Annotated in this window: 51 protein-coding genes and 1 pseudogene (1 of these 52 only partly in view); 37 read left to right on the top strand and 15 right to left on the bottom strand. The window is 69.7% G+C overall.

The window, feature by feature from the left end:
* Both J8I35_RS26040 and J8I35_RS26035 read left to right on the top strand, forming a co-directional pair.
* On the top strand, positions 1 to 287 hold the end of the coding sequence (locus J8I35_RS26040; RefSeq protein ID WP_209927680.1) for a xanthine dehydrogenase family protein molybdopterin-binding subunit. Its footprint begins 2,038 nt before the window's first position; only the last 287 of its 2,325 coding nucleotides appear in the window; its start codon lies beyond the left edge, outside the window; the stop codon is at positions 285 to 287.
* 329 nt (positions 288 to 616) lie between these two features.
* Positions 617 to 1,597: an NADPH:quinone oxidoreductase family protein gene (locus tag J8I35_RS26035; protein WP_124595119.1), complete on the top strand. Its 981-nt coding sequence runs from the start codon at positions 617 to 619 to the stop codon at positions 1,595 to 1,597.
* Between the two features lie 159 nt (positions 1,598 to 1,756).
* Here J8I35_RS26035 and J8I35_RS26030 read toward each other — a convergent pair whose 3' ends face one another.
* Positions 1,757 to 2,308: a PadR family transcriptional regulator gene (locus tag J8I35_RS26030; RefSeq protein ID WP_179233129.1), complete on the bottom strand. Its 552-nt coding sequence runs from the start codon at positions 2,306 to 2,308 to the stop codon at positions 1,757 to 1,759.
* A gap of 153 nt (positions 2,309 to 2,461) precedes the next feature.
* On the opposite strand from J8I35_RS26030, the gene J8I35_RS26025 reads away from it, so the two are divergent.
* From J8I35_RS26025 to J8I35_RS26000, 6 genes are all read left to right on the top strand, one after another.
* Positions 2,462 to 4,486 carry an NADPH-dependent 2,4-dienoyl-CoA reductase gene (locus tag J8I35_RS26025; protein WP_209927678.1) on the top strand — a complete coding sequence of 675 codons (2,025 nt, stop codon included), beginning with the start codon at positions 2,462 to 2,464 and terminating at the stop codon, positions 4,484 to 4,486.
* A gap of 46 nt (positions 4,487 to 4,532) precedes the next feature.
* A complete protein-coding gene (locus J8I35_RS26020; protein ID WP_209927676.1) occupies positions 4,533 to 4,973 on the top strand; it encodes a nuclear transport factor 2 family protein in 441 nt (146 codons plus the stop codon).
* A 335-nt stretch (positions 4,974 to 5,308) separates the two neighbouring features.
* The gene (locus J8I35_RS26015; RefSeq protein ID WP_209927727.1) at positions 5,309 to 7,399 is read left to right on the top strand and encodes a TonB-dependent siderophore receptor; all 2,091 of its coding nucleotides are present in this window, start codon (positions 5,309 to 5,311) and stop codon (positions 7,397 to 7,399) included.
* A gap of 20 nt (positions 7,400 to 7,419) precedes the next feature.
* Complete coding sequence (locus J8I35_RS26010) at positions 7,420 to 8,196, top strand: ABC transporter ATP-binding protein (protein ID WP_050013788.1); 777 nt, start codon at positions 7,420 to 7,422, stop codon at positions 8,194 to 8,196.
* Complete coding sequence (locus tag J8I35_RS26005; RefSeq protein ID WP_089488333.1) at positions 8,193 to 9,185, top strand: ABC transporter substrate-binding protein; 993 nt, start codon at positions 8,193 to 8,195, stop codon at positions 9,183 to 9,185. The genes J8I35_RS26010 and J8I35_RS26005 overlap by 4 nt, the downstream gene beginning before the upstream one ends.
* On the top strand, positions 9,182 to 10,222 hold the full coding sequence (locus J8I35_RS26000; protein WP_176016779.1) for an iron ABC transporter permease: 1,041 nt from the start codon (positions 9,182 to 9,184) through the stop codon (positions 10,220 to 10,222). The genes J8I35_RS26005 and J8I35_RS26000 overlap by 4 nt, the downstream gene beginning before the upstream one ends.
* A 45-nt stretch (positions 10,223 to 10,267) precedes the next feature.
* Here J8I35_RS26000 and J8I35_RS25995 read toward each other — a convergent pair whose 3' ends face one another.
* Positions 10,268 to 11,650, bottom strand: a complete 1,383-nt coding sequence (locus J8I35_RS25995) for an ATP-binding protein (RefSeq protein WP_209927674.1) — start codon at positions 11,648 to 11,650, stop codon at positions 10,268 to 10,270.
* On the bottom strand, positions 11,651 to 12,376 hold the full coding sequence (locus J8I35_RS25990) for a response regulator (protein WP_089488636.1): 726 nt from the start codon (positions 12,374 to 12,376) through the stop codon (positions 11,651 to 11,653).
* Between the two features lie 244 nt (positions 12,377 to 12,620).
* Between J8I35_RS25990 and J8I35_RS25985 the strand changes: the two genes are divergently transcribed.
* Positions 12,621 to 13,367, top strand: coding sequence for a MipA/OmpV family protein (locus tag J8I35_RS25985; RefSeq protein WP_209927672.1), 747 nt, complete (start codon positions 12,621 to 12,623; stop codon positions 13,365 to 13,367).
* 281 nt (positions 13,368 to 13,648) lie between these two features.
* Positions 13,649 to 13,984, top strand: coding sequence for a hypothetical protein (locus tag J8I35_RS25980; protein ID WP_050013741.1), 336 nt, complete (start codon positions 13,649 to 13,651; stop codon positions 13,982 to 13,984).
* Between the two features lie 143 nt (positions 13,985 to 14,127).
* On the opposite strand, the gene J8I35_RS25975 is transcribed toward J8I35_RS25980, so the two are convergent.
* Together J8I35_RS25975 and J8I35_RS25970 are read right to left on the bottom strand one after the other, a co-directional pair.
* Positions 14,128 to 15,339, bottom strand: coding sequence for a transglycosylase SLT domain-containing protein (locus J8I35_RS25975; protein ID WP_209927670.1), 1,212 nt, complete (start codon positions 15,337 to 15,339; stop codon positions 14,128 to 14,130).
* 405 nt (positions 15,340 to 15,744) lie between these two features.
* Positions 15,745 to 16,905 carry a porin gene (locus J8I35_RS25970; protein ID WP_209927668.1) on the bottom strand — a complete coding sequence of 387 codons (1,161 nt, stop codon included), beginning with the start codon at positions 16,903 to 16,905 and terminating at the stop codon, positions 15,745 to 15,747.
* Positions 16,906 to 16,994: 89 nt separating this feature from the next.
* On the opposite strand from J8I35_RS25970, the gene J8I35_RS25965 reads away from it, so the two are divergent.
* Together J8I35_RS25965 and J8I35_RS34695 are read left to right on the top strand one after the other, a co-directional pair.
* Positions 16,995 to 18,047, top strand: coding sequence for an RNA-guided endonuclease TnpB family protein (locus J8I35_RS25965; protein WP_209927666.1), 1,053 nt, complete (start codon positions 16,995 to 16,997; stop codon positions 18,045 to 18,047).
* Positions 18,048 to 18,493: 446 nt separating this feature from the next.
* Positions 18,494 to 18,703 (top strand): annotated as a pseudogene (locus tag J8I35_RS34695) (hypothetical protein); the annotation flags it as partial.
* Here the strand turns inward: J8I35_RS34695 and J8I35_RS25960 are convergent.
* Positions 18,676 to 19,566, bottom strand: coding sequence for a LysR family transcriptional regulator (locus tag J8I35_RS25960; protein ID WP_209927664.1), 891 nt, complete (start codon positions 19,564 to 19,566; stop codon positions 18,676 to 18,678). The pseudogene J8I35_RS34695 and the gene J8I35_RS25960 overlap by 28 nt on opposite strands.
* A 119-nt stretch (positions 19,567 to 19,685) precedes the next feature.
* On the opposite strand from J8I35_RS25960, the gene J8I35_RS25955 reads away from it, so the two are divergent.
* Together J8I35_RS25955 and J8I35_RS25950 are read left to right on the top strand one after the other, a co-directional pair.
* Complete coding sequence (locus tag J8I35_RS25955) at positions 19,686 to 20,111, top strand: VOC family protein (protein WP_006481570.1); 426 nt, start codon at positions 19,686 to 19,688, stop codon at positions 20,109 to 20,111.
* 132 nt (positions 20,112 to 20,243) lie between these two features.
* Positions 20,244 to 20,828 carry a flavin reductase family protein gene (locus J8I35_RS25950; RefSeq protein WP_050018259.1) on the top strand — a complete coding sequence of 195 codons (585 nt, stop codon included), beginning with the start codon at positions 20,244 to 20,246 and terminating at the stop codon, positions 20,826 to 20,828.
* Between the two features lie 33 nt (positions 20,829 to 20,861).
* Here the strand turns inward: J8I35_RS25950 and J8I35_RS25945 are convergent, their stop codons facing one another.
* A complete protein-coding gene (locus J8I35_RS25945; RefSeq protein ID WP_050018258.1) occupies positions 20,862 to 21,758 on the bottom strand; it encodes a LysR family transcriptional regulator in 897 nt (298 codons plus the stop codon).
* 97 nt (positions 21,759 to 21,855) lie between these two features.
* On the opposite strand from J8I35_RS25945, the gene J8I35_RS25940 reads away from it, so the two are divergent.
* The 5 genes from J8I35_RS25940 to J8I35_RS25920 all read left to right on the top strand — a co-directional run bounded on the left by J8I35_RS25940 (position 21,856) and on the right by J8I35_RS25920 (position 26,627).
* The gene (locus J8I35_RS25940) at positions 21,856 to 23,154 is read left to right on the top strand and encodes a citrate:proton symporter (RefSeq protein ID WP_209927662.1); all 1,299 of its coding nucleotides are present in this window, start codon (positions 21,856 to 21,858) and stop codon (positions 23,152 to 23,154) included.
* A 39-nt stretch (positions 23,155 to 23,193) separates the two neighbouring features.
* Positions 23,194 to 24,555, top strand: coding sequence for an acyclic terpene utilization AtuA family protein (locus J8I35_RS25935; RefSeq protein ID WP_209927659.1), 1,362 nt, complete (start codon positions 23,194 to 23,196; stop codon positions 24,553 to 24,555).
* The gene (locus J8I35_RS25930; RefSeq protein ID WP_050018256.1) at positions 24,555 to 24,866 is read left to right on the top strand and encodes a hypothetical protein; all 312 of its coding nucleotides are present in this window, start codon (positions 24,555 to 24,557) and stop codon (positions 24,864 to 24,866) included. Before J8I35_RS25935 ends, J8I35_RS25930 begins: the two co-directional genes overlap by 1 nt.
* A 138-nt stretch (positions 24,867 to 25,004) precedes the next feature.
* Positions 25,005 to 25,763 carry a hypothetical protein gene (locus tag J8I35_RS25925; RefSeq protein WP_348522282.1) on the top strand — a complete coding sequence of 253 codons (759 nt, stop codon included), beginning with the start codon at positions 25,005 to 25,007 and terminating at the stop codon, positions 25,761 to 25,763.
* A gap of 51 nt (positions 25,764 to 25,814) precedes the next feature.
* Entirely contained in the window at positions 25,815 to 26,627 is an 813-nt protein-coding gene (locus J8I35_RS25920) for a topoisomerase IV (protein WP_209927657.1), read from the top strand.
* A 40-nt stretch (positions 26,628 to 26,667) separates the two neighbouring features.
* Here J8I35_RS25920 and J8I35_RS25915 read toward each other — a convergent pair whose 3' ends face one another.
* The gene (locus J8I35_RS25915) at positions 26,668 to 27,597 is read right to left on the bottom strand and encodes a phosphatidate cytidylyltransferase (protein WP_006481850.1); all 930 of its coding nucleotides are present in this window, start codon (positions 27,595 to 27,597) and stop codon (positions 26,668 to 26,670) included.
* A gap of 38 nt (positions 27,598 to 27,635) precedes the next feature.
* Positions 27,636 to 28,268 (bottom strand): lysophospholipid acyltransferase family protein, encoded by a 633-nt coding sequence (locus J8I35_RS25910; RefSeq protein ID WP_124556692.1) that lies wholly within the window; start codon positions 28,266 to 28,268, stop codon positions 27,636 to 27,638.
* A gap of 469 nt (positions 28,269 to 28,737) precedes the next feature.
* Between J8I35_RS25910 and J8I35_RS25905 the strand changes: the two genes are divergently transcribed.
* Genes J8I35_RS25905 through J8I35_RS25890 form a run of 4 tightly spaced genes read left to right on the top strand, consistent with a single transcriptional unit; the run spans position 28,738 to position 33,040 of the window.
* Entirely contained in the window at positions 28,738 to 29,343 is a 606-nt protein-coding gene (locus tag J8I35_RS25905) for a CDP-alcohol phosphatidyltransferase family protein (RefSeq protein WP_050018037.1), read from the top strand.
* Between the two features lie 57 nt (positions 29,344 to 29,400).
* Positions 29,401 to 31,170: a bifunctional alpha/beta hydrolase/class I SAM-dependent methyltransferase gene (locus J8I35_RS25900; RefSeq protein ID WP_124556693.1), complete on the top strand. Its 1,770-nt coding sequence runs from the start codon at positions 29,401 to 29,403 to the stop codon at positions 31,168 to 31,170.
* Positions 31,167 to 32,588 carry a phosphatase PAP2/dual specificity phosphatase family protein gene (locus J8I35_RS25895; protein ID WP_209927652.1) on the top strand — a complete coding sequence of 474 codons (1,422 nt, stop codon included), beginning with the start codon at positions 31,167 to 31,169 and terminating at the stop codon, positions 32,586 to 32,588. Before J8I35_RS25900 ends, J8I35_RS25895 begins: the two co-directional genes overlap by 4 nt.
* The gene (locus J8I35_RS25890; RefSeq protein ID WP_124639239.1) at positions 32,588 to 33,040 is read left to right on the top strand and encodes a hypothetical protein; all 453 of its coding nucleotides are present in this window, start codon (positions 32,588 to 32,590) and stop codon (positions 33,038 to 33,040) included. Before J8I35_RS25895 ends, J8I35_RS25890 begins: the two co-directional genes overlap by 1 nt.
* 16 nt (positions 33,041 to 33,056) lie before the next feature.
* Here the strand turns inward: J8I35_RS25890 and J8I35_RS25885 are convergent, their stop codons facing one another.
* A complete protein-coding gene (locus tag J8I35_RS25885; protein ID WP_209927650.1) occupies positions 33,057 to 34,079 on the bottom strand; it encodes a sensor domain-containing diguanylate cyclase in 1,023 nt (340 codons plus the stop codon).
* A gap of 476 nt (positions 34,080 to 34,555) precedes the next feature.
* Here J8I35_RS25885 and bcsB point away from each other — a divergent pair, with 476 nt between their 5' ends.
* The 11 genes from bcsB to J8I35_RS25830 all read left to right on the top strand — a co-directional run bounded on the left by bcsB (position 34,556) and on the right by J8I35_RS25830 (position 50,716).
* Positions 34,556 to 36,892, top strand: a complete 2,337-nt coding sequence (bcsB, locus tag J8I35_RS25880; RefSeq protein ID WP_209927648.1) for a cellulose biosynthesis cyclic di-GMP-binding regulatory protein BcsB — start codon at positions 34,556 to 34,558, stop codon at positions 36,890 to 36,892.
* Positions 36,893 to 36,895: 3 nt separating this feature from the next.
* Positions 36,896 to 38,116, top strand: coding sequence for a cellulose synthase complex periplasmic endoglucanase BcsZ (bcsZ, locus tag J8I35_RS25875; protein WP_209927647.1), 1,221 nt, complete (start codon positions 36,896 to 36,898; stop codon positions 38,114 to 38,116).
* Positions 38,101 to 42,009: a cellulose synthase subunit BcsC-related outer membrane protein gene (locus J8I35_RS25870; RefSeq protein WP_209927645.1), complete on the top strand. Its 3,909-nt coding sequence runs from the start codon at positions 38,101 to 38,103 to the stop codon at positions 42,007 to 42,009. Before bcsZ ends, J8I35_RS25870 begins: the two co-directional genes overlap by 16 nt.
* Positions 42,010 to 42,018: 9 nt before the next feature.
* Complete coding sequence (gene bcsE, locus J8I35_RS25865) at positions 42,019 to 43,998, top strand: cellulose biosynthesis protein BcsE (protein ID WP_209927643.1); 1,980 nt, start codon at positions 42,019 to 42,021, stop codon at positions 43,996 to 43,998.
* The gene (locus J8I35_RS25860) at positions 43,995 to 44,240 is read left to right on the top strand and encodes a hypothetical protein (RefSeq protein ID WP_209927642.1); all 246 of its coding nucleotides are present in this window, start codon (positions 43,995 to 43,997) and stop codon (positions 44,238 to 44,240) included. Before bcsE ends, J8I35_RS25860 begins: the two co-directional genes overlap by 4 nt.
* Complete coding sequence (bcsQ, locus tag J8I35_RS25855; protein ID WP_209927640.1) at positions 44,237 to 45,016, top strand: cellulose biosynthesis protein BcsQ; 780 nt, start codon at positions 44,237 to 44,239, stop codon at positions 45,014 to 45,016. Before J8I35_RS25860 ends, bcsQ begins: the two co-directional genes overlap by 4 nt.
* Complete coding sequence (bcsA, locus tag J8I35_RS25850; protein WP_209927638.1) at positions 45,013 to 47,550, top strand: UDP-forming cellulose synthase catalytic subunit; 2,538 nt, start codon at positions 45,013 to 45,015, stop codon at positions 47,548 to 47,550. Before bcsQ ends, bcsA begins: the two co-directional genes overlap by 4 nt.
* Positions 47,551 to 47,577: 27 nt before the next feature.
* Entirely contained in the window at positions 47,578 to 49,134 is a 1,557-nt protein-coding gene (bcsG, locus tag J8I35_RS25845; RefSeq protein ID WP_050018049.1) for a cellulose biosynthesis protein BcsG, read from the top strand.
* Positions 49,116 to 49,313 (top strand): hypothetical protein, encoded by a 198-nt coding sequence (locus J8I35_RS25840; RefSeq protein WP_050018050.1) that lies wholly within the window; start codon positions 49,116 to 49,118, stop codon positions 49,311 to 49,313. Before bcsG ends, J8I35_RS25840 begins: the two co-directional genes overlap by 19 nt.
* Positions 49,314 to 49,509: 196 nt before the next feature.
* Positions 49,510 to 49,830, top strand: a complete 321-nt coding sequence (locus J8I35_RS25835; protein WP_050018051.1) for a hypothetical protein — start codon at positions 49,510 to 49,512, stop codon at positions 49,828 to 49,830.
* A gap of 130 nt (positions 49,831 to 49,960) precedes the next feature.
* On the top strand, positions 49,961 to 50,716 hold the full coding sequence (locus J8I35_RS25830) for a hypothetical protein (protein ID WP_050018052.1): 756 nt from the start codon (positions 49,961 to 49,963) through the stop codon (positions 50,714 to 50,716).
* A 43-nt stretch (positions 50,717 to 50,759) separates the two neighbouring features.
* Here J8I35_RS25830 and J8I35_RS25825 read toward each other — a convergent pair whose 3' ends face one another.
* From J8I35_RS25825 to J8I35_RS25810, 4 genes are read right to left on the bottom strand one after another with little or no spacing between them, the layout of a single operon-like run.
* Positions 50,760 to 51,641 (bottom strand): pirin family protein, encoded by an 882-nt coding sequence (locus tag J8I35_RS25825; RefSeq protein WP_209927636.1) that lies wholly within the window; start codon positions 51,639 to 51,641, stop codon positions 50,760 to 50,762.
* A gap of 44 nt (positions 51,642 to 51,685) precedes the next feature.
* Positions 51,686 to 52,078 (bottom strand): OsmC family protein, encoded by a 393-nt coding sequence (locus J8I35_RS25820; protein ID WP_124595145.1) that lies wholly within the window; start codon positions 52,076 to 52,078, stop codon positions 51,686 to 51,688.
* A 48-nt stretch (positions 52,079 to 52,126) separates the two neighbouring features.
* Positions 52,127 to 53,707, bottom strand: coding sequence for a sodium:proton antiporter (locus J8I35_RS25815; RefSeq protein WP_209927634.1), 1,581 nt, complete (start codon positions 53,705 to 53,707; stop codon positions 52,127 to 52,129).
* 25 nt (positions 53,708 to 53,732) lie between these two features.
* The gene (locus J8I35_RS25810) at positions 53,733 to 53,993 is read right to left on the bottom strand and encodes a XapX domain-containing protein (protein WP_050018056.1); all 261 of its coding nucleotides are present in this window, start codon (positions 53,991 to 53,993) and stop codon (positions 53,733 to 53,735) included.
* Between the two features lie 277 nt (positions 53,994 to 54,270).
* Here J8I35_RS25810 and J8I35_RS25805 point away from each other — a divergent pair, with 277 nt between their 5' ends.
* Complete coding sequence (locus J8I35_RS25805; RefSeq protein ID WP_209927632.1) at positions 54,271 to 54,957, top strand: hydrolase; 687 nt, start codon at positions 54,271 to 54,273, stop codon at positions 54,955 to 54,957.
* Between the two features lie 75 nt (positions 54,958 to 55,032).
* Here the strand turns inward: J8I35_RS25805 and J8I35_RS25800 are convergent, their stop codons facing one another.
* Complete coding sequence (locus J8I35_RS25800; protein WP_050018058.1) at positions 55,033 to 55,956, bottom strand: LysR family transcriptional regulator; 924 nt, start codon at positions 55,954 to 55,956, stop codon at positions 55,033 to 55,035.
* A gap of 99 nt (positions 55,957 to 56,055) precedes the next feature.
* On the opposite strand from J8I35_RS25800, the gene J8I35_RS25795 reads away from it, so the two are divergent.
* Both J8I35_RS25795 and J8I35_RS25790 read left to right on the top strand, forming a co-directional pair.
* Positions 56,056 to 56,223, top strand: coding sequence for a DUF1427 family protein (locus J8I35_RS25795; protein WP_050018059.1), 168 nt, complete (start codon positions 56,056 to 56,058; stop codon positions 56,221 to 56,223).
* A 19-nt stretch (positions 56,224 to 56,242) separates the two neighbouring features.
* Positions 56,243 to 56,424: hypothetical protein (locus J8I35_RS25790; RefSeq protein ID WP_209927630.1), on the top strand; the 182-nt coding region annotated here is incomplete at its 3' end.

The raw sequence follows: 56,424 nt of genomic DNA, 5'->3' as shown, positions 1-56,424 counted from the left end.
TGATGGGGCTCGGCATCGCGCTGCACGGCGAGATCACGTTCAAGGACGGCCACCCCGAGCAGAGCAACTTCAACGGCTTCCAGGTGCTGCGGATGAACGAGGCGCCGCGCGACATCCGCGTGCATCTCGTCGCGCCGGACGACTACGCGACGCCGCTCGGCGGCGTCGGCGAACCGGGCCTGCCGCCCGTCGCGCCGGCGCTGACCAACGCGATCTTCGCGGCGACCGGCACGCGCATTCGCAGCCTGCCGATTGCGGATCAGCTTTCGAAGCCGCAGGCGGGTTGACGCGATAGCTGTCCCGCGCCGGGCCGCCTCGTGCGGCCCGGCCCACTTCCCGGATACGCATACTGGCTGGCGTGTGTATCGTTGTCGTTTGTGAACGACCGTGCTAAATTCCTGCCAGCACTTGGCGCCACCCAACCCTTCATTCGGCTGACACGGCCGGCACCTCGGGAGGCAGCACGATCAGCCTGTCGATGTCGCGACGCGATCTCGCGTTCTGACGATGTTGCCGATGCCGTAGGGCATCGCATATGCGTCGTGAACCGGCCACGGGGAGATGTCCCGCACACCGTACCGATGCCCGGCCACGCCGCGCAAGGAGACAGAAGCGCATGAAAGCCCTGTTGTGTACCGCATTCGGCCCGATCGACCGTTTGCGCATCGAGGACGTCGCGATTCCAGAACCGGCTGCCGGGCAAGTCCGGATCCAGGTGAAGGCGGCGTCGCTCAACTTCCCCGACGCGCTGATCGTCCAGGGGCTGTATCAGGTGAAACCGGCGCTGCCGTTTTCGCCGGGCGCCGAGTTTGCCGGCGTGATCGACGCGGTCGGCGACGGCGTCGCCGCGTGGCGGCCCGGCGATTCGGTGATGGCGTTTACCGGCCACGGCGGGTTCGCGCAGCAGTGCGTGGCCGACGCGCACCAGCTCGCCGCGCTGCCGCCGGGCATGACGTTCGAGCAGGGCGCCGCGCTCGTGCTTGCGTACGGTACGTCGCTGCATGCGTTGCAGCAGCGGGCGCGCCTGCAGGCGGGCGAGACGCTGCTCGTGCTCGGGGCGGCCGGCGGCGTCGGCATCGCCGCGATCGAGATCGCGAAAGCGCTCGGTGCGCGCGTGATCGCGGCGGCGTCGAGCGCGGACAAGCTCGCGCTGTGCCGCGAAGCGGGCGCCGACGAGACGATCGACTATGCGACCGAAGACCTGCGCCGCCGCGTCGACGAACTGACCGGCGGGCGCGGCGCCGACGTCGTCTACGATCCGGTGGGCGGCGCATACAGCGAGGCGGCGTTGCGTGCGACCGCATGGCGCGGCCGGTTCCTCGTGGTCGGCTTCGCGGCCGGCGAGATCCCGAAGCTCGCGCTGAACCTCGCGCTGCTGAAGGAGCGCGACATTCTCGGCGTGTTCTGGGGCGATGCGGTGCGTCGCGATCCGGCGCAGCATGCGGCGAACATGCGGCTGCTCGCCGAATGGTTCGCGGCCGGCAAGGTGCGGCCCACGATCACCGAACGCGTGTCGCTGGACGGCGCGGCCGATGCGATCGCGCGGATGGCGAACCGGCAGGTGAAGGGCAAGGTGGTGATTTTGCCGGATGCGTGATCCGGGTTCGCCGCGCGGCGATTCAACGCAGGCTGCGCGGCCTGTGCTTCACGAAAGCGGGCGCGGTGCGACCTGCTGTAAAGGCGTCGCGATTACGTAGTCGGGCGCACGAGGCCGAGCGGCGGTGAAACGACCGCCGGCCGGCCTTCGCCAGCGGCTTCAATCCTTCGGCAAACGCAGCGTGTCGAGCGCGTGCTGCGAAAACTCGACCCAGAACCGTTCGTTTGCGATCCCGGCCTGCAGCACCAGATGCTGCAGGCGCTTCGTGCGTGAATCGCCGTCCGCCGAATCGCCGTCCGCCAAAAAATCACGCGCCTCGATCTGCAAATACAAGTCCAGCTTTTCCTGATGCAGCGCGATGCGCCGCCGGATCTCGTGCTCGAGGCCGGCCGGCCCGAGCACGGCTTCCGCGCGCAGGCGCACCATCAACGCCTCGCGCAGCGGCGTCGGATCTTCCGGTTCGGCGATCCAGCGGCGCAATTCCTTCTTGCCGGCCGGCAGGATCCGGTACGCGCGCTTGCGGCCGCGGCCGGACTCGGCGGGCAGCGATTCGACCCAACCCATTTCCTCGAGACGCCCGAGTTCGCGATAGATCTGCTGATGCGTCGCCTGCCAGAAATAGCCGATCGAGCGATCGAAACGGTCGGCGAGCTCGGACCCCGAACCAGGGCGTTCGGCGAGGGCGGTGAGAAGCGCGTGAGGCAGGGACATGTCGGATCGAGGAAGGCTGCGCAATGAACCGAATCTTGCCATATCGGGGCCGCAGCACAAACGGCGCAGGTATGTTTATGCAACATGTTGCACAAACGAAGTCGACGCGCTACCATCCGTGCAACTTGTTGCATAAAAGATGGAGACGCCCCGATGACCTCCCGTTATCCGCATTTGACGACCCCGCTCGAACTCGGCTTCACGTCGCTCAGGAACCGCGTGTTGATGGGCTCGATGCACGTCGGCCTCGAGGAAGCGCCGAACGGCTTCGAGCGGATGGCCGCGTTCTATGCGGAGCGCGCACGGGGCGAGGCCGGCCTGATCGTCACGGGCGGATTCGCGCCGAACGAGCGCGGCCGTCCGGCGCCGGGCGGCGCGATGCTGACGACCGAAGCGGAAGCCGAACGTCACCGCGTCGTGACGCGTGCGGTGCACGCGGAAGGCGGCAGGATCGCGTTGCAGATCCTGCATTTCGGGCGCTACGCGTATCACCCGGCGCTTGCGGCGCCCAGCGCGCTGCAGGCGCCGATCAACCGGTTCACGCCGCATGCGTTGACGAGCGACGAGGTCGACGAGACGATCGCCGATTTCGTGCGATGCGCGGCGCTCGCGCAGCATGCGGGCTACGACGGCGTCGAGATCATGGGGTCCGAGGGCTACCTGATCAACGAATTCATCGCCGCGCGCACGAACCATCGCGACGATGCGTGGGGCGGCGCGTACGACAACCGCATTCGCTTCGCGGTCGAGATCGTGCGGCGCGTGCGCGAGCGTGTCGGCGCGAACTTCATCGTCATCTACCGGTTGTCGATGCTCGATCTCGTCGAAGGCGGCTCGACGCTCGACGAGGTGATCCGGCTCGCGCAGGCGATCGAGGCGGCCGGCGCGACGATCCTCAATACCGGCATCGGCTGGCACGAGGCGCGCATTCCGACCATCGCGACCAAGGTGCCGCGCGCAGCATACGCGTGGGTGACGCGGGAACTGATGGGCAAGGTCGGCATCCCGCTCGTCGCGACGAACCGGATCAATACGCCGGAAGTCGCCGAGCAACTGCTCGCCGACGGCTATTGCGACATGGTGTCGATGGCGCGGCCGTTCCTCGCCGATGCCGAGTTCGTCCGCAAGGCGCGGGAAGGGCGCGCGGACGAAATCAACACGTGCATCGGCTGCAACCAGGCATGCCTCGACCATACGTTCAGCGGCCGGATCACGTCGTGCCTCGTGAATCCGCGTGCGTGTCATGAAACCGAACTCGTGATCCAGCCGGCGCCGCGCCGCAAGCGGATCGCGGTGGTCGGCGCCGGGCCGGCGGGCCTCGGCTTCGCGGTCACGGCGGCCGAGCGCGGTCATGCGGTCACGCTATACGAAGCCGGCGCCGAGATCGGCGGCCAGTTCAATATCGCGAAGAAGGTGCCCGGCAAGGACGAGTTCAACGAGACGCTGCGCTATTTCCGCCGGCAGATCGAATTGCGCGGCATCGCGCTGCACGTCAATACGCGTGCGACCGCCGAGATGCTGTTGCAGGAAGCATTCGATGAAGTGGTGATCGCGACGGGCATCGTGCCGCGCACGCCGCCGATCGACGGCATCGGGCATCCGAAGGCGCTCGGCTATCTCGACGTGCTGCGCGACGACAAGGCGGTCGGTCGCAACGTCGCGATCGTCGGCGCGGGCGGCATCGGCTTCGACGTCGCCGAGTATCTCGTTCATCGCGACGGCGCCGGGCGTGTCGATGCGGACCGGTTCTTCAGCGAATGGGGCGTCGACCGGTCGTATGCGAATGCCGGCGGCCTGGGCCAAGCGCGGCCCGAACCGGCGGCGCGGCACGTGCATCTGCTGCAGCGCAAGGCCTCGAAGGTGGGCGACGGGCTCGGCAAGACCACCGGATGGATACACCGTACCGCGCTGAAGGCGCGCGGCGTCGGGATGTCGTCGTCGGTCACGTACCGGCGCATCGACGACGACGGCTTCCACGTGACGATCGACGGCGTCGACCGGACGTTGCCGGTGGACAACGTGGTGATCTGCGCGGGGCAGGAGCCGTCGCGCGAGCTGGCGGAGCAACTGCAGGCCGCCGGATGCCGCGTGCACCTGATCGGCGGCGCGGACGAGGCCGCCGAACTCGATGCGAAGCGCGCGATTCACCAGGGCACGACGCTGGCCGCGACCCTTTGATACCGATTCGTTTCTGTTCCGTCCCACCACGATGCTGGAGACTTCGATGACACATTCCCCGCTGCATCTTCATCCCGCCGTCGCGAAATCGCTCGACGCATGGCATGCGATGGTCGAACGCAAGGATTTCGGCGCGCTGGAATCGATCGTCCATCCGGACGCCGTGTTCCGCTCGCCGATGGCGTTCAAGTCGTACGGGCCGGCGCCCGCGCTGCTGATGGCGCTGCGCACGGTGATCACGATCCTCGAGAATTTCACGTATCACCGCCAGTTCGCGGCCGACGACGGCACGAGCGTCGTGCTGGAATTCGGCGCGACCATCGGCGACAAGGCGCTGAAGGGGATCGACATGATCCGCTTCGACGACGACGGGCGAATCGTCGAGTTCGAGGTGATGATCCGGCCGTTCAATGCACTGCAGGCGCTCGGCGCGGAAATGGGCGCGCGGCTCGGGCAGCAGTTGCCGGCGTTCAAGACCGGCGGTTGAGCGCGGTGGCGGCTAGCGTGCAACCGGCTTGCGGCCGCGTTGCGGCGCCTCGCGCGCGAGGGGGTGCGCAGCGTTGACGAGGCGCGCGGCAACGCAAGCTGTCAAAATCCTGACGGACCAAGTTGATATATTGTATCATCTGACGTTTTCGTCGCCGGTCGGCCGGCTGCCCGGGCCGCTCGCGTGCGACGACATTCAACGAAGATCGATACGACGTGACGAGAATCGGACCCACCCCGGCGCGCGGGGAGCGGCGCCATGCCGCGCCGCGCCGGCACGCGAGCGCCTGGCGCACGCGCGCGGCACGCAGTTGCACGACCCTGGTCGGCTGCGCGATCGCGACCACCGGCGCGCTGGCCGCCGAAGCCGTTGCATCGTCACCGGACGACCGGCACGCGCTGCCGGCGATCAACGTCACGGCTTCGTCCGCACCGACCGACCCGCTGACGCAACCGCTCGAAACCGGCTCGCGGCTCGGGCTCGCGAGCCTCGACACGCCCGCGAGCGTCGAAGCCGTCACGGCCGATACGATAGACGCACGCGGCGATCGCACGGTGCTCGATGCGGTCACGCGCACCGCCGGCTTCGCGAGCGCGATCGCGCCGGGCACCGGCGGCACCGCGTTGAGCGTGCGCGGCTTCAGCGGGCAGGAATCGGTGATGACGCTGCTCGACGGCGTGCGGCTGATGCCGGCGGCCGGCACGAGCACGTTTCCGTTCGACACGTGGTCGGTCGAGCGCATCGAGGTGTTGCGCGGCCCGGCATCGGTGTTGTACGGCGAAGGGGCGATCGGCGGGGTCGTAAACGTGGTGCCGAAGCGGCCGCAGCGCACGCGCGAGACGACGCTGCAGGCCGGCATCGGCCCCGACGGCGCGAAGCGCTTCGCGTTCGATACGACGGGCGCGCTCGGCCCGCGGCTGTCGTACCGTTTTTATGCGAGCGATGCGCGCGCGAACGGTCTCGCCGAGCGGGCCGATACGCATACGACGGCCATCGGCGGCGCGCTGACATTCGACGTGAGCCCACGACTCACGCTGACGCTCGACTACGACTACGGGCGCCAGATGCCCGCGACGTACTATGGCGTGCCCGCGCCGAACGGCGTGCTCGATTCGTCGCTGCGCAAGCTGAACTACACGGTCGGCGACGCGACGATTTCGTACTACGACCAGTGGACGCGCCTGTCGGCGCGCTACCGGCCCGCGTCCGGCGTGACGATCGACAATCAGCTCTACTACCTGACGTCGAACCGCCACTGGCGCAACGCGGAATCGTATGCGCTCGACGCGGCGACGGGGCGTGTCACGCGCGGCGACTATCTCGACATCGGCCACCATCAGCGGCAGATCGGCGATCGGCTGAGCGCGCGCATCGACGGGATGCTGTTCGGTCGCGCGAACCGTTTCGTCGTCGGCACGGAATTCAGCCGGATCACGTTCAGCGGCATCAACAATTCGCCGTACGGCGGCGAAACGACGGTACCGGCGCATGGCTTCGATCCCGGTATGTTCACGAGCCCCGACCCGACCGTGCCGCAGTTCGGCACGCGCGCGCGGCAGGTGGCGGTATTCGCGGAGAACCGGCTCGACGTGCTGCCGCGGCTCGCGTGGGTGAGCGGTCTGCGCTACGACCACATCGCGTTCAGCCGCGAGCAGGCGGCGACCGGCGCGGGTTTCGACAAGCGGTTCGCGAACGTCGGCTGGCGCACCGGTTTCGTGTTCGACGTCGCGCCGACGTTCAGCGCGTATGCGCAGTACACGACGGGCGCGGAGGGCGTCGGCTCGCTCGTGACGCTGTCCGCGTCGCAGGCGGGCTACCGGCTCGCGACCGGCGAACAGTGGGAAGCCGGGCTCAAGCAGACGCTGCTCGACGGTCGCGCGTACTGGACGTTCGCGGTATACGACATCACGAAGCGCAACCTGCTCGGCGCCGACCCGTTCAATCCGGCGCTGCGCCAGCAGGTCGGCCGGCAGTCGTCGCGCGGCGTCGAGCTGACCGGCGGCGCGCGGCTGCCGCACGGCTGGACGATCGATGCGAACGTCGCGCTGCTGCGCGCACGCTACGACGCCTTCAACCAGACGGTCGGCGGCGCGACGGTGTCGCGGGCCGGCAACGTGCCGTCCGGCGTGCCGCAACAGACGGCAAACCTGTGGCTCGGCTGGGCGTTCGCCGAGCGCTGGCACGCGAATGCGGGCGTGCGCTACGTCGGCGCGACGTACGGCGACGACGCGAATCGCGTGCAGGTGCCGTCGTACACGGTGTTCGATGCGTCGCTGCGCTGGCAGCCGACGTCGCGCACCGAGCTCGCGCTGTATCTGCGCAATCTCGCGAACCGCACGTACGCGGTGACGACGTCGAACGGCGGCGAACAATGGCTGCTCGGCCCGTCGCGCTCGGCGGAGCTCGTCGCGACGATGCGCTTCTAGGGCGAGACGAAGTGCGCTCCATCACCCACATGCTCGACATCGAACGCGTGAGCTGGTCTCCCGGCGGCGCGGTGGACGTGCTCGATTCGGTGACGCTGACGGTGGCCGAAGGCGAATTCGTCGGGCTGGTCGGCCCGAACGGCAGCGGCAAGACGAGCCTGCTGCGCTGCGTGTTCCGCTACGCGCGGCCCGACGCCGGCCGCGTCGCGCTCGATGCGCAGGACGTGTGGCGGATGCGGCCGCGCGCGGTCGCGCAGCGCATCGCGGTGCTGCAGCAGGAAACGCCGGACGATTTCGGGCTGACCGTCGACGAACTGGTCGGCATGGGCCGCACGCCGCACAAGCGGCCGTTCGATGCGGAGTCGGCCGACGATCGCCGGATCGTCGAAGCCGCGCTGCACGATGTCGGCCTCGTCGAGCGTCGCGCCCAGCGCTTCGCGTCGCTGTCGGGCGGCGAGAAACAGCGCGCGTTGCTGGCGCGTGCGCTCGCGCAACAGCCCGAACTGTTGCTGCTCGACGAACCGACCAACCATCTCGACCTGCGTCACCAGCTCGAACTGCTCGCGCGCGTGCGCCGCCTCGGCATCGCGACGCTCGCGACGATTCACGATCTCAATCTCGCGGCCGCATATTGCGACCGGCTTCATGTGCTCGCGCACGGCCGCGTCGTCGCGTCCGGCGCCCCGGACGACGTGCTGACCGAAGCGCTGCTGCGCGACGTGTTCGGCGTCGCCGCGCTCGTCGATCGCCATCCCGTCACGGGCCGCCCGCGCATCACGCCGCTTCATCCGGAATGACCGCCATGCCATTTGCTGATCTGTCCTCCGTCGTCCGCCGCCTGGTCGCCGCCGCCGTGCTCGGCGGCGCGGCCGTTCACGCGCTCGCCTATCCCGTCACCGTGCGCAGTTGCGATCGCGACGTGACGTTCGAACGCGCGCCGACGCGCGCGGTCAGCAACGACGTGAACCTCACCGAGATGATGCTCGCGCTCGGCCTGAAAGACCGGCTCGTCGGCTATACGGGCATCGGCGGCTGGAAGACGGGCACCGCGCGCGTGCGCGACGCATTGCGCGGCGTGCCCGAACTGGCGAGCCAGTATCCGTCGCTGGAAGTGCTGGCCGCTGCGCGCGCCGACTTCTATCTCGCGGGCTGGAACTACGGGATGCACGTCGGCGGGCCGGTGACGCCGGCGACGCTCGCACCGTTCGGCATCCGCACGTACGAACTGACCGAATCGTGTTCGCACGTGATGAAGCAGTCGGCCGCGTCGTTCGACGACGTGTTCCGCGACCTGACCAATCTCGGCCGGATCTTCGGCGTCGATGCGCGCGCCGCGCAGGTCGTCGCCGGGATGCGCGCGCGGCTGGCGGCGGTGTCGCGCGCGATCGGGCGGCCGGCGCCGCTGCGCGTGTTCGTGTACGACAGCGGCACCGACAAGCCGATGACGGCGGGCGGCCTCGCGATGCCGACCGCGCTGCTCGCGGCGGCGGGCGCGCGCAACGTGATGGACGATCTGCCGCGCAGCTGGACGCAGGTGAGCTGGGAAAGCGTGGTCGCGCGCGATCCGCAGGTGATCGTGATCGTCGACTATTCGGCGGTCACGGCCGCGCAGAAGCGGCAGTTCCTGTCGAGCCAGCCGGCGCTCGCGCGCGTGGCCGCGATCCGCGACCGGCGCTTCGTCGTGATTCCGTACGATGCGGCGACGCCGGGCCCCGAGAACGTCGCGGCCGTCGAGACGCTCGCCCGCGCGCTGTATCCGGCCGCATTCGCGGCAGCGGCACGATGAGCGTGCGCGGGCAGGCGGCGCGGCCCGGCATGCGCGTGGTGCTGCCGGGACTGGCCGCGCTGCTGATCGTGTCGATCGTCGCATCGGCCGCGTTCGGCCCCGCGCCGATCGCGATGCCGGCCGCGGTGCGGATCGTCGCCGCGCACGTCGCGTCGGCGGTCGGCGGCGGCGATGCGTTCGCGGCGGCCGCCGGCGACGACAGCATCGTATGGCTGATCCGGATGCCGCGTGCGCTGCTGGCCGCGATCGTCGGCGCGACGCTGGCGGCGGTCGGCGTCGCATTGCAGGCGGCGACCGCGAACCGCCTGGCCGATCCGCACCTGCTCGGCGTGAGCGCGGGCGCGATGCTCGGCGCGATCGCGGTCACGGTGGTGGCCGGCGCCGCGTTCGGCCCGTTCACGCTGTCGGCCGCCGCGTTCGCGGGCGCGCTTGCGGCGACCGCATGCGTGGTCGCGCTCGCTTACCGGAGCGGCCGGCTCGAATCGGACCGGCTGCTGCTCGCGGGCGTGTCGGTGTCGTTCATGATGGCCGCGTTCGGCAACCTGCTGCTGTATCTCGGCGATCAGCGCGCCGCGTCGTCGGTGCTGTTCTGGATGCTCGGCGGCGTCGGGCTCGCGCGCTGGGATCTGCTGCCGGTGCCGGCCGTGTGCGCGGTGCTTGCCGGCTGCGCGCTCCATGCGCGCCGGCGCGAACTGAATGCGCTGATGTCGGGCGACGTCGCCGCCGCGTCGCTCGGCGTGCCGAGCGCGCGGATGCGACGCGAGGTGTTCGTCGTCGCGTCGTTCGCGACGGGCGCGATGGTCGCGGTCAGCGGCGCGATCGGCTTCGTCGGACTCGTGACGCCGCATCTGTGCCGTCGCGTGGTCGGCGCCGAGCACGGCCGGCTGCTGCCGGTCGCCGCGCTGACGGGCGCGATCCTGCTCGTGTGGGCCGATGTCGCCGCGCGCACGCTCGCGGCGCCGGAGGATCTGCCGATCGGCATCGTGACCGCGCTGTTCGGCAGCCTGTTCTTCGTCGCGCTGCTGCGCCGGCGCTGACGACGCGCGGCCGGCGACGGCGGGCGGGGCCCGCCGCCCGTTTCATCAAAGCGGGACGACGCTAGTCATGCCGCTGCGGCGGCGCGTATCGGCGTGCCGGTTCGCGACGTGCTGCGCGACGTCGAAGAGGCTGTCCGGCAGCGCGCGCACGGGCAGCGTGATCACGAAGCGCGCGCCGCCGAGCGGCGAATCCTCGAGCCGCACGTCGCCGCCGTGCACCTGCGCGACGCGCCGCACGATCGCGAGCCCGAGCCCGAAGCCGCCGGTCTGCCGGTCGCGGCTCGAGTCGAGTCGCTGGAACGGCTCGAACACGCGGGCGCGCTCGGCGGGCGGAATGCCGGGGCCATCGTCATCGACGCTCAGCACGAGCGCGCCGGAGCGGTCGCGGGCGGCGGCCAGCACGACCTTGCGCGACGCATAGCGCGCGCCATTGCGGATCAGGTTCAGCAGCGCGCGGGCGACGAGCTTCGGATCGCAGACGTGGGCCGCGGGCGCGTCGAGCGTCGACACGTCGAGCGCGATGCCGCGATCAGCGATGTCGTCCGCGACGTTGCCGGCGACGCTGTCGATCAGCGCGTCGACGACGACCTCCATCGGCGCGAGCTCGCTTGCCCCCTGTTCGAGCCGGCCGATCGTCAGCAGCTCGGTGACGAGCTCGTCGAGTTCGCGCACGTCGCGCCGCAGCGCGTCGCGGCGCTCGCGCATCCGGCCCGTTTCGTCCGCGTCGGCGAGCAGCGCGAGCCCGAACTCCAGCCGGGCGAGCGGCGTTTTCAGTTCATGCGAGATGCCGTGCATCATTTCGCGCTGCTGCTTGATCGACGCCTCGATGCGTGCGGCCATGTCGTTGAACTGCTGCGACAGCTCGTAGATGTTCGACTTGCCCGACACCTTCACGCGTGTCGACAGCATCCCGGCGCCGAACGCGCGCGCGGCGTCCTGCAGCCGGCGAATGTCGCGCCAGTGATAGTGAATCCACAGCACCACCGCGAACAGCGTCGCGAGCGCGAGCAGCATGTACGCATAGATGCGGATGTCGAGATCCGGCGCCTCGATCGGGCGCGCATGCAGCACCGAACCGTCCGCGAGCGGCATGTAGTAATCCTTGCCGTTATAGCTGATCGCGATTTTGCCGGCATCGAGGTCGCGCAGCGGCGCGCCGCTCAATTGCGCACGCGCGTCGGCCACCGACATGAAGCCGAACCCTTCGCGGCCGTGCAGCGCCAATTCGCGCAAGGCGAGCTCGCGCTGCGCGCCAGGATGGCGTTCGAGGTAGTCGTTCAGCACGAACGAATAGGTCGTCAGCGAGTCGCGTTGCGCCTGCGCGCCGCGCTCGTAGAAGATCCGGTCGAACGACAGCTGGATGAACATGATCGACGCGCCGACGAACAGGATCACGACGAGGTACAACCGAAGCAACGGGCGCAGCATTTATTCGTCCCACGCAGAAGGGCTGAAGAGGTAGCCGCGACCCCAGATCGTCTTGATTTTGTGCGGCTCCGATGACGCATCCTCGAAGCGGCGGCGCAGCTTCGAGATGCCCGAATCGACCGAGCGGTCGAGTCCGTCGAATTCGATCCCGCGCAACTGCTTCAGGATGTCGTCGCGGCTCAGCACGGTGCCGGCCGCGCGCGCGAGAATCAGCAGCAGATTGAATTCGGCGGTTTTCAGTTCGACCGGCTCGCCGCGCCACGTGACGGTGCGGTTCGGCGGCGAAATGGCGAGCTCGCCGAATACGAGCGCGTCGGGCGCGGCCGCGGGCGCTTCCGCCGCGGCCGGCTGCGCGCGGCGCAACAGCGCGCGGGCGCGCGCGACGAGCACGCGCGGCTCGATCGGCTTGGTGACGTAATCGTCGGCGCCCGTCTCGAGCCCGGCGACCTGGTCGTACACGTCCGCCCGCGCGGTCAGGATCAGCACGGGGACGTTGGTGAACGCGCGGATGCGCCGGCAAACCTCCATGCCGTCGAGATTCGGCAGCATCAGATCGAGTATCACGAGGGCCGGCTGGTGCTCGCGCACTGCCGCGACGGCAAGGTCGCCGCGCCGCACGACCGTCACCGCGAATTCATAGCCGTCGAGGTATTCGCGCACGAGCTGCGCGAGGCGGTCGTCGTCCTCGATCAGCAGCACGCGGTATTTGAGTGGAACTTCGTTCATGGTCTCCTCGGACGCACGCGCCATCTCGCACCCGGCAGACCGATGCGCGGCGCGGCACGCGAATTCTATCCGGCGGATCGACCGCCGGGGCAGCGGGGCGACAATCGCGAACAATCGAACACAATTGGGCACACATTTGCCGCACATTCAGGACAGTCTCGGTGCGGGGCGGCACCTAGACTGCGGGCTTCGTCACTCATATCTCAATATTGTGCGCCCATCCCTTCGCCGCTACCGCTATTGCATGCCGCTCGCCGGCCTGACCCTCGCCGCCGCCGCCCACGCGGAAAACCAGTATTCGTTGTCGCTCGGCGGCGGCGTCGCACCGCGCTACCCGGGCAGCAAACAGTATCGCGGCGTCGTTGCGCCGTCGTTTTCCGCCACGTTCGGCAATGGCTTCTTCGTCGACAGCACGCAGGGCGCGGGCTACCGGCTGGACCTGCCGCATGGGGCGTTCGTGTCGGCGGCGGTGAACTACGACGCGGGCCGCGCGGACGAGAACCGCTTCGACCTGCCGGGCTCCGACTACCTGAAAGGCATGGGCCGGATTCCGGGCTCGGTGCTCGTCGGCGTGCGCGCCGGCGTGACGTTCTTCGACACGGCGGAGCTGAGCGTCACGATCGATACGCCGGTGACGCATACGTCGCGCGGCGTGTCGGGGCACGTGGATCTCGCGGTGCCGGTGCTCAAGACGTCGCAGCACGAGATCATCGTGACGGGCACCGTGCACGCGGGTTCGGGCCGCTACATGCAGACCTTCTACGGCGTGACCGATGCACAGTCGATGACCAGCCGGTTCCGGCCGTATTCGGCGAGCGGCGGGATCGACAATGCGTCGATGGCGGTTGCATGGAACTGGACGCTGTCGCGGCATTGGTCGGTGCTCGCGACCGGTGGCGTGACGCGGCTGCTCGGCCGCGCGGGCGACAGCCCGATCGTGCAGTCGCGCAGCAACTACTACGGCATCGCGGGCGTGACGTACAAGTTCTGAGCGGATTGCCGACGCGGGCCGGCGCGCGCGGCGCGCACACGATGCGTCGGCGTCGCGCCGTCGCCGCGAACCGCGTGCGGTAACATGCGGGCGGGTTCGGCGTCAGGCCGGCCTCCGACGCGGCGGCGCCGACGCGGCTCGGCCGGGTCGCAAAAGGCCGCCATGCGCGGGCCGGCTCCGGCAGGAAACGGCCGGCAGCGTGCGGAACCGATCACGCATGCGATGCCCGGTCGTGCACGAATGCCGCACATCGACCGCCGGGCCACGACACGGAGAAACCGATGAAGAACACGATCGCGATGCTCGTTGCACTCGTTGCGGGCGCAACCTTTACTGGATGTGCGGACATGGACACGAAGCACCGCAACGCCACCGCCGGTGGCGCGGCCAGGGCCCCGTTGCAGCCGGGCGCCGCGCAGGCATGCAAGGCGGACGCCGCGCCGGACGAAGCGCTGGTCGGCAAGAACGAGGCCGATGCGAGCGCGCTGCTCGACGGCTGCCTGTGGCGCGTGCTCGAGCGCGACGGCAAGTCGTTGCCGGGCACGATGGATTACCGGGAGGAGCGCCGCAATCTCGGCATTCGCGACGGGAAAGTGATCTGGGTGCGGCGCGGGTGACGGCGGTGTGACGATTCCGCCACCGGCGTCGTCGACGTCGCGCTATCTGCGCGCGTATTTCACGAAGCGCGGCACGGCCGCGCGCGAACTGCCGACGACCGCACGGAAACAATCGCCGCGATGCGCATGCGTTCGGACGTGCGTCACTTCGAGATGTACCACAGTGCGTCCGCGCTGGCGCGCGACGGCTGAGCGGCCGGTGCCTGAGCCGGCGCGGGCGGCGGCGTGTTCGACGTGATGGCCGTCGGCAGCGTGGCGGGAATATTCGCGGTCGACGGCGAGGCCGTCGCCGTGCCCGACGTCGACGGCGTATTCACGTACCACAGCGCATCGGCCGACGCGGTGCGTTTCGCTGGCGTATTGGCCGCCGTGTTCGTCGCCGCGTTCATTGCGGTTCCGGCCGACTTCTTCGATGCCGAGGCCGATGCCCCGGCCGTCGCCGTCCCCGCCTGCGCGGTCATGCCTGCGGCCGCCGCACTGCGCTGCGCCCGCGCTTCGAACGGCCCGAGCTGGAAGATCAACGTTTGCGCGGGACGCGTCACGACGGCATACGGAAACTGCAGCTCCCACGACATCAGCACGCGCCCGGCCGACGTCTCGGTGAAGATCGCCGGCACGTGCTTCATGTCGCTGAACTGCACGTAGACCCGCGCGCCGTCGTCGAACACCTGGGTCGGCTTGGCCTGGTCGGCGCCGGTGACCGTCCAGCCGAAGTTGTACGTGCCGGCCGGGCCGGCGGGGCCGCCCTGCGGCGCCGCAGGCGGCGAGCCCGGCGAGATCGTGCGGGCGCGCGTGACGGGCGGCGCCGACACGCTCAGGCTCGCGAACGGGTTGTACGTCTGTGCCTGTTGCGGCGGCGTAAAGGACGGTGGAAGGATGGGCATGGGAGTATCCGGCGAATCCGGCATGGTCCGGATTGCATCATAGACCTTGCGCGCATACGCGAGGCGCTTGTCGGGCGACGCGGAGTTGTACGCGCCGATCGCGTTCCAGTTGGGGCCGAGCTGGCGGATGTTCTGCGACAGGATCCACGCGCCGACATACGCGTTCGTGCAGGCATCGAACAGGCTTTCCCGCGTGATCCCTTCGCGCGCGAGCGTCGGCAGCCACGTGCTGTTGATCTGCATCAGCCCGATGTCGACCGTGCCGTTGGTATTCGTGTTCACCGCGTTCGGATTCATCCCCGACTCGACCTGCGCGATGCCGCGCATCAGCGCGACGCTCACGTGCTGGAACGCGGCCGCGTCGTCCAGGCAATCGGCCCGTGCGACGCCGGAGAGCGCGCACGACAGCGCGATCGTCGAGGCGAGGGTCAGCGTGTGGCGGCTGAGCGGGCGAGTGGTATGACGCGACATGGCAGGATGGGGCGGAATCCGACCGCCCGGTGCAAGGAAATTACGCAGACGCGAAGTGTGCCATAGCAGGCGGGCAAATGGCTCGCGTCAAACTTTCCTTTGCATTTGCCCGTGCGTGCGCCGCGCATTTTTATCGCGCCGGATCACGGCCCCACGTGCTACGGGATCGGTAAAAATGGCCGAGATTGGTGCGAATGCAGGTGCTATGGCGACGACCCGAAAGCTGACGTATTACGTCACTCGAGCGGCGAAGCTGGCGATAAGCGGAGCGAAAGGGAAAATTCCCCGGCAGCGATTGGCGGGGCGAAAGAAAACGATAAAAAATCGGCGGCCGAAGCCGCCGTCTGCGCAATGCGAATTCGACCTGCCGCGCGGCGCGCGGCAAGCCATCCGCCGGTATCGCCGTCAGAAACGGTGGCGCAGCCCGAGGTTGACCATCGTCTGCGAACTCGTGCCCGCGTAACCGTACGAACCGATCGACGCCTGCGCGGCCATCGAGCCGCCGTTGCCGTCGCCGGTCTGGCCGCTCGCGTGCTGGTACGCGGCGGTCAGGTAGACGTCGGTGCGCTTGGACAGGTTGTAGTCGGCGCCGGCCGATACCTGGTGATAGGTCGCCGACGTGTCGCCGCCCGAGCGCGTGTAGCTGTAGCCGACGCCGACGAGCAGCGCGTTCGTCGCCTGGTAGTTCACGAAGCCTTGCCCCGTGTTGTAGTGCTCGTTCGAACCGAACACGGAGCTTGCGTCGCGGCGGTACTGCGCGTTGCTGTAGCCGACGCCGAACGTGAACGGGCCGGCGACGTACTGGCCCGCGATGCGTGCGATGCCGAACGCGTGCGCGCTCGCATAGCCGCTGTTGATCGGGCCGTCGAACGTGCCGTCCGACGAGCTGGTCCAGCCGTTGCGCACGCCGTTCGACGCGGGGCTGTTGGTCGCGTGGAAGTAGCCGCCCGCGACGCTGAACGGCCCGTTGTTGTACGACACGGCGGCCGAGTAAGACAGCGCGGCGCCGGTGCTGCCGGCGATGCCGCCGAACGAATACATCGCCGCGAACTGCAGGCCCGCATAGACGGCCGACGTGTACTTGACCGCGTTGTCGACGCGGAAGCTGTTGTCGTAGTTGTCGACGTCGCCCGGCGTCGCGAACGCGCTGCCCAGATAGTTGTCGGCGGTGATGCCCTGCACGAGATCGACGAGCGGGTCGTACTGGCGGCCGAACGTGAGCGTGCCGTAGCGGTCGCTCGTCAGGCCGACGAAGGCCTGACGACCGAACAGGCGGCCGCCCTGGCCTTGCCGGCCGTTGCTCGGGTCGAAGCCGTTCTCCAACTGGAACAGCGCCTTGAGCCCGCCGCCGAGATCCTCGGTGCCTTTCACGCCCCAGCGGCTGCCGGCGAGATTGCCCGCGCTGCTGTTGCCGAGCATCCACGCGTTGTCCTTGCCTTGGGCATGGTTCACATAGGTGATCGACGTGTCGATCACGCCATACAGCGTGACGCTCGACTGCGCATGCGCGACGGACGTCGCCGCGAACGACGCGATGGCGAACATTGAGAGGGCCGTGCGTTTCATCAGTTGCTCCGAGAAACCCCGTCCTTCAGGACGGGGAGGAAAGGATTGCTGTTGACAGGCAGCTTTTCCCAGGGGTTAGGATCACCTGCATGATCCTTGTCTACCGCTACCGGGTGAAATCGCTCAACGGACTGCTCAACAAGCAGAGCCGTGCGGTGAACTACGTCTGGAACTTCTGCAACGACACGCAGAAGCACGCGCTCAACTGGGGCAAGAAGTGGCCTACAGGATTCGACTTGAATGTGCTCACGACCGGCAGCAGCAAGGAACTCGGTATTCACTCCGGCACGGTCAACGCAACATGCGAGCAATATGCGAAGTCGCGCAACCAGCACCGTCGGCCGTACCTGCGCTATCGCGGCAGGAAGTCGCTCGGCTGGGTGCCGCTGAAGGGCCGAGACCTGAAGCGCGAGGGCGACGCGTTTCGTTTCGCCGGCAACACCTTTCGCGTGTTCAACAGCCGACCGCTTCCCGAAGGCAAGATCAAGGACGGGAGCAACTTTGCGCAGGATGCGCGCGGCAACTGGTTTCTCAACATCGTGATCGAGATGCCCGACGTGCAGGCCCGCCCGATTCGTTCCGGTGTGGGTATCGATCTCGGCCTGAAAGACTTCGCCACACTTTCGACCGGCGAGAAACTGCCCAATGGCCAGTTCGGTCGACGAGCGGCGGAAAAGCTGGCGAAAGCGCAGCGGGCGCGAAAGCACAGGCGGCATATCGCGAAGCTGCACGCGAAGGCGGCGAATGCCCGCGCCGACTTCCAGCACAAGCTCGCGCTCGATCTGGTGCAGCGCTTCGATTACATCGCGGTTGGCAACGTGTCGGCTGTCAAACTCGCCAGAACCAGGATGGCGAAAAGCGTCTACGACGCATCCTGGTCGTCCTTCCGGAACAAGCTCCGCTACAAAGCGATCGCGCACGGAGCCACGTTCGAGGAAGTCGACGAAAGCGGTTCGACCCAGTCCTGTTCGGCGTGCGGGTCGCAAGCCAGCACGACGCGGCCGAAAGGTATCGCGGGACTGAGAATAAGAGAATGGGCCTGCAGTGACTGTGGTGTCGAGCATGATCGAGATATCAACGCTGCGCTGAACATTCTCCGATGCGGACGTGCATCGCCAGGTGTGGGAATCCTCCGCCTTTAGGCTGGCGTAGGAGGACGTCAATTCATCTCCTTTGCGCATAGGTGTGGGTTCGTGATCCGGAAGAGCAGGAGACTACAGAGCCGCACTGAACGGCAAAAGTGGAATTCTTCGTTGTGGCCTGATGTAGACAGCGATGTTTCCCGGAATTCACCGTTGAGGGATCAGGATTATTGATAAGCGCGTATCAATGGGCTGCCATTCCACCGGTTTTTCAGTGGGCTTTGCGCATGTCGTGATAATTCGGCGTGTTTTGCGGGTGAACTACCGCGATCTCGATATTGTTTTCGATCCGTCAAATCGTTATTTAACGAATTGAATCGGCTGCGCTGAAATGAATGTGATAAATGCGCGTCGCGCGTGAGCGATGACGGCCTCGTCTCGCCACGTCACGAACCGTCGGTGCGTCGTAGCCGCCGCACGTTGAAACTCGGGCCGCGAACTCGCCTTGGCTCGTCAACGCGCCGCATCCGATCGCGGCCGGGCTGCCGGCCGGCACGACGAATGCGTACGGCAAGCAGGCGCCGATGAGCCGTGGCAAGCCGGGGCTCGGCGCGATCACGATCGCGACCGTGTACGGTCAACCCGACAACGCCGCGATCTTCGCGTACGAGAAAGGCGTGACGATGGACTACGAAACGCTCGCGCCCGCGCGCCGCCGCGACGCCGCCTCGATCAGTTGCGCCAGCGCTTGCGCGGGCTCCGACATCGTGCGCCGCGCACGATGCACGAGCCCGATGTCGCGATGAAACGTGTGATGCCCGAGGTCGATCGCGCGCACGCCGGCCGGCCAGCGGCGATACACGGCGGTCTGCGGCACGATCGCGACGCCGACGCCGTTCTCGACCAGCTTGACGATCGCGTCGAGCTCGTCGAGTTCGCAGGTGTCGCGCACCGCGATGTGCATCTTGCGCAGAAAGCGGTCGACCTGGCGGCCGCCGAACGACGCGCGGTCGTAGCGCACGAACGGTTCGTTCGCGAGCAGCGCGGCCCAGTCCTTGCCCTTCACGCCGCGCGGCACGATCAGCCGGAACGGTTCCTGTGCGAGCGTGGTCCAGTGCAGGTCGCTCTGCAGCGCAAAAGGCGGCCGGATGATCGCGGCCATGTCGATTTCGCCCGCGTCGACGCGGTTGACCAGCTCGATCGACAGCCCGGGTATCACGCGCGTGCGGCACCCCGGATGGCGGCGATGGAAATCGGCCAGCGCGGCCGGCAGCAGCGCGCTCTGCACCGATGCGATCGCGCCGATCGTCACGCGCACGGCGGCGGGCGAGCCGGGCGCGGCCGTGCTCAGGTTCTCGTACAGGCCGATCAGCGCCTGCGCCTGGTCGAGCACGTGATGGCCCCGCTCGTTGAGCCGCGCCGATCGCCCTTGCCGGTCGAACAGCGCGAAGCCGAGCTCGGCTTCGAGGCGCTGCATCTGTGCGCTGACGGCCGCCTGCGTGAGCCCGATACGGTTGCCGGCCGCGGCAAAGGTGCCTTCGCGGGCGACGGCGACGAGGGTTTTCAGTTCGCGGATCATTCATCAATTCCGTTTGTGAATCAGCCAATTTTATATTGATTTAATTTTTGCTCGGCGTTGTCTACCATGGTGCCGTCCTCGCGCCACGCGAGCGTTTCTTCACGAGGCCATCATCCATCATGAGTCTTTCCCCGTTTCACCTGGCGATTCCCGTCTACGACCTGCCGGCCGCGCGCGATTTCTACGGCCGCGTGTTCGGGCTGGAAGAGGGGCGTTCGAGTGCGCAGTGGGTCGACTTCAACTTTTACGGGCATCAGCTCGTGATCCACGAGCATCCGAAAACCGCGTCGCAGGAAGGCGCGCATACGAATGCGGTCGACGGTCACGACGTACCGGTGCCGCATTTCGGAATCGTGCTCGACTGGGCGAGCTGGGAAGCGCTGGCCGAGCGGCTGCGCGGGTTCGGCGTGACTTTCGTGATCGAGCCGTACGTGCGGTTCCAGGGGCAGGTCGGCGAACAGGCGACGATGTTCCTGTTCGATCCGTGCGGCAATGCGCTCGAATTCAAGGCGTTCCGCGACATCGGCCAGCTGTTCGCGAAGTGACCGGCCGGGGCGCCAGCGCCGATTGACGCTGGGTGCGAGAATGCGGCATTCAGCCCGACCGCGCGCAGGTGCGACGGCCGGCGCCGCGCCGCACGGCATCCGTCCGTGCGCGCCGTTCTCCAAGGAACCCGTATGGACAGTCACATCGCGCCGGTGGCGCTGAACAAGGCCTACCGTCTGCTCAATCACGGCCCGACCGTGCTCGTGTCGGCCCGCCACGACGGCGTCGACAACGTGATGGCCGCCGCGTGGGCGTGCGCGCTCGATTTCCTGCCGCCGAAGCTGACGGTCGTGCTCGACAAATCCGCGAAGACGCGCGAGCTCGTCGAGCGCAGCGGCACGTTCGTGATCCAGGTGCCGACGGCCGCGCAATTGCAGCTTACGCACGCGGTCGGCAGCCACAGCCTCGCGCAGCGGCCCGACAAGCTGCGCGAAGCGGGCGTCACGCTGTTCGACGTCGACGGTCACGACTTGCCGTTCGTCGCCGGCTGCTCGGGCTGGCTCGCGTGCCGGCTGATTCCGGAACCGCACAACCAGCAGACCTACGACCTGTTCATCGGCGAGGTGATCGGCGCATGGTCGGACACGCGCGTGTTTCGCGACGGCCACTGGTATTTCGAATCGGCCGATCCCGCGTTGCGCAGCCTGCACTACATCGCGGGCGGCAATTTCTATGCGATCGGCGAATCGCTGCACGTCGATCCGGACGCGCAGTAAGCGCCGCACGCCCTTTCCCGAATCGGGCGCGCTTCATGCGCGCTTTTTCAATTCCGCCAGCATGAGGTCGACGAACGCCTGCGCGACGCGCGGCAGCGTGCGCCCGCGCTTCGCGACGAGCGCGATCGGCCGCACGAACGCGGGATCGTCGATCGGCTTCGCGACCAGTTCGGGCTCGGCGCGCACCTCGCGGGCGGTCGCGGGCAGGATCGTCACGCCGAGGCCGCCGCGCACCATCGCGACGGCCGTCATCATGTAGGTCGGCTCGCACGCGATGTCGGGCGTGCAGCCGGCCGCGTCCAGCGCGGCATCGACGACGCTGCGCACGCTCGTGCCCTGCGCGGTGAGCACGAGCGGCACGCCGGCGACGTCGGCGGTGGTGACGCGGCGCTTGCGCGCGAGCGGATGATCCTGCGGGCACACGGCGACGAGCCGGTCGGCGCCCGCATACAGCACCTCCAGCGACGCATCGAACGTATCGCCGCCGGTCAGCCCGAGATCGGCATCCTCGTTGCGCACCAGCGCGGTGACGAGGCTCGCGACGCCGTCGCGGATCTCGAAGCCCGCGCGCGGCACGTCGCGCCGGAACGACTGGATCAGCTCCGGCAGCACACTCGACGCGAAGGTCGGCAGGCACGCGAGCCGCACCGTGCCGCTCGCGCCTTCGCCGAGCGCACGCGCATCGCGCAGCACGCGCTCCATGTCGTCGAGCGAGCGCTGCAACAGCGGCAGCAGTTCGCGCCCGGTCTGCGTGAGCGCGACGCTGCGGCTGTTGCGGTCGAACAGGCGCGCGCCGACGATGTCCTCGAGCCGGCGGATCTGCACGGTCAGCGCCGGCTGCGACAGGTGCAGCCGTGCGGCCGCGCGCGTGAAGTTGCCGGCGTGCGCGACGGTGACGAACGCGCGAATGTCGCGAAGATTCAGATCCATAACGGTTCGTGATTGCTGCGATCAAATCATTTCAATTGTGCTATCGCTGCGCCGACCTTACGCTCGTCTCCCACAAAAGACAAGGTAGGAGACACGGATGCTGCCGTTACTCGGGCTGGGCACGATCGTCGTGCTGCTGGCCGCCATTCTGTCGAAGCGGATGTCGCCGCTCGTCGCGCTGATCATCGTGCCGATCGCCGCGTCGCTGATCGGCGGCTTCGGGCTGCACACCAGCAAGTTCGTCATCGACGGGCTGAAGGGGCTCGCGCCCGTCGTCGGGATGTTCGTGTTCGCGATCCTGTACTTCGGGACGATCACCGACGCCGGCACGCTCGACCCGATCATCGACCGGATCCTGCGCGCGGTCGGCACGCGGCCCACGCGCATCGTGATGGGCACGACGCTGCTCGCGTTGCTGATCCACCTCGACGGCTCGGGCGCCGTGTGCTTTCTCGTGACGATTCCTGCGGTGCTGCCGCTGTACGACCGGCTGAAGATGGACCGCCGCGTGCTGGCCGCTGCGGTATCGATGGCCGCGGGCATCAACTTCCTGCCGTGGACGGGGCCGATGATCCGCGCGTCCGCGTCGCTGCACCTGCCGGTGTCGGCGCTGTTCAATCCGCTGATTCCGGTGCAGGCGATCGGGCTCGTGTTCGTGTTCGGCGTCGCGTACTGGCTCGGGCGGCGCGAGGAGAAGCGGCTCGGCCTGTCGCGCGACGATGCGTCGATCCCGCTGCCCCGGCGCGAACTGACGCCCGACGAGCAGGCGCTGCGCCGGCCGCACCTGTTCTGGTTCAACCTCGTGCTGACGCTCGTCGTGCTCGGCACGATGGTCGTGATGGGCGAGAAGATTCCGCCCGCGATCATGTTCATGGTCGGGCTGTGCATCGCGCTGATGGTGAATTACCCCGACGTCGACATGCAGAGGAAGCGCATCGACGCGCATGCGCGTGCCGCGCTGATGATGGCCGGCATCCTGCTCGCGGCTGGCGTGTTCACCGGGATCATGCAGGGCAGCGGGATGCTGAAGGCGATGGCGCAGGCGGCGGTCGGCTTCGTGCCGCCGTCGATGGCAGGCCATATCCCAGTCGCGCTCGGCCTCGCGTCGATGCCGCTCAGCATGCTGTTCGATCCCGATTCGTTCTACTTCGGCGTGCTGCCCGTGATCGCGGAAGTGGCCGGCCAGCTCGGCGTGCCGGCCCTGCAGGTCGGACAGGCGGCCCTGCTCGGCCAGATGACGACGGGCTTTCCGGTCAGCCCGCTCACGCCAGCGACGTTTCTCGTCGTCGGGCTGTGCGGAATCGAGCTGGCCGAGCATCAGAAATTCACGTTTCCGCTGCTGTTCGGCGCGTCGATCGTGATGACGATCGCGTGCGTCGTGCTCGGCGTTTTTTGATATTTGCCGGCGATGCGTTCGCCGGACGACGGTACGGACATGACAGCAAAGCCATCACACGAACGGCGCGTGCGCATCGGCGCGGGCGCCGGCTACTCGGGCGACCGGATCGAGCCCGCGGTCGAGCTGGCCGAACACGGGCGGCTCGACTATCTGGTCTTCGAATGCCTGGCCGAGCGCACGATCGCGATCGCGCAGCAGGCGCGCCGCAAGGATCCAGCGCTCGGCTACGATCCGCTGCTCGACGCGCGGATGCACGCGGTGCTGCCGATTGCGGCGGCGAAGCGCGTGCGCATCGTGTCGAACATGGGTGCGGCGAACCCGCGCGCGGCCGCGCGGCGTACCGCGCAGATCGCGCAGTCGCTCGGCATCGCGGGGCTGAAAGTCGCGGCGGTCGAAGGCGACGACGTGCTCGACGTCGTGCTGCGCGGCGCGTTCCGCTTCGAGGAATCGGGCGACGACGTCGCCGCGTATCGCGACCGCATCGTGTCCGCGAACGCGTATCTCGGCGCCGCGCCGATCGTCGACGCGCTCGCGGCCGGCGCGGACGTCGTGATGACCGGGCGCGTCGCCGATCCGTCGCTGTTCGCCGCGCCGCTGATCCATGCGTTCGGCTGGCGGATGGACGACTGGGACGCGCTGGGGGCGGCGACCGTCGTCGGCCATCTGCTCGAATGCGCGGGGCAGGTGACGGGCGGCTATTTCGCGGATCCCGGCTACAAGGACGTGCCGAATCTGGCGCGGCTCGGCTTCCCGATCGGCGAGGTCGCGGCCGACGGCACGGTCGTGATCACCAAGGTGCCGCACGCGGGCGGCCGCGTGAGCGCGGCGAGCTGCAAGGAACAGCTGCTCTACGAGATTCACGACCCGGCGCGGTATCTGCAGCCGGACGTCGTGGCGGATTTCACGCGCGTGGCGGTCGCCGAGGAAGCGGCCGATCGCGTGCGCGTGACGGGCGGGCGCGGCACCGCGCGGCCCGATACGCTGAAGGTATCGGTCGCGTATGTCGACGGCTGGATCGGCGAAGGCCAGATCTCGTACGGCGGACCGGGCGCGCTCGCGCGTGCGCGTCTCGCGCTCGACATCGTGCGCGACCGGCTCGCGCTGACCGACGTCGCGGCGAGCGAGCTGCGCTTCGACCTGATCGGCGTCGACGCGCTGTATGGCGACGCGACGCCGGCCGTGCGCGGCGAGCCGGCCGAGGTGCGCGTGCGGGTGGCCGGCCGCGCGGCGAACGCCGCCGAAGCCGCGCGGATCGGCAACGAAGTCGAGACGCTCTATACGAACGGGCCGGCCGGCGGCGGCGGCGCGTTCAAGTCGACGCGCGAGGTGATCGCGGTGCAGTCGGTGCTGCTGCCGCGCGCGGCCGTGACGCCGTCGTTTTCATTCGTGGAGGCCTGATGCAACTGCGTGAACTCGCGCATGCGCGCACCGGTGACAAGGGCAATACGCTGAACGTGTCGGTCATCTGCCGCGATCCGCGTCATTACGACCATCTGCGCACGCATCTGGATGCGCAAGCGGTGAAGAGATGGCTCGCGGGCATCGTGCACGGCGACGTCGTGCGCTACGAGTTGCCGGCGCTCGGCGCGTTCAACTTCGTGCTGCGCGATGCGCTCGGCGGCGGGGTGACGCGCTCGCTCGCGCTCGACGCGCACGGCAAGTCGGTCAGTTCGGCGCTGCTGGCGATCGAGGTGCCCGAGCCGGCGTGACGCAGGTGTCGCGGCCGGCGAACTGGACGATGTCGAGCTTCAGTTTCATGGGCGGTGTCGGTGGATGAGGTCCGTCGCGCATGCGTGTACGCTACGGCCTCGCGGGTCGATTCCCGCGCGTACCGAACGGAGCCTGAAGTGAACGACAAGATCGTAACGCCGACCGGCGTGAATGGCGAGACCGGGTGGCGCAGCCGGCGCGCGGCCGTCGCCGTGCGCGTCGCGCTCGCGTGTGTGGGTGCGCTGGTCGTGCAGGCCACCGCCGCCGCCGCGCCGACGGCGTCGTGCAACCAACGACTGACGGCACTGATCGTACCTGCGCTGCAGCAGACCGCGTTCGCCCGGCGCGACATCCATGCCGCGGTGGACGAGCGCAACGGCGACGTCTACCGGATCCGCCTGTTCACGACGCCCGACCATCCGGGCACGCCGAATCGCGAAGCGACGGTCGGCTGGGTGATGCTCGATACGCGGACGATGCAGGTGCTCGACGTCACACGCGATCCCGACCGGCCGGACGTGCTGAAGATTGACCGGGGCGCGCTGTCGCGTTTCGTGTCGACGTGCGCGGTATCGGTCGCGCCGGTACACAGTGCCATCGATTGCGATGCGCTGAACCGCCGTGCTCAGACGCAAGGAGATTACGTGATGGGCAGCGATGCAGGGCGCGTCGTCATCGGCAACGGGCGGCTGCCGTTCTTTTCCGCACCGGACGATGCATGCAGGATCGACGGGCTGTTCATCGTCGAGCACGACCACGTCGATGCGCGGACCGAGTACGGCCGCTTCACGTCGGTCGTCTACCTGAATCCGCGTACACGCGGCATCGCCGAAGGGTGGGTGCGCACCGCGCGGCTGAAGCCGGACGGCACCGGCATCGCGCCGCGGCAACCTTGATCCGTCGAGTCTGCAACAATCCGCCACACACCAGTCCGAACCGATTTCGTCATGACCATCCAGAACTGGAACCGACGTCTGAAGCCGCTCGCCGCCCTTGGCGCGTTCACGGCACTCGCGGCGCTCGCCGCGCTGTCGCCCGTTCATGCCGCCGAGCCGGCCCAACCCGACCGTCAACTGAAAACCTTCATCCACGACACGTACGGCGACTGGCGTGCGGACCGCAAGGGCTGGCAGGCGGAAGAGGGCGATTTCATCCATTCGCCGTGCGGCGTGCTGCGCGTGGCGACCGCGGACGGCCCGCGCATGCTGCTCGCGATGTGCGGCGAGACCGACGCGGCGGTGCAGAACGGGATGCCGGGCATGGATTCGGATGCGACGCCGGGCGCGATCGACCTGTACGTGCTGAAGCCTTCGCCGGACGGCAGGACGCTCGAGCCGGTCGCGAAGAAAACGGAGATCGCATCGGGCGAGCGCGGCGAACCGGGCACGGTGCGCATCGAGCGGCTCGGGCCGCACCTGTTCGGGTTCGTGATCGGCGAAAGCGATACGCGGCAGGGCTACACGCAACGCTTTCGTTCGATCTGGCTGCCGTACGGCAACGCGCTGGTGCATGCGGCGGCGCGCATCGACGAGGCGCTCGACAATGCCGAGTCGACGGAATGCGCGCATGCTCGCGCGCGTTGCGAGGAACGCCGCTTCGAGATCGCGCCGGACACGACCGGCTCGGGCGACGTCTACCCGCTGACGGTCACGGAAACGGGCACGCGCGGCGACAAGGCGATCCACGCACGCTACACGGTGAAGTTCGACGCCGCGCGCGGCCGCTACGTCGTGCCGAAGGCGCTGCGCGACGGATACTGATCCGCCGCGCGGGAACGGGCGGCATGGCGCCGCCCGCGCATCACACGTACAGGTAGCGCACCAGGTGGAAGAACACCGGCGCGGCGAAGCAGATCGAATCGACGCGATCGAGCATCCCGCCGTGGCCGGCGATCATCGAGCCCCAGTCCTTCGTGCCGAGCGAGCGCTTGACGGCCGACAGCACGAGCCCGCCGACGAAGCCCGCGATCACGATCGCGAGCGAGATCCCGAACGCGGCGCCGAAGCTGAACGGCGTCACGCGATACAGCGATGCGCCGCACAGCGTGGCGAGCAGGCCGCCGCCGACGAAGCCCTCGATCGTCTTCGACGGCGACAGCTGCGGCGCGATCTTGCGGCGTCCGAACAGCTTGCCGACCACGTATTGCAGCACGTCGCTGATCTGCACGACGAACAGGAAGAAGAACAGCAGCAGCGCGTTCTGCCCGGCGTAGCGCGGGATGTCGAGGATCAGCACGGCCGGCGCATGGCTCAGCCCGTACACGCACACCATCAGCGCCCAGTTGATCTTCGCGTTGCGGCTCAGGAATTCGCGCGTGTCCTGCGTGAGCGCCGACACGAGCGACATCGCGAAGAACAGGTGCACGGGCACGAAGATCGAGTACATCCCGTACCAGTTGATGCCGAGCAGCAGGTACTGCACGGGGATCGCGACGAAGAACGCGATGAAGAGCGTCGTATGGTCGCTCGCGGTGGTCGGCGTGAGCGTGATGAACTCGCGCAGCGTCAGGTACGACAGCAGCGCGAATACCAGGTACGTGACGTTGTTGCCGAGGCCGATCGCGACGGCCATGATCGCGATCATCGCCCACCATGCGCGGATGCGCTGGTTCAGGTTGACGATGGTCGCGCTCGTGCCGCCGCTGCGCGCGCCGAGGATCGCGCCGATCACGGTCGCGACGACGAGCACGCCCGTGACGCCCGCGACCAGTTCCCAGAAGAGGGTTCGCATGGTTGGTATCCGGAAAAGGGAGAAGGGGCGCGCCGCGTTCAGCCGGCCGGCCGCTGCGGCGGCGCGAGCGCGATGACCGCGTCGCGCATGCGGGCGAGGAATGTCGGCTTGTCTTCCTGGGCGCCGAGCGCTTCGTTCGCGCCGAAATGCACCTTGCAGATCAGCGGCACGGGCCAGATCGCGCCCTTCGGCATGATGCGCTGCAGGTTCTCGAGATAGACGGGCGCGAGCGCGACCTCCGGGAACTCGGTCGCGAGATGGAACAGCCCGCTCTTGAACGGCTGCGGCAGCACGTCGGCGCCGCGCGTGCCTTCCGGGAAGATGATGATCGAATGACCCTGCCGCAGCGCATCGCGCACCGGGTCGAGCGGATCGCCGCCCGATTCGCGATGACGGTCGATCAGCACGACGTTCAGCAGCTTCTGCGCGATGTGGCGCTTCAGGTCGCTGCTGTCCCAGTAGTCGCGCGCGGCGACCGGCCGCACGACCGCGCGCACGTCGCGCGGCAGCGCGGCGAGGATCGCGAGCGTGTCGATGTGGCTCGTGTGGTTCGAGAAATAGATCTTCTGCGTCGGGGACGGCGGCGCCTGATGCCAGACCGGATACGCGCCGGCGACGAGCCGCACGATGGACAGCAGGAAGTCGCGCTGCCAGACGTTAAGGATGTTCATCGGCGCGCGGCCTCCTGCGTGCATGCCCGGCCCGCCGCGCACGCGCGGCGGACGGAACCCCGGAATGCCGGCGCGGCAGGATGCGCGCCGGACGGCTCTTGTTTAAATTTTTTCAAAGTTCGTGGCTGCCTGTCGCAGGTCCGCGATAATCGGACGATTCGCCGTCGCACGCGGTTGCGTCGCGGCGAATGCGCCGGTCGGCGGCGTGATAATCGGCTGTTGCACGAGTGCCCGTCTGCAGTTCGAATGGATCTCGCGGCGATCGGGCCAGCGGATTATCGCGAGTTTCGCCGAAAAACGCCAGATTGGCGCCACGCGGGCCGGCCGGGCCGCCTGCTTGACGCATCGGGGCGGCTCGGCGACGATGGGGGCCGTTCAATCCAGGCCGACGACGGCCGTTTCGCCGCCCGGGGCATGGCGGCGGGAAACGCATCCAACCGTGCCGCGCGAATAATACGAATACGAAACGATGAGCCTCTACGCACTCAAACCCAAATTCCAGAACCGTCTGCGCCCGTTCGCGAATTCGCTGGCCGAACGCGGCGTCACGGCCAACCAGGTCACGCTGTTCGCGGCCGGCGGCTCGATCGTCGTCGGCGCGCTCGCCGGGCTCGGCGTATTCGCCCGCGCGCTGTTCCTGCTGATTCCGCTGTGGCTGTTCGCGCGGATGGCGCTCAACGCGATCGACGGGATGCTCGCGCGCGAGCACGGGCAGAAGAGCACGCTCGGCGCGTACCTGAACGAGCTGGGCGACATCGTGTCCGACGTCGCGCTCGTGCTGCCGTTCCTCGCGATTCCCGCGTTCGCGCCGGCGGACGTCTGGCTGTTCGCGCTGACGGCGGTGATCGTCGAATGCGCGGGGCTGATCGGCCCGCTCGTCGGCGCGACGCGCCGCTACGACGGCCCGTTCGGCAAGAGCGACCGGGCGCTGGCCCTCGGCGCGTTCGCGCTGTGGATCGGCCTCGGCTTCCCGGTCGGCGGTGTCGCCGCGTGGCTGTGGCGGCTGTTGATCGTGCTGTCGATCGTGACGGCGGTGCGGCGCGTGCAGGCCGGCGTCGCCGAAGCGGGCCGCTGACGGGCCGCGCCGGAGGGCGGCGCCACATGATTCGAATAACGAAACGAGAGAGATCGCATGAACGCACGCACGGCCCGTGAGGCCGACTTCATCACGCACGACGGCGCAACGCTGTTCTATCGCCACTGGCCCGCGACGGGCCCGCGCTGCCGAGGCGCGATCGTGCTGCTGCATCGCGGCCACGAACACTCGGCGCGCGTCGCGCACCTCGTCGACGAGCTCGACCTGCCGGATTTCGCGTTTTTTGCGTGGGACGCACGCGGCCACGGCCGCTCGCCGGGCGCGCGCGGCTACAGCCCGAGCGCGGCCGCGTCGGTGCGCGACCTGCAGACCTTCGTCGAGCATATCCGCGACACGCACGGCATCGCGATCGAGGATATCGCGGTGATCGGCCAGAGCGTCGGCGCGGTGCTCGCGGCGACCTGGGCGCACGATTACGCGCCGCCGATCCGCGCGCTCGTCGTCGCGTCGCCGGCCTTCCACATCAAGCTCTACGTACCGTTCGCGCGGCCGGGGCTGAGGCTGATGCACAAGCTGCGCGGGCTGTTCTACGTGAACAGCTACGTGAAGCCGACATTCCTCACGCACGACCCCGAGCGGATCGCGAGCTACGCGTCCGATCCGCTGATCACGCGGCCGATCGCGGTCAACATGCTGCTCGACCTGCACGATACCGCGCAGCGGATCGTCGCCGACGCGGCCGCGATCACCGTGCCGACCCAGTTGCTGATCTCGGGCGCCGACTGGGTCGTGCATCGCGGCCCGCAGGACCGTTTCTTCGAGCGGCTCGGCTCGGCGCGCAAGGAGCGCATCGTGCTGCCGGGCTTCTACCACGACACGCTCGGCGAGCGCGACCGCGCGCAGGCGCTCGCGCCGCTGCGTGCGTTCGTGCTGCGCGAGTTCGATGCGCCGAGCCCGCGCGTGTCGCTCGCCGATGCCGACCGCCGCGGCGCGTTCCACGACGAATACGCGGCGCTCGGCCGGCCGCCGGCCAACGTGTTCGCGCGGGCGTACTGGGCGCTCACGCGCGCCGGCCTGAAAGCCGGCGGCGCGCTGTCCGACGGCATCGCGCTCGGGTTGCGGCTCGGCTTCGATTCGGGCTCGACGCTCGACTACGTGTACCGCAATCGCGCGCAGGGGCGGTTCGGCATCGGTGCGCTGATCGACCGCACGTATCTCGATTCGCCGGGCTGGGTCGGCATCCGCCAGCGCAAGGTGCATCTGCAGGAACTGATCGGCACGGCGATCGGCCGCCTGCGCGGGAACGGCACGCCGGTGCGGATCGTCGACATCGCGGCCGGCCACGGGCGCTACGTGCTCGACGCGATCGCGATGGCCGCCGAGCGCGACGGCGCGGCGCCCGACGACATCACGCTGCGCGACTACAGCCCGCCGAACGTCGAGGCCGGCCGCGTGCTGATCGCGCAGCGCGGCCTCGAGCCGATCGCGCGCTTCGAGCGCGGCGATGCGTTCGACGAGGCGTCGCTCGCGACGCTCGAGCCGCGGCCGACGCTGGCGATCGTGTCGGGCCTGTACGAGCTGTTCGGCGAGAACGCGCTGATCGAGCGCTCGCTGCGCGGGCTCGCGCAGGCCGTGCCGCCGGGCGGCTATCTCGTCTATACGGGGCAGCCGTGGCATCCGCAGCTCGAATTCATCGCGCGCGCGCTGAACAATCACCGCGGCGAGTCGACCTGGGTGATGCGCCGTCGTTCGCAAGCCGAAATGGACGAGCTCGTTGCGCGGGCGGGTTTCCGCAAGCTCGACCAGCGCATCGACGAGATGGGCATCTTCACGGTCAGCCTCGCGCAGCGGGTCGACGCGTCATGAGCGCGCTCGGCGGCGGCGCGGGTGTGGATGCGGACGCGAGCGGCGGTCTGGCCGAGCCGGCGGCCGGCGCGCGCGCCGCGTCGTTCGCGCTGCGCTTGTGCTGGCTCGCGGCGATGGGCGCCGTGTTCTTCTCGACGTACGGCTTCGCGAACTGGCTCGCCGCGCGCCGCGAAGCGGTGCCGACGTTCGCGTTCGGCTGGGAGCACGCGATCCCGTTCGTGCCGTGGACGATCGTGCCGTACTGGTCGATCGACCTGCTGTATGCGCTGTCGTTCTTCTTCTGGACGCGCCGCGACGATCTGCTCGATCACGTGAAGCGGCTGCTGACCGTGCAACTGGTGTCGGTCGCGTGCTTCGTCGCGTGGCCGCTGCGCTTCGGCTTCGAGCGGCCCGACGCGGGCGGCGTGGCCGGCGCGCTGTTCACGCTGCTGATGGGCTTCGACAAGCCGTTCAACCAGGCGCCGTCGCTGCATATCGGGTTGCTCGTCGTGCTGTGGGCCGTCTATGCGAAGCACCTGCGTGGCACGTTCGCGCGCGTCGTGCTGCATCTGTGGTTCGCGGCGATCGGCGTGTCGGTGCTGACGACTTATCAGCATCATGCGATCGACGTGCCGACCGGGGCGGCCGTCGGCTGTCTCGCGCTGTTCCTGTTTCCGCTGCGCGATGCCGCAGGCCGCTTGCCGGGCGCCGATGCGTCGCCGTCCGCCGCCGGTCGCGCGCTCGCGCGCCGCTATGCGTTCGGCGCCGCGCTGGTCGCGCTCGCGGCGCTGGCGTGCGTGGCGCGCGCGCCGGGCTGGGCGCTGGCGGCAGGGTGGGCCGCGCTGGCGCTCGCCTGCGTCGCATGGGCGTACCGGCGCGGCGCGCCCGGCGCGTTCCAGAAGGATGCGGATGGGCGGTTTCCGGTCTTCGTCGGCTGGCTGCTCGCGCCGACGATCGCCGGCGCGTTCGTCAATTCGCGGCTGTGGACGTTCCGGCAGCCGGCGCCGGTGCGGATCGACGAGCGCGTGTCGATCGGCCGGACGCCGACGACGCGCGAGATCCGGCGCCACGGCTTCACCGCGCTGGTCGACCTGACCGCCGAGATGCCGCGCTGGGCGGCGGCCGATGCGTCGCTCGCATATGCGTGCGTGCCTCAGCTCGACCTCGTCGCGCCGACGGCGGCGCAGCTCGCGCAGGCCGTCGCGGCGCTCGATCGGCTGCACGGCGACGGGCGCGACGTGCTGGTCTGCTGCGCGCTCGGCTACGGACGCAGCGTGCTGTGCGCGGCCGCGTGGCTCGCGGCGCGGCGCGGGCTGACGGATGCGCGCGACGCGCTGGCCTCGGTGCGCGCGGTCCGGCCGCGCGCGGTGTGGTCGGATGACGGCGTGGCCGTGCTGCAGCAGTGGATCGATCGCCGTCGCGATGCGGGGCGCGTGTGATGCGCGATCCGTCCGGCCCGTTCAGGATCGCCGCCGCGCGCGGCGCGCTCGATGCGGGTGCGTGGGCGATCGCGGCCGCGCTGGCCGCGGCCGGCGCGGGCGGATGGCTCGCGGCGGGCTGGCCGCCGGCGACGCTCGCCCGCGTGCTGCTGGCCGTCGTCAGCACCGGATCGGGGATCGCGGCGCTGTGGTACGCGGTGCGCGTCGAGATCGATCGGCGGCTGTTTGCCGCGCTGGCGCGGGCGGTGGACGGCGACGGGTCGGTCGATGCCGGGCTGGCGGCGCTCGACCGCGCGCTCGCCGATCTGGGCTGGATCGATACGACGAAGGCCGGGCGCACGCTCGACGCGCGCGTGCGCGGCGCGGTCGGGCTGTGCCGGGCCGCCGTGCTCGTCGCGGTCGTGCAGTGGCTCGTCGTCGGTATCGCGATCGCGGTGTCGCCGATCGGCTAGCGATGCATGCGATGCGTCATGCGCGGGCCGTCCGTTGCGTCCGCGTGCGCTTGGCCTCGTACATCGCCTGGTCCGCATGCTCGATCAGCGCATTCATGTCGGTACCGTCGTCCGGCAGCATCGCGATGCCGACGCTGACGCCGAGCCGCAGCGGATGCCCGTCGAATTCGAACGGCTCGCCGACCTGCCGCGAGAGCCGCATGCTCTGCGTATGGGCATCGTCGCGGGTGCCGAGGTTCGGCAGGATCACCGCGAATTCGTCGCCGCCGACGCGCGCGACCGTATCCGAGCGACGCACCGCGGCCTGCATCCGCATGGCGACCTCGCGCAGCGCGGCGTCGCCCGCGCGGTGGCCGAATTCGTCGTTGATCGGTTTCAGCCCGTCCATGTCGATGTTGAGAATGCCGAGCCGGCCGCTCGCGCGCAGCGTCGTGTGCATCGACTGGCGCAGGCGGTCGTAGAACAGCGCGCGGTTCGGCAAGCCCGTCAGCGCGTCGTGCGTCGCCCGCAGATAGAGTTCGTTCGCTTCGTTGCGGGCCGCGTGGAACATCGCGGCGGCGATCAGGTCGGCCATCAGCCGCAGCGTGGCCGCGTCGGCCGGCGAAAAGCCGTCGACGTCCGGCGACATCACCTTCAGCACGCCGACCGTCGTGTCGGCGTGCGTGAGCGGCATCACGAGCATCGAGCGCAGGCCGACCCGGCGGCACGCATCGCGATCGACGCGCGGGTCGGCTTCCGAATCGACGCAGTGCAGCAACTTGCCCTGCTGCACGCACAGGCCCGACAGGCTGCCCGAGCGCCGCAACCGTAGCCCGAGCATCCCGGCGGCCGTGCCCGACGCGGCGCGGTACACCATGTCGTCACCTTCGGAGAATTCGACCGCGGCGGCGCTCGCGCCGGTGAGCTGCGGCACCTGCTCGGCCACGTAGGCCATCACGCTGCCGAGGTCGAGGCCGAGTTTCGCGATTTCGGCTTGAGCGGCGATGATGCGCAGCAGCGTCCCGGCGGACGGGGTGGCGGCGTCGGCGATTTGATCCAAGTCAGTTTTCCGTGAAGAAAGTACGTCGTGCGGCGCGTACTTGCGGTAGCATACGCGCCGCTTGCGGCAGCGCATTCCGGGCGGTCCGCACGGAATGCAGGCGATGCCCGGCCAGCCGTATCGCGCCGGCAGTATGCCGTTCCAGCCGTCCGGCTGGCAACGGCGCAACTCTTGCCATTCACTCTTCCTGCTCGGCATTTCCGACCGAATTGAGATTTTTTCGCCTCTCAGTCGCGAATCACGGTAAGTTTTGTTCTATTTTTGAGATAGTGTGGCGAATGATGGGCGCCGGTGCCAGGCGTCCCTCAGCGCGACGAACCGGTCATTGAAGCATCCGCCGCGTCGTACCGATAAATGCAATCAAGCCAGATATGAGGGGAAGCAGAGGGGATGTGCACTCACGGGCATAGCTGCTTTGCGCGCGTCGGTTGCGACGCGCAGGATGATCGGACGATCGTGACGACGCGGGGCCGCGCATGAAGCCGGCCGTGTCGCTGTTCGTCCTGGCGGCCGCGATGACCGGCGCTTTCCATACGGCCGCGCTGTCGGCCGCGCCGCTGCCGGCGGTGCCGGCCGCTGCGTCGACGGCCGCGGCCGCTCACGCGGCGGCGCCCGATGCGGCGTCGGCCGCGGTGCCCGCGGCCGCGCCGGCGGCGGCCAGCGTCCCGGCCGCCGGCCTGCCGGCGACGACCGTGCGTGTGCCGTTCGCGTCGCTCGGCGCGTTCGATCCGCTGCGCCTGCGCGGCGCCGACGACGCCCGCACGATCAACGCCGGCGTGCGGCTCGACCGCGTGATCACCGGCGCACGCTTGCGCCTGACCTACGCGTATTCGCCGTCGCTGGTCTTTCCGCTGTCGCACCTGAAGGTGTCGGTGAACGGCGAGGTGGTTGCGACCGTCCCGTTCGACGCCGCGCGCGCGGGCCGCACGGTCACGCAAGAGATCCCGATCGATCCGCGCTACTTTTCCGATTTCAACCAGATCGGCCTGCGCCTGATCGCGCATTACACGCTCGACCATTGCGAGGATCCGACGAACTCGGCGCTGTGGGCCGACGTGAGCCCGACGAGCGAGCTGATCCTCGACGAATCGCCGGTGCGCCTGCCGAACGATCTCGCGCTGCTGCCCGCGCCGTTCTTCGACCGGCGCGACAACGGCCGCGTGCGGCTGCCGTTCGTGCTGCCGGCCACGCCCGATTCGGCGACGCTGCGCAGCGCGGGCGTGCTCGCGTCGTGGTTCGGCGCGCTGGCCGACTACCGGCATGCGCGCTTCCCGGTGTCGACCGCGCTGCCGGCCGACGATCAGGCCGTCGTGGTCGGCACGGTCGCGACGCTGCCGGCCGGTCTCGCGCTGCCGCCCGTGAACGGCCCGCTGCTCGCGGTCGCCGACAGCCCGGCCGCGCCGGGCCGCAAGCTGCTGGTCGTCACGGGCCGCACGGCGGCCGAGGTCGACGACGCGGTCGCGACGCTCGTGCTCGGCCGCGCGGCGCTGTCGGGGCCGGCGGCGACGGTCGCGCACGTCGATCTCGGCGCGCCGCGCAAGCCGTACGATGCGCCGCGCTGGCTGCCGGTGAACCGGCCGATCGCGTTCCGCGAACTCGTGAACGACCCGCGCCAGCTGGAAGTGCGCGGCACGACGCCCGACGCGATCCGGCTGAACCTGCGCGTGCCGGCCGATCTGCATTCGTGGAACGGCGCGGGCGTGCCGATCACGCTGCGCTACCGCTACACGGCGCCGACCGTGCAGGACAATTCGACGCTCGCGGTCGAGATCAACGATCAGCTCGTGAAGTCGTACCGGCTCGGGCCGGCCCAGGCGGAGGACGCGCACGGCCGCATGCAGTTGCCGTTGCTGTCGATGCCGGAAGGGCGCGTGACGAGCGACGTCGACATTCCCGCGTTCCGCGTCGGAAGCGGCAACCAGCTGCAGTTCCGCTTCACGCTCGATTCGCAGAAGACGGGCCTGTGTTCGAGCACGGCCACCGAGCCGCAGCGCGCGGCGATCGATCCCGATTCGACGATCGACTTCTCGCACTTCGTCCATTACGCGCAATTGCCGAACCTCGCGTTCTTCGCGAACAGCGGCTTCCCGTTCACCCGCTTCGCCGACCTGTCGCAGACGGCCGTCGTGATGCCCGACCGGCCGTCGCCGCAGGAGCTCGAGGCCTATCTGACGATGCTCGGCCACATGGGCGAATGGACCGGCTTCCCGGCGCTGCGCGTGCAGGTCGCGCGGCCCGGCGACGTCGCCGCGCTGTCCGGGCACAAGGACCTGCTCGTGATCGACGGCTCGCCCGCGTCGCCGCTGCTCGCGCAGTGGCGCACGGCGCTGCCGCTCGCGATCGGCGAGCAGGGCGCGGCCGACGGCGCGGGCACGACGCGCGTCGCGTTCACGGTGAAGGAGCGCTGGCGCAACGGCGTGGGCGTCGCCGACGGCGGTGCGCACATCGAACAGGCGGGCCCGCTCGCGGCGCTCGCCGGTTTCGAGCTGCCGGGCAGCCGCGGTCGCAGCGTCGTCGCGCTGACCGCGACCGGCCAGCCGCGCCTCGGCGATCTGCTCGACGTGTTCGAGAACGCCGGGCTCGTGTCGCAACTGCAGGGCGATCTCGCGCTGGTGCGGCCGGGGCAGGTCGACAGCCTGCGGGTCGGCGAGCCTTACGTGGTCGGCTTCGTGCCGTGGTATGCGCGCGTATGGACGGAGGCGGCGCGGCATCCGGTCGTGCTCGGCGCGGTCGGCGTCGTCGCGGGGCTCTTGCTCGCGCTCGGCGTGTTCAGCGTGCTGCAGCGAATCGCCGCGCGTCGACGGGGGATGTAACGGATGGCGCGGGCAATGACGAAGCGACGGGCAACGCAGCCGGCGCGGCGTGTCGGCGCGATGCTCGCGCTGGCGGTTGCGGTGACGTGCGCGGCGGCCGGCATGGCCACGCGCGCGCACGCCGCGCCGGCCGATGCGGCGGGCGCGGGATGCGGCGCGGCGTGGCCGCGCTGGGACGCGTTCAAGCGCGATTTCATCTCGGCCGACGGCCGCGTGATCGACGTCGGCTCGGCCGATTCGCGCACGGTATCGGAGGGGCAGGCGTATGGACTGTTCTTCGCGCTGGTCGCGAACGACCGGCGCATGTTCGACACGATCCTCGCATGGACCGAGAACAACCTCGCGCAGGGCGACCTGAGCGCGCACCTGCCCGCGTGGCTGTGGGGCCGTGCGCCCGACGGTGCGTGGCGCGTGCTCGACGCGAACGCGGCGTCGGACGCCGACCTGTGGATCGCGTATGCGCTCGTCGAGGCCGGGCGGCTGTGGCGCGAGCGCAGCTATACGGCGCGCGGTGCGCTGCTCGCGAAGCGCGTGCTCGACGACGAGACGGCGACCGTGCCGGGCCTCGGCCTCACGCTGCTGCCGGGGCCGACCGGGTTCAAGCTCGCGAACGGCCAATGGCGCGTGAATCCGAGCTATTCGCCGCCGCAGGTGATTCGCGCGCTCGGCGCGCGGCTGCCCGACGACCGGCGCTGGGCCGCGCTCGCCTCCAGCACCGCTCGCGTGCTGCTCGACACCGCGCCGAAGGGCTTCTCGCCCGACTGGGCGCTGTATCGCGCGGGCAAGGGCTTCGGGCCCGATCCCGACACGCACGCGGAGAGTGCGTACAACGCGATCCGCGTGTACCTGTGGGCCGGCACGCTCGACCGCGCCGATCCGCTCGCCGCGCCGCTGCTCGCGAAGTTCGCGCCGTTCGCCGACCATATCGCCGCGCATGGCGCGCCGCCGGAGAAGGTCGATACGACGACGGGCGTCGCGGGGCCGAACGACGGCAACGGCGGTTTCTCCGCGGCGGCCGTGCCGTTTCTCGACGCGCGCGGCCAGCATGCGCTCGCGGAGGCACAGGCGGCCCGCGTCGATACGCTCGCGCGCCAGTCGGCGCCTGGCTATTACACGAGCGTGCTGACGCTGTTCGGCCTCGGCTGGCGCGACGGCCGTTACCGGTTCGGGGCGGACGGCACGCTCGACACCCGCTGGGGAGGCCGTCCGTGCGCCGCCCGCTGAAGCGCGCCGCGCCGCACGTCGCGGGATTCGCGTGGCTCGCGTCGTCGGTGTGCGCGGCGGCGCCGGGCGCTGCGACGGGCACGGCGATCGCGAACCCCGCGACACCGGCGACCTCGGCCGCCGCCGATGCGCGGCGCGAGCTCGACACCGCGCGGATGTGGGGCACCAAGCATCGCGACGATCTCGCCAGCGATGCGTTGCGCAAGGGCCTGCTGATCGCGCCGGGCGACCCCGAACTGCTGGCCGAACAGGTGCGCGTGCTGCTGCGGCTCGGCGACGCGAAAGGCGCGCAGGCGTCGCTCGCGCGGCTGCAGGCGCAATCGCCGAATGCGCCTGCCACGCGGCGGGTGGCCGACGAATACCGCGTCGCGACGAGCGGGCGCGGCGAGATGGCGCAGATTCGACTGCTCGCGCGCAGCGGCCGCGCCGACGAGGCGGCCCGGCGCATCGTCGCGCTGTTTCCGAACGGCGCGCCGTCGGGCGCGCTCGGCGCCGAGTATTACCAGATCGTGTCGAACGCGCCGGGCGGGCGGGAGCCGGCGATCGCCGCGCTGCGCCGCGCGATCGCCGCCGATCCGCGGGACACGAGCGCGTCGGTCGCGCTCGCGCGGCTGTTGAACCAGCGCGACGACACGCGCGCGGAAGCGAACCGGATCGCGTCGTCGCTCGCGAAGCGCGCCGACGCGGACCATACGGAAGCGATGGCGCTGTGGCGGCGCGTGCTGCAGTCGGCCGGCAGCGATCCCGCGTATCTCGATGCGCTGCATGCGTATCTCGCGCTCGCGCCGGACGACACCGAATTCCGCGATCGCGCTGCCGGCCTCGACCGGCAGCGCGACGCGCAGCGCCGGCTCGAACGCGATCCCGACTACATCGCGCAGCAGCGCGGGCTGCAGGCGCTCGCGCGCGGCGACCTGGCCGCCGCCGATCCGCTGCTCGCGCGCGCCGCGCGGGCGCGCTCGGACGACGCCGATGCACTGGGCGGGCTCGGCCTGCTGCGTCTGCGCGAAGGGCGGCACGACGAAGCGCGCGCGCTGTTCGCGCGGGCCGCGGCGCGTGCGACCGACCAGCGCGGCAAATGGCAGGGCCTCGCGCGGACCGCGCAGTTCTGGGGGCTGCTCGCGCAAGGCCGCGAAGCGGCCAGCGCCGGGCGAGCGCAGGATGCCGAGCGCGCCGCGCGTGCGGCGCTCGCGATGCAGCCCGACAACCCCGACGCGAAGCTGCAGCTCGCCGATGCGCTGCTCGCGCAGCGCGACTGGGCGCAGGCGGAGCCGTTGCTGCGCGGCTTGCTGGCCGCGCGTTCGCCGAGCGTGTCGGCCGTGCGCGACACGGCCACGCTGTATGAAAACACCGGCCGCGCGGACCGGATCGGCCCGCTGCTCGACGCGCTGCAAGGGCGCGTGACGGGCGCCGACGATCGCCGTACGCTCGACGGCCTGCGCGGCGACGTGCTCGCGAACGAAGCGCGTGCGCTGGCCGACAAGGGCGCGCGCGGGCCGGCCGCGCAACGCTACGAGGCGGCCGTGCGCGCGGCGCCCGACGCGCCGTGGACGCGCTTCGCGCTCGCGCGCCTCTATCGCGACATGGGGCTGCCGCAGCTCGGCCGCACGGTGATGGACGACGGGCTCGCGCGCAGCGACACGCCCGAGATGCGCTACGCGAGCGCGCTGTACCGCAACTCGATCGACGATGTCGCGGGCGCGCAGGCGGCGCTGGCGCCGGTCGACGATGCGCACCGGTCGGACGGGATGCGCGCGCTGGCGCGCAAGCTCGATGCGCAAAGCGCGCTGGCCGACGCACGAAGCGCGCATGCACGCGGCGACCGCGCGGCCTTTGCCGCCACGCTCGCGCACGCGCAGGCGAGCGCGCCGGACGATCCCGACATGCTCGCGGCGATCGGCGCCCAGTGGATCGACGCGGGCGAACCGGAGCGCGGCCTCGCGCCGCTGCGCGACTGGATCGCCGCGCATCCGCGCGAAGCCGACGCGGACGTGCGCTTGCGCTACGGCGACCTGCTCGGCAGCGCGGGGCGCGACGAGGCGCTCGCCGCGTGGCTCGACATGCTGCGTCGCGGCCCGTCGCTGACGCCCGCGCAGACGGCGCGACTAGAGGACCAGTCGCTGCGGCTCGTGCTGCGGCAGACCGACGACGCGATCGCACGACAGGACTATGCACGGGCGCGCACGCTGCTCGATCGCGCGAGCCCGGCCGGCCGCGCGGACAAGCGTTACGCGCTCGAACGCGCCGATCTCGAACGCGCGCAGGGCCATTACGACGCGGCGCGCGACGCGCTCGCGCCGGTCGTCGCGCGTACGCCGGACGATGCCGATACGCAGCTCGCGCTCGCCCGGATCGACGAGGACAGCGGCAACCGGGCCGCCGCACGCGAGCGCGTGCAGGCCGTGCTGGCGCGCACGCCGGACGACGATGTCGACACGCAATTGTCGGCGGTGCGCCGCCTGAACGCGCTGCGCCGCCCGGACGAAGCCGCGCAGGTGACCGACCGGCTGCAGGCCGCGTATCCGGCGCGCGCCGACGTGACGGTCGCGGCCGGGCGCGTGGCCGAGGCGCAAGGCCGCTACGACGATGCGGCGTCGCTGTACCGGCTGTCGCAGTCGCAGGAGCGCGCGACGGGCGTGAGCCCGGGCCGCGACGGGCTCACGCCCGCACAGGCCGCGTTCGCGGACCTCGCACAGCGACGCAATCCCGAGATCGAGACCGGCTGGATACCCGCGTACAAGTCGGGCGATGAAGGCATTTCGTCGTATCGCGCGCAGCAGGTGCCGATCTACATGCAGATGCCGATCCGCTACGACGGGCACATGTTCGCGCAGATCGACACCGTGCACCTCGACCCGGGTACGCTCGATACGAGCGACCCGAACGCGTATTCGCTGAAGACGTTCGGCACGTATGCGGGGCTCAGGGCGCCGAACGGGCTGCCGCCGCCGTTCCAGCCGAATCCGCAGGCCGCCGCGCTGCTCGCGAATCCGTCGGGCTCGCTGCACCAGTCGACCACGGGCGTCGCGCTCGGCGCCGGTTACCTGTCCGATGCATGGCGCTTCGATCTCGGCACGTCGCCGCTCGGCTTCCCGGTGCATTACCTGGTCGGCGGCGTGCGCTACCGCTTCGACGCGGGCCCCGCGAGCTTCTCGGTGAACGCGTCGCGGCGGCCGGAAACGAGCAGCGTGCTGTCGTACGCGGGGATGCGCGACCCGTGGACCGGCGCGGTGTGGGGCGGCGTGCGCCGCGACGGCGTGAACCTGCGCGCGTCGGTCGACGTCGGCCGCACGAACCTGTTCGCGGAACTCGGCGCGGGCGTGCTGTCGGGCCGCAACGTCGAACGCAATGCGGAAGTCACGCTGCGCACCGGCTTCACGGTGCCCGTCTACGAGCGCGCGACGATGAAGGTCAGCACCGGGCTCGTCGGCAATGCGTGGCACTACGCGCAGAACCTGCGCTACTACACGTACGGGCAGGGCGGTTACTACAGCCCGCAGCGCTATCTGTCGCTCGGCGTGCCGATCGAATGGGCCGGGCGGCACGATGCGCTGTCGTGGGACCTGACCGTCACCGGCGGGATCTCCAACAGCTACGAGAAGGATTCGCTGTATTACCCGACGCTCTCCGGCCAGCGCGCCGCGCAGGTCGCGGCCGGGTTCGTGTACGCGGGCAGTTCGACGCGCGGCGTGTCGTTCTCGTACGGCGTGAACGGCATCGTCGAGTATCGCGTGAACCCGCACCTGAGCGTCGGTGCGCAGTTGCAGATCGACCGGTCGCACGACTATGCGCCGAGCTCGGCGCTCGTGTACCTGCGCTATGCGTTCGATGCGCGCGCGCCGCGCAACTGGCTCGTGACGCCGACGCCCGTGCGGCTTTATTCGGATTACTAGGGGACTGCCGTGAATACGGAATTCGATGCCACCCGCTCCGCGTCCGGCGCTGTCAGCCTGGTCGATCGCCTGCGCGCGCTGCTGCGTGTGGGGTCGGCGCGCGGCCGCGCCGGCGCATTGAGCCGGCTCGCGATCGACGGCCTGCCCGATACCTGGACGCAACTGGAGGCCGGCGGTCTTTACGCGATCTACGCGGCCGGCGGCACGCCGGGATGCGACGCGCTGGTGTGGGAAAGCGCGCGCCAGGCGCGCACGCGCGACGTCACGATCGTGCTCGCGCGCGATCCGGCGCGCGTCGCCGCGCAAATGGCATCGCTCGGCTTCGCGGGCGGCGCGCAGCCGGCCGGCTGGCCGCGCAACCTGAACGTGCTGGCGATGCCGCCGGCGGCCGAGCCGGCCGACGCCGGTGCCGACGCCGGTGTGATCGCCGCTGCGCCGCGCGGCGCGGCGCCGGGCCCGTTCGCGCGGCTGACCGGCGGCTTGCGCGCGATGAAGCGCTACGGGCTGCATGCCCGTTCGCTGTATTTCGTCGAAGGTGCGCAGCGCTGGTTCAGCTGGGACGATCCGGTCGCGCTCGTGGATGAAGCGCACGCGCTGGCCGACTGGTGCCGCACGCGCAGGATCGCGCTCGTGCTGCTGCTCGACCCCGAAGCGACCCGGGCGGGCGACGACGCGCGCGCCGACGATGCGCCGCTCGTGCGCGACGCGGATCGTACGCCGCGCAGCGGCTTCCACGGGATCTGCTCGGGCGTCGCGCAGTTGCAGCGCACGCACGGCGAGCTGCTGTGGGTCGTCGATTTCTGGCGCGCGGGCGACACGCTCGCGGCCGGCGAGGTGCGCCCGCTGCGCTTTGCGCCGGGCGGCCGGCTGTCGGCGAGCGTCGATGGCGGCGCGACCGAGCCGGCGCGCCGGATGAAGCTCGCGAGCGACGAGGATCGCGTGGTGGTCAGCCGCGCGGTGCTCGACGGCGCGAGCCGCGTGCCGGACGGCTGGGAGATCGTCGACGACAACGCGGCCGTCGTCGCCGCGTGCGCGAACGCGCAGGCCGCGACCGCGGTGCTCGTGTTCCGCTCGCATGCGCAGCTCGAAGCGCTGTGCGCGGACGTGCACGCACTGCGCCGGCAGTGCGGCGGCGCGCTGAAGATCGCGGTCGTCGAGCGCGGCGAGGTGCTGCGTCAGCAGTTCGAGGTGCTCGTGCTGAGCGTCGGCGCGAACCGGGTCGTCGCACGCGACCTGCCCGTCTCGCGGATGCAGGCGGCCGTGCACGCGCTGCACGGCCAGCTCTACGCGCGGCCCGTCGCGGCCGACTATCGCGCGGCGCTCGCGGCCGCGCTCGGCGATTCGGTGCTCGGCTATCTGCCGGTCGGCGCGTTCTGCCTGCGGATTCGCGCGGTGCTCGACCGCGGCGCGGTGCTCGCGCTGCCGCACACGCTCGCGAAGCTCACGCTGCTGCCGGGCGTGTCGCACGTCGACGCGCTGCGGCACTGCCGGCCGCGCCGCGCGGGCGACGTCGTGACGGCCGATGCAGGGCATCTGTTCGTGTTCCTGTTCGCTTGCGAGCCAGTGGACGCCGAAGACGCGCTCGCGCGGATCTTCGACGTGCCGGTCGATACGCTGTCCGATCGCGTCGTGTGCCTCGGCCAGGGCAGCATCGACACCGAGCTCGACGCGCTGAAGGCCGAGAACCGGCGCGCGCCGATCGCCGACTACAGCGACCTGTTCGCGGCGACGCAACCGGCCGCCGCCGCGCGCGCAGCGCCTGCGCCCGCTGGTCCGGGCACGGCGTTGCCCGACGCGAGCGAGGTGAGCGACGCGATCGAGGCGATCGATACCGTCGTCGCGCTCGACGCGATCGGCGTGCCGCAGGCATCCGCGTCCGGCGCCATCGACGCCGTCGACGCGTCGCCGCCGCAACCCGTCATTCCCGCCGCGCGTACGCGCGGCGCCGTCCGCAGCGCGATGCCGCTGCGCAAGCAGGAGGACGCATGATCGCCGAACTCGTCATCGGCTTCATCGTCGGTATCGCGATTGCGGTGCCGGTGTGGATCGTCGCGCAGCACCTCGGCATCGGCCGCGGCTTCCACGCGCCGCGCGGCATCGACCGGCGCGACGCGGTGCCGTGCGAGCTCGTGCCGGTCGCGCTGCGCGGCCGCCTGCTGCCGGATGTCGGCGGCGAAGAGGCCGACGAACGCCACGAACGCCACGAACGCGACAGCGAGGCGGCACGATGAAGACGATCGCCCTCACGTCGACGACGGGCGGCGCGGGCCGCACGACGCTGGCCGCCGCGCTCGCGGTGCTGCTCGCGCGCCGCGGCCGGCCGGTCGTCGCCGTCGAATTCGATGCACAGAACCTGATGGGCGCGACGCTCGGCCTCGATACGCTGGCCGAACACGGTCTCGCGCACGGCCTGCTCGGCGGCGCCGAACCGTGGCACGCGCACACGTGGCGCAACGCCGACGGCGTGCTGTTCGTGCCGTACGGGCAGGTCGATGCGGCCGGCGCCGCCGCGTGCGATGCGCGGCTCGCTGCCGATCCGGCCTGGCTGTCGCGCGCGCTCGACGAGATCGCGCTGCCGGCCGACGGCGTCGTGCTGGTCGACACCGCGCGCTATCCGTCGCCGCAGGCCGAGCAGGCGATTCGCCGCGCGGACCTGACGCTCGTCGTCGTGCCGCCGGAGCCGGTCGCGTGCGCGACGACGGCCGCGCGGCTCGGCGCGCTGCGGGCCGGCCGCGGCGAACTGCAGATCGTCGTGAACCGGCTGAACCCGGCGCGCGACATGCAGCGCGACGCGCTGGCGATGCTGCGCGCGGTCGCGGGGCCGGCGTCGATGCTCGAGCAGCGCATCCACGTCGACGCGGCGATGCCTGAAGCGCTCGCGCGCGGCAGCTGGATCTTCGACGATGCGCCGTATTCGCAGGCGTCGCACGACCTGAACGGCGTCGCGAACTGGGTCGACACGTGGCTGACGGCGGCCGTCGCCGGCCGCGTGGGAGCCGTGCGATGAAGGCCGCGCTCGCGTCGCGACTGCGCGCGTTCGGCCGTCGCGCGGCCGACTGGTGCGCGCGCGGCATCGGGCTGCCGGCGGAACGCACGCGGGTGGACTGGTTCGTGCGGCTGTTCTTCCACGCACCGCCGCCCGGCCGCCCCGATCATGTGCGCCGCTGGGTGCGCGTCGCGTTCCTGCGGCTCGCGTACGACTGGGGCGTGCTGCAGCCGCTCAGCGTGCGCGAATGGCTGTGGCGCGCGATCGTGCGCGCGCCGCGTGCGGCCGACGGCCGGTCCGCGCGCGATCCGCTCGCGTGGTTCGATACGTTCGTCGTGCCCGTCTACGTGGCCGGCCGTGCGGTCGGCCGACGCCTCAATGCGCTGCTCGAGCGCCTGCCGTGGGGGCGCTGGGGCGGCTGGCTCGATGCGCGCGCAAACGGCGTCGGCCGGCACCGCTGGCTCGCGCCGCTGCTGCTCGTCGCCGGCGCGGTGCTGTGGGCCGCGGCCGGGATGTCGCCGCTGATGCCCGGCGCGCAGTTCGCGTTCTTCGCGATCGTCGCGGTGCTCGCGCTCGCGCTGCGCCGCCTGCCGGGCCATCTGCCGACCCTCGCGCTCGCGTCGCTCGCGCTGCTGGCCACGCTGCGCTACGTGTGGTGGCGCACGACGCAGACGCTCGACTTCCGCAGCCCGGTCGAGGCCGTCGCCGGCTACCTGCTGTACGGCGCCGAAGCCTATACGTGGATGATCCTGCTGCTCGGCTTCGTGCAGACCGCGTGGCCGCTCGACCGGCCGATCGTGCCGCTGCCCGACGATCCGGACACCTGGCCGACCGTCGACGTTTATATCCCGACCTACAACGAGCCGCTGTCGGTCGTGAAGCCAACCGTGTTCGCCGCGCAGAGCATCGACTGGCCGAGCGCGAAGCTGCGCGTGTACCTGCTCGACGACGGCCGGCGCCCCGAGTTCGCGGCATTCGCGGCCGAGGCCGGCATCGACTACCTGACGCGCGACGACAACCTGCACGCGAAGGCCGGCAACATCAACCGCGCGCTGCCGAAGACGCATGGCGACTACATCGCGATCTTCGACTGCGATCACGTGCCGACGCGCTCGTTCCTGCAGACGACGATGGGCGTGTTCCTGCGCGACCCGAAATGCGCGCTCGTGCAGACGCCGCACCATTTCTTCTCGCCCGATCCGTTCGAGCGCAATCTCGGCACGTTCCGCGAGGTCCCGAACGAGGGCAACCTGTTCTACGGTCTCGTGCAGTCGGGCAACGACCTGTGGAACGCGACGTTCTTCTGCGGATCGTGCGCGGTGCTCAAGCGCAGCGCGCTGGAGGAGGTGGGCGGCGTCGCGGTCGAGACCGTGACCGAGGACGCGCACACCGCGCTCAAGCTGCATCGGCGCGGCTATACGTCGGCGTACCTGCCGACCGTGCAGGCGGCCGGCCTCGCGACCGAAAGCCTCGCCGGCCACGTGAAGCAGCGCACGCGCTGGGCGCGCGGGATGGCGCAGATCTTCCGGATCGACAACCCGTTCCTCGGGCGCGGGCTCGGCTTCATCCAGCGGATCTGCTACGGCAACGCGATGCTGCATTTCTTCTACGGGATTCCGCGGCTGGTATTCCTGACGATCCCGCTCGCGTACCTGTTCTTCCACCTGTACTTCATCAACGCGTCGTCGTTCGCGCTCGCGAGCTACGTGATCCCGTATCTCGTGCTCGCGAACGTCGCGAACTCGCGGATGCAGGGGCGCTACCGTCATTCGTTCTGGGCCGAGGTCTACGAATCGGTGCTCGCGTGGTACATCGCGCTGCCGACCACCGTCGCGTTCTTCAGCCCGAAGCACGGCAAGTTCAACGTGACCGACAAGGGCGGCAAGATCGACGAAGGCTACGTCGACTGGTCGACGTCGAAACCGTATCTCGTGCTGTTCGCGCTGAACGTGCTCGCGATCGTCGCCGGCCTGTGGCGGCTCGTGGCCGACCAGGGCGACGAGGCGTCGACGATCCTGATCACGCTCGGCTGGACCGTCTACAACCTCGCGATGCTCGGCGCGGCGCTGGCCGTCGCGCGCGAGACCAAGCAGGTGCGCGTCACGCATCGGATCGCGATGCGCGTGCCGGCGATGCTGCTGCTCGCCGACGGCTCGACCGCCGCGTGCTTCACGAGCGACTACTCGACCGGCGGCCTCGGGCTCGAAGCGGTGCCGGGGCTGCCGCTCGCCGTCGGCGACACGCTGACGGTGTGCGTGACGCGGGGCGACCGCGCGTTTCCGTTCCCGGTGCGCGTGACCCGTGCGACGCCGACCCATGTCGGCGTGAGCTTCGAGGAACTGACGCTCGAGCAGGAGCGCCAGCTCGTGCAATGCACGTTCGGCCGCGCGGATGCGTGGCTCGACTGGCACGAAAGCGCGCGGCCCGACACGCCGCTCGGCGGGCTCAAGGAAGTGCTGCGGATCGGGCTGGACGGTTATGTACGAATGTGGAAGGGTGCGGCGCGCGGCGTGCAGGCCATGCTCGCGCCGAAACTCGATCGCGCGCGCGACTGACGCGGCGCGCATCATGGAGTGGGTTAGATGACGTTCTGGAATCTGTATTTCATCCTGAAGTTCGCGCTGTTCGCGACCGGGCGCCTGCAGCCGTTCTGGCTCGCGAACCTCGCGTTCGCGGTGGCGCTCGTGGCGAGCGCGCCGATCCGGTCGCGCGCGTGGCGCATCGTCCGGCAGGTCGTGGCGATCGCGATCGCGGTGCCGCTGCTCGCGCGCGAGCTGCATGCGCCGCCGCTCGCCCGTCTCGCGGAGGCCGCGCGCGAGGTCAGCACGTTCCGTCTCGACTACTGGATGGAGCTGTTGCCGCGGCTGCTGCCGCCCGTGCTGGCGCTGACGATCGTCGGCGTGCTGATCGTCTATTTCATCGTCAATCGCTGGCTGCGCGTCGCGACGTTCGTGGTGGCCGTGCTGATCGTGATGCCGCTGTGGCAGGCCGGCAGCGGGCTGATGGCGCGCGTCGCCGCGCCGGCGCAGCCGCAGGCGAACGCGGCGGGCGCCACGCGCGTCGACCAGCCTGAGGATCACAACGCGGCGCTCGCGACGTTCCGCGCGCAGGAGTCGCAGCGGCAGGTCGCGTTCGGCCATCTCGGCAGCGATCCGGCCGCGCAGTTCGACGTGATCGTGCTGCACATCTGCTCGCTATCGTGGGACGACCTCGATGCGGCGAAGGTGCGCAACCATCCGATGCTGAGCCACTTCGACTACCTGTTCACGAACTTCAGCACGGCCGCGAGCTACAGCGGCCCGGCGGCGATCCGCGTGCTGCGCGCGAGCTGCGGGCAGGAAGCGCATGCCGACCTGTACAAGAGCGCGCCGCAGCAGTGCCATCTGTTCTCGCAACTGGCGGGCGCCGGCTACACGGTGCAGTCGCTGCTGAACCACGACGGCCATTTCGACAATTTCCTGCAGGTGATCCACGACAACATCGGCGTGGCCGATGCGCCGATGATCTCGAACGCGGCCGCGCCGGTCGCGATGCATGCGTTCGACGGCTCGGCGATCAAGGACGACTACTCGACGCTCGCGAACTGGTACGCGCAGCGCGCGGCGGTGCCGGGGCCGGTCGCGCTGTACTACAACACGATCAGCCTGCACGACGGCAACCGTGTCGTCGGCAGCGCGCTGACGAGCATCGACTCGTACCCGCAGCGCGCGACGAAAATGATGACCGACTTCGACCGTCTCGCCGACCTGATCGCGCAATCGGGCCGCCGTGCGGTGATCGTGTTCGTGCCCGAGCACGGCGCCGCGTTGCGCGGCGACAAGAACCAGGTCGCGGGGCTGCGCGAGATTCCGACGCCGCGCATCGTGCACGGGCCGGTCGGCGTGCGGCTCGTCGGCTTCACGGGCAACCACGGCGCGACGACCGTGATCGACCAGCCGACCAGTTTCCTCGCGCTCGCGCAGTTGCTGTCGAATCTCGTGTCGAACAGCCCGTTCAAGCCGGGCGCGACGCTCGCGCAATACGCGGCCGATTTGCCGCGCACGCGGATGATCGGCGAGAACGAGGGCACGGTGACGATGCAGACGGCCGCGGGTTACGCGGTGAAAACTCCGGACGGCGTATGGATCGACGAACAGTGACGATTTCCGGCGAAGGCGACGACGATCGCCTGTCGCAACCGAACGACGTGATCGGCCTCGCGCGGCATCTGCCCGCGCTCGACCCCGAGCGCTACGTCGACGAACAGGCGCGTCGCGCGTTCGACGCGTCGCTCGATCGCTGGCCGACGCTCGCGAAGCTGATGGGATTGAAGGCCTGAAGGAACAGCGGCCCGGCGGGAGATCCCCGATTTTAATCAGGCGTGGTTGACACGAGACTAGACCGATCTATATCATTTGGCGCAGTCCATCGGGCATACGTTCCAGGCTGTTTCGGCTATTCCATCGAATAGCCGCGCGAGCAGCGCGTATGTTTATTCGATAAACGGGCGATAAAAGTCAAATAATGGAGGGTTTATGCGTTCGGCAAGCGCTATTCTCGTCGGGCTGACGGTATTGCTGGTGTCCGGCTGCGCGGGTATCGCCGGCAGCACCAACATGCTGACCGACGACAAGATCAAGTCCAGTACGGCCGGCACGCTGGGGTACTCGCCCGATGAACTCGTCATCGTCAATCGCCGCACCGAAGGGACGAATACCTACGTCAACCTGAAAGCCAGGGACGGCAAGGAGTTCGCGTGCACGATCAACGGCGGCAATCTGCTGTCTTTCGGCATGACGAACCCGCCGGTTTGCAATCGCAAGGGGCAGCCGCGTCAGGGTGGCCCGTTCTCTTGAACGTAAAGGTCGTACGGTCGGGCTCTGACCGGCGCCGTCGCCAGGGCGGTCCGGCGATCCGCGTCGCAGCTGCCGGTGCCGGTCACCGCAGATTCATTGGGTGTTTGTCTCGTATCGGTTGGGGGCTGCCATGTCGTATCACATTCGGATCGCGTTTCGAACGGCAGGGCTGTGCGCGGCCATGGTCGCCGCGCTGTCGGGGTGCGCAGGGATGTTGAACGCATCGTCCGGCCCGCAGCCGGAACGCGTGGCGGCGCAGAAGGAAGACGGCGCACGCTATACCCAGACGCTGACGTCGTTCATCGCGCTGGTGTCGAGCGCCCAGGCCTCCACGCCCGACAGTCGCGCCAGAATACTCGACGCTTACCAGCGCGTCCTGTATCAATACTCGGTGGCCGCCGTGAGCTGGGTGCGGCTCGTCCATCCGTCGCTGCAGCCGCTGCCGCCGTCGCTGCAGCCGCTTCCCGCGCCGACGGGCACGCCCACGACGGCCGAGGTCGATCGCGGCTATGAACACGCGCTCGAGATGCGGGTGGCGATGTGGGATATCGGCGAGGCGGCGATCTGGGGGAAGACCTCGAAGATGTCGATCCCCCGCTACCGAGGCACCGCGCCTGCCGTGCCGGTGCCGCCGCCGCTGCCGCCATTCCAGGACGCGCGCGATCCCCGGTATGCGAGGCTGGTTGCGCTGACGAAGCAGGCGGACGACGCGCAGCGCGCGTCGATCGAGCAACAGCGGCAGGTAGAGTCCAAAGCGTTGGCCAACGCGCTTGCCATGGCGAGGGCCGTGCCGTACTCGCCGCCGCAAGCGCAGGCGCAGCCTCGGCAGGAACAGCGCTGGTGTACGCAGTCGGGTGGCGGGGTCGTGGGCCTCGTGCCATGCTGAGCGCGCATCGCCGGGCGGCCGTGGCCGCCCGTTGCGCGTGGCGTCATACCCTGCGTTCCGGCTGGCGCGTCCATTCGTTTTCTTCGCCCGGCACCTTGCCGAATGTCTGATCGGCCCACGCGGCACGCGCCGCATCGATCTTCGCGCGTTCGCTCGACACGAAATTCCATTCGATGAAACGCTCTCCCGGCAGGTGCGCGCCGCCGAGCAGCATCACGCGTGCGCCGTTCGTGCTGGCCAGCGCGACGGTCGCGCCCGGTTCGAGCACGGCCATCGTCGCGGGGGCGAGCGGCGTGCCGTCGATGCCGAGGTCGCCGTCGACGAGATATACGCCGCGTTCGTCGTGCTCCGCATCGAGCGCGAGCTGCCCGCCCGGCGCGAATTCCGCATACGCATAGAGCGTCGGCGAGAACACGGCGACCGGCGACGCGTGCCCGAACGCGGTGCCCGCGATCACGCGCACGGTCACGCCGTCGCGCGTGAACGACGGCAGCGTGTCGGCCGCATGGTGAACGAACGCGGGCGTGGTGTCTTCGTGCTCGACCGGCAGCGCGACCCAGGTCTGGATCCCGTGCACCGGCTGCTCGCGCGGCCGATCCTCGTCGGGCGAGCGCTCCGAATGCACGATGCCGCGGCCGGCCGTCATCCAGTTCACGTCGCCCGGCACGATCTTCTGCCGGAAGCCGAGGCTGTCGTGATGCATCAGCGAGCCGTCGAACAGGTAGGTGACGGTCGCGAGCCCGATGTGCGGATGCGGCAGCACGTCGATGCCGCGGCCGGCCGGCAGCATGGCCGGGCCCATCTCGTCGAAGAAGATGAACGGGCCGACGAGGCGCGCGGCGCGCGCGGGCAGCACGCGGCGCACGACGAGGTTGCCGATGTCGCTTTCGCGCGGCGTGAGCAGGGTCTTGATCGAGGCGGACATGACGGGAATCTCGTGACGGGGGCGGTGGCGGCGACGGGAGGTACTCAGGCGATCGCCGTGTCGATCGCGATCGGGTGCGTGAGGATCTTGTGCACCGGGCACGCGTTCGCGATCTGCAGCAGGCGTTCACGCTGCTCGTCGGTCAGGTTGCCGTCGAGCGTGATGCGGCGCACGATCGTGCTGCCCGCGCTGCCCGATTCGTGCGCGAGCTTCACGTGCACTTCGTCGAGCGGCCAGCCTTTTCGTTGCGCAACCATCTTCAGCGTGATCGCGGTGCACGCGCCGAGGCTCGACAGCAGCAGCGCGACGGGCGTCGGCGCCGTATCGCCGCCGCCGAGCGACGCGGGTTCGTCGGCGCGCCACTGGTGGACGCCGTCGGTGAAGTGGACGAGGTAATCGACCGGGCCGATGCTCGCTTCGACGGTGAGTTCGCTCATTGAAATTCCAGGTGGGGAAAGGGGGCGGGCTTGCCGGCAGGCCGGACGTCAGGGTTCGAGCAGGCGCTGCAGCCGCAGCTCCTCGAAATCCAGTTCGGATTCTATGCGGTGCAGCACCGCGTCGTCGACCCGGCCGTCGCGATGCAGGCCGAGCAGCGCGTCGCGCGACACGCCGACGAGTTCGAGCTCGACGCGCAGCATCCGCGCGCGCACGTCCGCGGGCTCCGCGCCGTCGCGGTGCGCGCGTTCGTTGAACGCGACGCGGCTGCGGTATTCGGTCAGCAGCCGGTCGAGCGATGCGCGTTCGAGGCCGGCGCCGCGCTGCTCGCGCGCGGCGAGCTCGGCAAGCGCCGCGCCGAACGTGTGCGCGCGCACCGCGTGTTCGGACATCGTGCGGCGCGCGGCCGGGCGCAGTTTCAGCACGCGGATCAGCGGCGCGAGCGTGCCGCCCTGCACGACGAGCGTCGCGATGATCAGCAGGAACGTGCTGAACAGGATCAGGTCGCGGCCCGGGAAATTGGCCGGCAGCGCGATCGCGGCCGCGAGGCTCACGACGCCGCGCATGCCCGACCAGCCGAGCACGACGGCTTCGCGCCACGACCACGCCGCGTGGCCCGCGCGCCGCACGCGCAGGCGGCCCGGCAGCCACATCGCGACGAACACCCACACGATGCGCGCGCCGATTGCGGCGGCCGTCGCCGGCAGCGCGACCCGCAGGCCGGCCATCAGCACCGCGCCTTCGTGGTTCACGCCCGCGAGGATCGCGTGCAGCGCGAGGCCGATCAGGATGAACACGAGCGCGTCGAGCACGAACACGATCGCTTCCCACGTCGCCTTCGCCTTGATCCGCATGTCGGCGCCGAACACGCGATGCTGGCGCACGCCGAGCACGAGGCCGCAGGTGACGACCGACAGCACGCCGGAGCCGTGGACGGCTTCCGCGATCCCGTAGCTGCCCCATGCCATCGCGAACGTTACGACGATGCCGAGCATCGGCTCGCGCAGGCGCTGCAGCACCCAGCACATCGCATGGCCGCACGCGAGGCCGACCGCGATGCCGATCAGCGTGAGCGAGAAGAACAGGCCGGTCGCGCTCGCCGCCGTGATCGATACGGCGAGCGCGGCCGACACGGCCATCTGGTACAGCAGCAGGCCCGATGCGTCGTTGACGAGGCTTTCGCCTTCCAGCACCGCGACGAGCCGCGCGGGCAGCGGGTGGCGCTGCAGGATCGCCTTCGCGGCGACCGCGTCGGGCGGCGACACGATCGCGCCGAGCGTGAAGCACGCGGCCCACGGCAGCGCGGGATTCGCCGCATGCACGGCGAGCGCGACCGCGACGGTCGTGAACGCCACGGCCCCGAGCGCGAGCGACGCGATCGAGGCGAGCTCCTGCCGGAATTCCTTCCAGGCGGTATAGAACCCGCTCGACATCAGCAGCGGCGGCAGCACGGCCGCGAGCAGCAGCGCCGGGTCCATGTCGGGCACGCGCTTGCCGGCGACGGCGACCACGCAGCCGCCGAGCAGCAGCACGACGGCCGGCGGAATCGAGATTCGCTCGGCGAGCCAGGTGAGGGCGCCCGCGCCGCAGATCAACAGCAACAGGTAATGGAACAGCTCGACGTTGGTCATGCGTGGCCGGCGGCGATGGGGTGGATCAAGAAGGCTTGCGGTCGTTCGCGGCGCCGCCCGGCAGCGCGCCGAACATGTGCTGGCTGCACTTCGCATCGCGCCATGCGGTGTTCAGACGATGGCCGGACAGCATGCGCCGCGCGACGGGCAGGATCTGTTCGCCGGCCAGCATGCCGAGCAGGCCGACGAGCGCGATGACCGGCGGCGCGGGCGAGTTCACGCCGATCGCGCCGTAGATGACGCCGGCGAGGATGCCGGCGAGCAGCGACAGGACATACGGTTTCATGGTGGTGCGCCTCGTGATGGCCGAGCGGCACCGGAACGGCGCCGTCAGAGTCTTGAAAGCGTATCGGGTTTGCGTGAAGAAAAAAAGGGCGGGCGGCCCCGAACGGACACCCATTCGGGAATCGCATCGATTCCATTCCTTGGGTGTTCGCGCCGCGCGTTTGCGGCTTAAATGTGTCGGCCCGGATGATGACGATCCGGCGCCGACGCATTCCGGGCGCCTCCCGTTTTCACGGTCGAGGCGGGCCCCCTTTTTCCGTTCACAGGACCCATCCGCCATGAGCAACCCGAAACTTGAGGTACTGACGCCGCACAACAGCCAGCTGATCTTCATCGATCAGCAGCCACAGATGGCGTTCGGCGTGCAGTCGATCGATCGCCAGACGCTGAAGAACAACGTCGTCGGGCTCGCGAAGGCCGCGAAGGTCTTCAACATCCCCACCACGATCACGACGGTCGAAAGCGAGAGCTTCTCGGGCCACACGTATCCCGAACTGCTCGACGTGTTCCCGAACCAGAAGACGCTCGAACGCACGTCGATGAACTCGTGGGACGACCAGAAGGTGCGCGACGCGCTCGCCGCGAACGGCCGCAAGAAGGTCGTCGTGTCGGGCCTGTGGACCGAAGTCTGCAACACGACGTTCGCGTTGTGCGCGATGCTCGAAGGCGACTACGAGATCTACATGGTCGCCGACGCATCGGGCGGCACGTCGCAGGCCGCGCACGACTTCGCGATGCAGCGCATGGTGCAGGCCGGCGTCGTGCCGGTCACGTGGCAGCAGGTGCTGCTCGAATGGCAGCGCGACTGGGCGCGCCGTGACACCTACGATGCCGTGGTTGCGATCGCCAAGGAGCATTCCGGCGCATACGGGATGGGCATCGACTACGCGTACACGATGGTCCACAAGGCGCAGCAGCGTACCGCGACGCCGCACGAGTCGATTCCGGCCGTGCCGGCGAAGTAACGGGCCGCCGGCCGCGATCGCCGCGATCGCCGCGACGGTTACTGCAGCGATCGCGTGCCGTCGGCCGTCACGCGTTCAGGCGGCGGGCAGCGCCCACGGCGCGCGCGAAAAATGTTCGGCGAGGAAATCGAGCAGCACCGTCACGCGCGCGGCGCGCAGCATGCCGGGCGGCGTGACGAGGTTCACGTTGATGTCGGCGATCTTCCAGTCGCTCATCACTTCCTCGAGCGCGCCGCGCTGCAGTTCGTCCCACACCAGGAACTCGGGCTGCAGCGCGAGGCCGTGACCGCCGACGAGCGCGGGGAGGATCACGTCCGCATTGTTCGTGCGAATGCGACCATGCACGTTCACCCCGACATCCTCGCCGGATGCCGAATGGCGGAAGCGCCAGTGCTCGGGCGTCGGCAGGTTCGTATACGTGAGGCACACGTGCTGTTCGATGTCGCGCGGATGCGTGGGGCGGCCGCGCCGGTCGAGATACGCGGGCGACGCGACGAGCGGCCGGCGCACCGCGCAGAGGCGACGCGAGCGCAGCGTCGAATCGCTCAACTCGGCGATGCGGATCGCGACGTCGAAGCCGCCCGATACGATGTCGACGATGTGATCGGTGAGCACGAGATCGATGTCGACGCGCGGATAGCGCTCGAGAAACGCGGGCAGCACCGGCGACAGATGGTGCAGCCCGAACGACATCGGCGCGTTCACGCGCACGAGGCCGTGCGGTTCGAGCGCTTGCGCGGTGGCCTCGTTCTCGATCAGTTCCGCGTCGGCGAGCAGGCGGATCGCGCGGTCGCGCAGCAGTTCGCCGGTCGGCGTGAGCGACAGCTTGCGCGACGTGCGGTACAGCAGCATCGCGCCGAGGCGCTTTTCGAGGCGCGCGATCGCTTTCGACACGGTCGGTTGCGAGACGCCGAGCAGCTCGGCGGCTTTCGCGAACGAACCGGTCTCCGCGACGCGCGCGAAGATGGCCCAGGCCTCGAGATCAGGAAGGTGTTGCATGGTCGGAACGGATGGCAGGGAAGCGAAACGGATGCGAGGGGAGCGTAGCATGCGGCCGATGCGATGCGGATCATTCTAATCCGGCCGGGAGAAATCGTTATGGAATCTTATCTAGTTTCATTGGGCGCCGGCGTGCTGATCGGCGTCGTGTACAGCGTGATCAAGGTACGCTCGCCTGCGCCGCCGCTGATCGCGTTGGTGGGCCTCGCCGGCATGCTGGTCGGCGTGCAGGCCATCGCGCCGGTTCGTCACTGGCTCGGCTTCTGACCGCATCGAGGAGATGTCAATGAGCGCAACCGATACTCAACCCGATCTGATCCTGCACAACAGGCACATCACGACGCTCGACCGCGCGAACCCGGTCGCGACCGCCGTCGCGATCAAGGACGGCCGCTTCGTCGCGGTCGGCAGCGAAGCGGACGTGATGCCGCTCGCGGGCCGCGCGACGAAGGTGGTCGATCTCGGCGG

Origin of the sequence: Burkholderia sp. CpTa8-5, assembly GCF_017815045.1 — a bacterium.
GTDB lineage: Bacteria > Pseudomonadota > Gammaproteobacteria > Burkholderiales > Burkholderiaceae > Burkholderia > Burkholderia sola.
The sequence above is the reverse complement of the archived record's forward strand: the minus strand, read 5'-3'. Positions and strand labels throughout refer to the sequence as shown.

Excerpts from the sequence above, each read along its gene's own strand:
- J8I35_RS25950 (WP_050018259.1), top strand. The coding sequence starts at position 20,244 with ATGGACAGTCACATCGCGCCGGTGGCGCTGAACAAGGCCTACCGTCTG.
- J8I35_RS25975 (WP_209927670.1), bottom strand. The coding sequence starts at position 15,339 with ATGTCGCGTCATACCACTCGCCCGCTCAGCCGCCACACGCTGACCCTC.
- J8I35_RS26020 (WP_209927676.1), top strand. The coding sequence starts at position 4,533 with ATGACACATTCCCCGCTGCATCTTCATCCCGCCGTCGCGAAATCGCTC.
- J8I35_RS25800 (WP_050018058.1), bottom strand. The coding sequence starts at position 55,956 with ATGCAACACCTTCCTGATCTCGAGGCCTGGGCCATCTTCGCGCGCGTC.
- J8I35_RS25955 (WP_006481570.1), top strand. The coding sequence starts at position 19,686 with ATGAGTCTTTCCCCGTTTCACCTGGCGATTCCCGTCTACGACCTGCCG.
- J8I35_RS26035 (WP_124595119.1), top strand. The coding sequence starts at position 617 with ATGAAAGCCCTGTTGTGTACCGCATTCGGCCCGATCGACCGTTTGCGC.
- J8I35_RS25830 (WP_050018052.1), top strand. The coding sequence starts at position 49,961 with ATGTCGTATCACATTCGGATCGCGTTTCGAACGGCAGGGCTGTGCGCG.
- J8I35_RS25940 (WP_209927662.1), top strand. The coding sequence starts at position 21,856 with ATGCTGCCGTTACTCGGGCTGGGCACGATCGTCGTGCTGCTGGCCGCC.
- bcsA (WP_209927638.1), top strand. The coding sequence starts at position 45,013 with ATGAAGGCCGCGCTCGCGTCGCGACTGCGCGCGTTCGGCCGTCGCGCG.
- J8I35_RS25810 (WP_050018056.1), bottom strand. The coding sequence starts at position 53,993 with ATGAAACCGTATGTCCTGTCGCTGCTCGCCGGCATCCTCGCCGGCGTC.
- J8I35_RS25890 (WP_124639239.1), top strand. The coding sequence starts at position 32,588 with ATGCGCGATCCGTCCGGCCCGTTCAGGATCGCCGCCGCGCGCGGCGCG.
- bcsG (WP_050018049.1), top strand. The coding sequence starts at position 47,578 with ATGACGTTCTGGAATCTGTATTTCATCCTGAAGTTCGCGCTGTTCGCG.
- J8I35_RS25915 (WP_006481850.1), bottom strand. The coding sequence starts at position 27,597 with ATGCGAACCCTCTTCTGGGAACTGGTCGCGGGCGTCACGGGCGTGCTC.
- J8I35_RS25990 (WP_089488636.1), bottom strand. The coding sequence starts at position 12,376 with ATGAACGAAGTTCCACTCAAATACCGCGTGCTGCTGATCGAGGACGAC.
- J8I35_RS25970 (WP_209927668.1), bottom strand. The coding sequence starts at position 16,905 with ATGAAACGCACGGCCCTCTCAATGTTCGCCATCGCGTCGTTCGCGGCG.
- J8I35_RS25930 (WP_050018256.1), top strand. The coding sequence starts at position 24,555 with ATGCAACTGCGTGAACTCGCGCATGCGCGCACCGGTGACAAGGGCAAT.
- J8I35_RS25905 (WP_050018037.1), top strand. The coding sequence starts at position 28,738 with ATGAGCCTCTACGCACTCAAACCCAAATTCCAGAACCGTCTGCGCCCG.
- J8I35_RS25815 (WP_209927634.1), bottom strand. The coding sequence starts at position 53,707 with ATGACCAACGTCGAGCTGTTCCATTACCTGTTGCTGTTGATCTGCGGC.
- J8I35_RS25835 (WP_050018051.1), top strand. The coding sequence starts at position 49,510 with ATGCGTTCGGCAAGCGCTATTCTCGTCGGGCTGACGGTATTGCTGGTG.
- J8I35_RS25910 (WP_124556692.1), bottom strand. The coding sequence starts at position 28,268 with ATGAACATCCTTAACGTCTGGCAGCGCGACTTCCTGCTGTCCATCGTG.
- bcsQ (WP_209927640.1), top strand. The coding sequence starts at position 44,237 with ATGAAGACGATCGCCCTCACGTCGACGACGGGCGGCGCGGGCCGCACG.
- J8I35_RS25825 (WP_209927636.1), bottom strand. The coding sequence starts at position 51,641 with ATGTCCGCCTCGATCAAGACCCTGCTCACGCCGCGCGAAAGCGACATC.
- J8I35_RS25900 (WP_124556693.1), top strand. The coding sequence starts at position 29,401 with ATGAACGCACGCACGGCCCGTGAGGCCGACTTCATCACGCACGACGGC.
- J8I35_RS26000 (WP_176016779.1), top strand. The coding sequence starts at position 9,182 with ATGAGCGTGCGCGGGCAGGCGGCGCGGCCCGGCATGCGCGTGGTGCTG.
- J8I35_RS25840 (WP_050018050.1), top strand. The coding sequence starts at position 49,116 with ATGGATCGACGAACAGTGACGATTTCCGGCGAAGGCGACGACGATCGC.
- J8I35_RS25895 (WP_209927652.1), top strand. The coding sequence starts at position 31,167 with ATGAGCGCGCTCGGCGGCGGCGCGGGTGTGGATGCGGACGCGAGCGGC.
- bcsZ (WP_209927647.1), top strand. The coding sequence starts at position 36,896 with ATGGCGCGGGCAATGACGAAGCGACGGGCAACGCAGCCGGCGCGGCGT.
- J8I35_RS26005 (WP_089488333.1), top strand. The coding sequence starts at position 8,193 with ATGACCGCCATGCCATTTGCTGATCTGTCCTCCGTCGTCCGCCGCCTG.
- J8I35_RS26025 (WP_209927678.1), top strand. The coding sequence starts at position 2,462 with ATGACCTCCCGTTATCCGCATTTGACGACCCCGCTCGAACTCGGCTTC.
- bcsB (WP_209927648.1), top strand. The coding sequence starts at position 34,556 with ATGAAGCCGGCCGTGTCGCTGTTCGTCCTGGCGGCCGCGATGACCGGC.
- J8I35_RS25920 (WP_209927657.1), top strand. The coding sequence starts at position 25,815 with ATGACCATCCAGAACTGGAACCGACGTCTGAAGCCGCTCGCCGCCCTT.
- J8I35_RS25805 (WP_209927632.1), top strand. The coding sequence starts at position 54,271 with ATGAGCAACCCGAAACTTGAGGTACTGACGCCGCACAACAGCCAGCTG.
- J8I35_RS26030 (WP_179233129.1), bottom strand. The coding sequence starts at position 2,308 with ATGTCCCTGCCTCACGCGCTTCTCACCGCCCTCGCCGAACGCCCTGGT.
- J8I35_RS25935 (WP_209927659.1), top strand. The coding sequence starts at position 23,194 with ATGACAGCAAAGCCATCACACGAACGGCGCGTGCGCATCGGCGCGGGC.
- J8I35_RS25960 (WP_209927664.1), bottom strand. The coding sequence starts at position 19,566 with ATGATCCGCGAACTGAAAACCCTCGTCGCCGTCGCCCGCGAAGGCACC.
- J8I35_RS25795 (WP_050018059.1), top strand. The coding sequence starts at position 56,056 with ATGGAATCTTATCTAGTTTCATTGGGCGCCGGCGTGCTGATCGGCGTC.
- J8I35_RS25820 (WP_124595145.1), bottom strand. The coding sequence starts at position 52,078 with ATGAGCGAACTCACCGTCGAAGCGAGCATCGGCCCGGTCGATTACCTC.
- J8I35_RS25980 (WP_050013741.1), top strand. The coding sequence starts at position 13,649 with ATGAAGAACACGATCGCGATGCTCGTTGCACTCGTTGCGGGCGCAACC.
- J8I35_RS25965 (WP_209927666.1), top strand. The coding sequence starts at position 16,995 with ATGATCCTTGTCTACCGCTACCGGGTGAAATCGCTCAACGGACTGCTC.
- J8I35_RS25860 (WP_209927642.1), top strand. The coding sequence starts at position 43,995 with ATGATCGCCGAACTCGTCATCGGCTTCATCGTCGGTATCGCGATTGCG.
- J8I35_RS25985 (WP_209927672.1), top strand. The coding sequence starts at position 12,621 with ATGCCGCTCGCCGGCCTGACCCTCGCCGCCGCCGCCCACGCGGAAAAC.
- J8I35_RS25995 (WP_209927674.1), bottom strand. The coding sequence starts at position 11,650 with ATGCTGCGCCCGTTGCTTCGGTTGTACCTCGTCGTGATCCTGTTCGTC.
- J8I35_RS25945 (WP_050018258.1), bottom strand. The coding sequence starts at position 21,758 with ATGGATCTGAATCTTCGCGACATTCGCGCGTTCGTCACCGTCGCGCAC.